48 protein-coding genes and 2 pseudogenes (2 of these 50 cut by a window edge) are annotated in these 57,671 nt (G+C 59.0%); 21 read left to right on the top strand and 29 right to left on the bottom strand.

All coding sequences use genetic code 11. The features are described 5' to 3' along the window. Positions 1-169, bottom strand: the 5' end (the start) of a protein-coding gene (gene pan2 / locus PSC72_RS11005; protein ID WP_274325919.1) for a proteasome-activating nucleotidase Pan2. The gene continues 1,052 nt to the left of window position 1, outside the view; only the first 169 of its 1,221 coding nucleotides appear in the window; it begins with the start codon at positions 167-169; its stop codon lies beyond the left edge, outside the window. A gap of 192 nt (positions 170-361) precedes the next feature. Between pan2 and secF the strand changes: the two genes are divergently transcribed. The 3 genes from secF (at position 362) to cutA (ending at position 3,300) form a co-directional block, all read left to right on the top strand. Next, on the top strand, positions 362-1,219 hold the full coding sequence (gene secF / locus PSC72_RS11000; protein WP_274325918.1) for a protein translocase subunit SecF: 858 nt from the start codon (positions 362-364) through the stop codon (positions 1,217-1,219). Next, the gene (locus tag PSC72_RS10995; protein WP_274325917.1) at positions 1,216-2,811 is read left to right on the top strand and encodes a preprotein translocase subunit SecD; all 1,596 of its coding nucleotides are present in this window, start codon (positions 1,216-1,218) and stop codon (positions 2,809-2,811) included. The genes secF and PSC72_RS10995 overlap by 4 nt, the downstream gene beginning before the upstream one ends. A 180-nt stretch (positions 2,812-2,991) precedes the next feature. Further along, positions 2,992-3,300: a divalent-cation tolerance protein CutA gene (cutA, locus tag PSC72_RS10990; RefSeq protein ID WP_274325916.1), complete on the top strand. Its 309-nt coding sequence runs from the start codon at positions 2,992-2,994 to the stop codon at positions 3,298-3,300. A gap of 24 nt (positions 3,301-3,324) precedes the next feature. Here cutA and PSC72_RS10985 read toward each other — a convergent pair whose 3' ends face one another. The 7 genes from PSC72_RS10985 to PSC72_RS10955 form a co-directional block, all read right to left on the bottom strand. Next, positions 3,325-3,648, bottom strand: coding sequence for a DUF5783 family protein (locus PSC72_RS10985; RefSeq protein ID WP_274325915.1), 324 nt, complete (start codon positions 3,646-3,648; stop codon positions 3,325-3,327). Positions 3,649-4,056: 408 nt separating this feature from the next. Continuing rightward, complete coding sequence (gene rnhB, locus PSC72_RS10980) at positions 4,057-4,815, bottom strand: ribonuclease HII (RefSeq protein WP_274325914.1); 759 nt, start codon at positions 4,813-4,815, stop codon at positions 4,057-4,059. A gap of 205 nt (positions 4,816-5,020) precedes the next feature. Further along, positions 5,021-6,034, bottom strand: a complete 1,014-nt coding sequence (locus PSC72_RS10975; RefSeq protein WP_274325913.1) for a GDSL-type esterase/lipase family protein — start codon at positions 6,032-6,034, stop codon at positions 5,021-5,023. A gap of 23 nt (positions 6,035-6,057) precedes the next feature. Continuing rightward, positions 6,058-7,440 (bottom strand): tRNA pseudouridine(54/55) synthase Pus10, encoded by a 1,383-nt coding sequence (locus PSC72_RS10970; RefSeq protein ID WP_274325912.1) that lies wholly within the window; start codon positions 7,438-7,440, stop codon positions 6,058-6,060. Between the two features lie 52 nt (positions 7,441-7,492). After that, positions 7,493-7,855, bottom strand: coding sequence for a type II toxin-antitoxin system PemK/MazF family toxin (locus tag PSC72_RS10965; protein ID WP_274325911.1), 363 nt, complete (start codon positions 7,853-7,855; stop codon positions 7,493-7,495). Further along, a complete protein-coding gene (locus PSC72_RS10960; RefSeq protein WP_274325910.1) occupies positions 7,856-8,122 on the bottom strand; it encodes an AbrB/MazE/SpoVT family DNA-binding domain-containing protein in 267 nt (88 codons plus the stop codon). Between the two features lie 65 nt (positions 8,123-8,187). Next, on the bottom strand, positions 8,188-9,297 hold the full coding sequence (locus PSC72_RS10955) for a mechanosensitive ion channel family protein (RefSeq protein ID WP_274325909.1): 1,110 nt from the start codon (positions 9,295-9,297) through the stop codon (positions 8,188-8,190). A 139-nt stretch (positions 9,298-9,436) separates the two neighbouring features. Between PSC72_RS10955 and PSC72_RS10950 the strand changes: the two genes are divergently transcribed. After that, positions 9,437-10,285, top strand: a complete 849-nt coding sequence (locus PSC72_RS10950) for an undecaprenyl-diphosphate phosphatase (protein WP_274325908.1) — start codon at positions 9,437-9,439, stop codon at positions 10,283-10,285. A gap of 124 nt (positions 10,286-10,409) precedes the next feature. On the opposite strand, the gene PSC72_RS10945 is transcribed toward PSC72_RS10950, so the two are convergent. Then, positions 10,410-10,664, bottom strand: coding sequence for a hypothetical protein (locus PSC72_RS10945; protein ID WP_274325907.1), 255 nt, complete (start codon positions 10,662-10,664; stop codon positions 10,410-10,412). A 213-nt stretch (positions 10,665-10,877) separates the two neighbouring features. On the opposite strand from PSC72_RS10945, the gene PSC72_RS10940 reads away from it, so the two are divergent. Beyond that, positions 10,878-11,747, top strand: a complete 870-nt coding sequence (locus PSC72_RS10940; RefSeq protein ID WP_274325906.1) for a CheF family chemotaxis protein — start codon at positions 10,878-10,880, stop codon at positions 11,745-11,747. A gap of 20 nt (positions 11,748-11,767) precedes the next feature. Here the strand turns inward: PSC72_RS10940 and PSC72_RS10935 are convergent, their stop codons facing one another. From PSC72_RS10935 to PSC72_RS10925, 3 genes are all read right to left on the bottom strand, one after another. Further along, complete coding sequence (locus PSC72_RS10935; RefSeq protein ID WP_274325905.1) at positions 11,768-12,172, bottom strand: type II toxin-antitoxin system VapC family toxin; 405 nt, start codon at positions 12,170-12,172, stop codon at positions 11,768-11,770. Next, positions 12,169-12,339 carry a hypothetical protein gene (locus PSC72_RS10930; RefSeq protein WP_328518189.1) on the bottom strand — a complete coding sequence of 57 codons (171 nt, stop codon included), beginning with the start codon at positions 12,337-12,339 and terminating at the stop codon, positions 12,169-12,171. Before PSC72_RS10930 ends, PSC72_RS10935 begins: the two co-directional genes overlap by 4 nt. 117 nt (positions 12,340-12,456) lie before the next feature. Further along, positions 12,457-13,542, bottom strand: coding sequence for a Gfo/Idh/MocA family protein (locus PSC72_RS10925; RefSeq protein WP_274325903.1), 1,086 nt, complete (start codon positions 13,540-13,542; stop codon positions 12,457-12,459). Between the two features lie 155 nt (positions 13,543-13,697). Here PSC72_RS10925 and PSC72_RS10920 point away from each other — a divergent pair, with 155 nt between their 5' ends. From PSC72_RS10920 to glmS, 5 genes are all read left to right on the top strand, one after another. After that, a complete protein-coding gene (locus PSC72_RS10920) occupies positions 13,698-14,558 on the top strand; it encodes a CheF family chemotaxis protein (protein ID WP_274325902.1) in 861 nt (286 codons plus the stop codon). Between the two features lie 56 nt (positions 14,559-14,614). Next, positions 14,615-14,890, top strand: a complete 276-nt coding sequence (locus PSC72_RS10915; RefSeq protein ID WP_274325901.1) for a ribbon-helix-helix domain-containing protein — start codon at positions 14,615-14,617, stop codon at positions 14,888-14,890. Continuing rightward, positions 14,871-15,164, top strand: a complete 294-nt coding sequence (locus PSC72_RS10910; protein ID WP_274325900.1) for a type II toxin-antitoxin system RelE family toxin — start codon at positions 14,871-14,873, stop codon at positions 15,162-15,164. Before PSC72_RS10915 ends, PSC72_RS10910 begins: the two co-directional genes overlap by 20 nt. A 206-nt stretch (positions 15,165-15,370) precedes the next feature. Continuing rightward, positions 15,371-16,561 carry a bifunctional sugar-1-phosphate nucleotidylyltransferase/acetyltransferase gene (gene glmU / locus PSC72_RS10905; RefSeq protein ID WP_274325899.1) on the top strand — a complete coding sequence of 397 codons (1,191 nt, stop codon included), beginning with the start codon at positions 15,371-15,373 and terminating at the stop codon, positions 16,559-16,561. A 40-nt stretch (positions 16,562-16,601) separates the two neighbouring features. Next, the gene (gene glmS, locus PSC72_RS10900) at positions 16,602-18,392 is read left to right on the top strand and encodes a glutamine--fructose-6-phosphate transaminase (isomerizing) (protein ID WP_274325898.1); all 1,791 of its coding nucleotides are present in this window, start codon (positions 16,602-16,604) and stop codon (positions 18,390-18,392) included. Positions 18,393-18,439: 47 nt separating this feature from the next. Here the strand turns inward: glmS and PSC72_RS10895 are convergent, their stop codons facing one another. Together PSC72_RS10895 and PSC72_RS10890 are read right to left on the bottom strand one after the other, a co-directional pair. After that, positions 18,440-19,051: a hypothetical protein gene (locus PSC72_RS10895; RefSeq protein WP_274325897.1), complete on the bottom strand. Its 612-nt coding sequence runs from the start codon at positions 19,049-19,051 to the stop codon at positions 18,440-18,442. Beyond that, positions 19,048-20,448 (bottom strand): DUF4330 family protein, encoded by a 1,401-nt coding sequence (locus PSC72_RS10890; protein ID WP_274325896.1) that lies wholly within the window; start codon positions 20,446-20,448, stop codon positions 19,048-19,050. Before PSC72_RS10890 ends, PSC72_RS10895 begins: the two co-directional genes overlap by 4 nt. Before the next feature lie 171 nt (positions 20,449-20,619). Here PSC72_RS10890 and PSC72_RS10885 point away from each other — a divergent pair, with 171 nt between their 5' ends. From PSC72_RS10885 to PSC72_RS10865, 5 genes are all read left to right on the top strand, one after another. Then, the gene (locus PSC72_RS10885; RefSeq protein ID WP_274325895.1) at positions 20,620-21,804 is read left to right on the top strand and encodes an NAD-dependent epimerase/dehydratase family protein; all 1,185 of its coding nucleotides are present in this window, start codon (positions 20,620-20,622) and stop codon (positions 21,802-21,804) included. Positions 21,805-21,807: 3 nt separating this feature from the next. Then, positions 21,808-22,737: an NAD-dependent epimerase/dehydratase family protein gene (locus tag PSC72_RS10880; protein ID WP_274325894.1), complete on the top strand. Its 930-nt coding sequence runs from the start codon at positions 21,808-21,810 to the stop codon at positions 22,735-22,737. Then, a complete protein-coding gene (locus PSC72_RS10875) occupies positions 22,730-23,740 on the top strand; it encodes an NAD-dependent epimerase/dehydratase family protein (protein ID WP_274325893.1) in 1,011 nt (336 codons plus the stop codon). The genes PSC72_RS10880 and PSC72_RS10875 overlap by 8 nt, the downstream gene beginning before the upstream one ends. A 282-nt stretch (positions 23,741-24,022) precedes the next feature. After that, positions 24,023-24,673 carry a polysaccharide deacetylase family protein gene (locus PSC72_RS10870; RefSeq protein ID WP_274325892.1) on the top strand — a complete coding sequence of 217 codons (651 nt, stop codon included), beginning with the start codon at positions 24,023-24,025 and terminating at the stop codon, positions 24,671-24,673. 313 nt (positions 24,674-24,986) lie between these two features. After that, complete coding sequence (locus PSC72_RS10865) at positions 24,987-26,399, top strand: sulfatase-like hydrolase/transferase (RefSeq protein ID WP_274325891.1); 1,413 nt, start codon at positions 24,987-24,989, stop codon at positions 26,397-26,399. Positions 26,400-26,446: 47 nt separating this feature from the next. On the opposite strand, the gene PSC72_RS10860 is transcribed toward PSC72_RS10865, so the two are convergent. Then, positions 26,447-27,250, bottom strand: a complete 804-nt coding sequence (locus tag PSC72_RS10860; protein ID WP_274325890.1) for a glycosyltransferase family 2 protein — start codon at positions 27,248-27,250, stop codon at positions 26,447-26,449. Between the two features lie 306 nt (positions 27,251-27,556). Between PSC72_RS10860 and PSC72_RS10855 the strand changes: the two genes are divergently transcribed. The 3 genes from PSC72_RS10855 (at position 27,557) to PSC72_RS10845 (ending at position 31,103) form a co-directional block, all read left to right on the top strand. Further along, a complete protein-coding gene (locus tag PSC72_RS10855; protein WP_274325889.1) occupies positions 27,557-28,252 on the top strand; it encodes an FkbM family methyltransferase in 696 nt (231 codons plus the stop codon). Positions 28,253-28,402: 150 nt separating this feature from the next. Next, positions 28,403-30,040 (top strand): cytidylyltransferase domain-containing protein, encoded by a 1,638-nt coding sequence (locus tag PSC72_RS10850; RefSeq protein WP_274325888.1) that lies wholly within the window; start codon positions 28,403-28,405, stop codon positions 30,038-30,040. Next, the gene (locus PSC72_RS10845; protein WP_274325887.1) at positions 30,030-31,103 is read left to right on the top strand and encodes an N-acetylneuraminate synthase family protein; all 1,074 of its coding nucleotides are present in this window, start codon (positions 30,030-30,032) and stop codon (positions 31,101-31,103) included. The genes PSC72_RS10850 and PSC72_RS10845 overlap by 11 nt, the downstream gene beginning before the upstream one ends. Positions 31,104-31,748: 645 nt before the next feature. On the opposite strand, the gene PSC72_RS10840 is transcribed toward PSC72_RS10845, so the two are convergent. The 11 genes from PSC72_RS10840 to PSC72_RS10790 form a co-directional block, all read right to left on the bottom strand. Then, the gene (locus tag PSC72_RS10840; RefSeq protein WP_274325886.1) at positions 31,749-32,642 is read right to left on the bottom strand and encodes a glycosyltransferase family 2 protein; all 894 of its coding nucleotides are present in this window, start codon (positions 32,640-32,642) and stop codon (positions 31,749-31,751) included. A 163-nt stretch (positions 32,643-32,805) separates the two neighbouring features. Then, positions 32,806-33,645 (bottom strand): FkbM family methyltransferase, encoded by an 840-nt coding sequence (locus PSC72_RS10835; RefSeq protein ID WP_274325885.1) that lies wholly within the window; start codon positions 33,643-33,645, stop codon positions 32,806-32,808. Positions 33,646-33,651: 6 nt separating this feature from the next. After that, complete coding sequence (locus tag PSC72_RS10830; RefSeq protein WP_274325884.1) at positions 33,652-35,133, bottom strand: lipopolysaccharide biosynthesis protein; 1,482 nt, start codon at positions 35,131-35,133, stop codon at positions 33,652-33,654. Positions 35,134-35,187: 54 nt separating this feature from the next. After that, positions 35,188-36,645: a capsular polysaccharide export protein, LipB/KpsS family gene (locus PSC72_RS10825; RefSeq protein WP_274325883.1), complete on the bottom strand. Its 1,458-nt coding sequence runs from the start codon at positions 36,643-36,645 to the stop codon at positions 35,188-35,190. 152 nt (positions 36,646-36,797) lie between these two features. Further along, positions 36,798-37,907 (bottom strand): glycosyltransferase family 4 protein, encoded by a 1,110-nt coding sequence (locus PSC72_RS10820; RefSeq protein ID WP_274325882.1) that lies wholly within the window; start codon positions 37,905-37,907, stop codon positions 36,798-36,800. A gap of 251 nt (positions 37,908-38,158) precedes the next feature. Then, entirely contained in the window at positions 38,159-39,244 is a 1,086-nt protein-coding gene (locus PSC72_RS10815; protein ID WP_274325881.1) for a glycosyltransferase, read from the bottom strand. A 227-nt stretch (positions 39,245-39,471) separates the two neighbouring features. Next, on the bottom strand, positions 39,472-40,620 hold the full coding sequence (locus tag PSC72_RS10810) for a hypothetical protein (RefSeq protein ID WP_274325880.1): 1,149 nt from the start codon (positions 40,618-40,620) through the stop codon (positions 39,472-39,474). A gap of 77 nt (positions 40,621-40,697) precedes the next feature. After that, positions 40,698-41,780, bottom strand: a complete 1,083-nt coding sequence (locus PSC72_RS10805) for a glycosyltransferase family 4 protein (protein WP_274326166.1) — start codon at positions 41,778-41,780, stop codon at positions 40,698-40,700. Positions 41,781-42,095: 315 nt separating this feature from the next. Continuing rightward, the gene (locus PSC72_RS10800) at positions 42,096-45,065 is read right to left on the bottom strand and encodes a LamG-like jellyroll fold domain-containing protein (protein WP_274325879.1); all 2,970 of its coding nucleotides are present in this window, start codon (positions 45,063-45,065) and stop codon (positions 42,096-42,098) included. Positions 45,066-45,151: 86 nt separating this feature from the next. Next, complete coding sequence (locus PSC72_RS10795; RefSeq protein ID WP_274325878.1) at positions 45,152-46,594, bottom strand: sugar transferase; 1,443 nt, start codon at positions 46,592-46,594, stop codon at positions 45,152-45,154. Positions 46,595-47,691: 1,097 nt separating this feature from the next. Further along, entirely contained in the window at positions 47,692-48,900 is a 1,209-nt protein-coding gene (locus PSC72_RS10790; RefSeq protein ID WP_274325877.1) for a Cdc6/Cdc18 family protein, read from the bottom strand. A gap of 1,257 nt (positions 48,901-50,157) precedes the next feature. On the opposite strand from PSC72_RS10790, the pseudogene PSC72_RS10785 reads away from it, so the two are divergent. Beyond that, positions 50,158-53,562: pseudogene (locus tag PSC72_RS10785) on the top strand (right-handed parallel beta-helix repeat-containing protein); the annotation flags it as partial. A 477-nt stretch (positions 53,563-54,039) separates the two neighbouring features. Here PSC72_RS10785 and PSC72_RS10780 read toward each other — a convergent pair. Genes PSC72_RS10780 through PSC72_RS10770 form a run of 3 tightly spaced genes read right to left on the bottom strand, consistent with a single transcriptional unit; the run spans position 54,040 to position 56,194 of the window. Beyond that, positions 54,040-55,032, bottom strand: a complete 993-nt coding sequence (locus PSC72_RS10780; RefSeq protein WP_274322795.1) for a transposase — start codon at positions 55,030-55,032, stop codon at positions 54,040-54,042. A gap of 41 nt (positions 55,033-55,073) precedes the next feature. Beyond that, positions 55,074-55,661 carry a tyrosine-type recombinase/integrase gene (locus PSC72_RS10775; protein WP_274325876.1) on the bottom strand — a complete coding sequence of 196 codons (588 nt, stop codon included), beginning with the start codon at positions 55,659-55,661 and terminating at the stop codon, positions 55,074-55,076. 2 nt (positions 55,662-55,663) lie between these two features. Continuing rightward, on the bottom strand, positions 55,664-56,194 hold the full coding sequence (locus PSC72_RS10770; protein ID WP_274325875.1) for a hypothetical protein: 531 nt from the start codon (positions 56,192-56,194) through the stop codon (positions 55,664-55,666). A gap of 128 nt (positions 56,195-56,322) precedes the next feature. On the opposite strand from PSC72_RS10770, the pseudogene PSC72_RS10765 reads away from it, so the two are divergent. Both PSC72_RS10765 and PSC72_RS10760 read left to right on the top strand, forming a co-directional pair. Next, positions 56,323-57,255 (top strand): annotated as a pseudogene (locus tag PSC72_RS10765) (ABC transporter ATP-binding protein); the annotation flags it as partial. Between the two features lie 125 nt (positions 57,256-57,380). Beyond that, positions 57,381-57,671: the 5' portion of a universal stress protein gene (locus PSC72_RS10760; protein ID WP_274325874.1), read on the top strand. Its footprint extends 75 nt past the window's final position; 291 of the gene's 366 nt are visible here — the first part of the coding sequence; its start codon is at positions 57,381-57,383; its stop codon lies beyond the right edge, outside the window.

Below are 57,671 nucleotides of genomic sequence, written 5' to 3'. Positions count from 1 at the left end.
TGAGGGCTTCGCGGCGCTCGCGAGCGTTGGCCAACTGGTCCTCGAGCTCGCTGTTCACTCGCACCAACTGTTCGAAGTGTTCCTTCAGGGCCCCCAGCCGCTCCGACGGAGACATGTCGGGGTCGAGTTCCAGCCGGGGTCGCTCGGGGAGAGAGGGGCTGCGTGACATCGGGTTAGTGGGTGGTAACAAGCGAAAGAAAAAGTGCCTTTGGGTGTCGACGGCCGGCCGACTCCGGAGACGTCCGGCGGTCGAGCGGACGCGAGGCCGGCCGTCGCCGGGATGTCCGGCTCCGTCTGGTGGTGGCGTGGCGCCGAAGCGGAATGGAGAAGGCTTATCGGCGGGCGTCGCACACCCACCGGCATGGTCGAGTTCGTGGTACCGGAACCGGAGTACGACCGGTACTCAAACCGCCAGCTCGCGGCCGTTCCGCTCGCGCTGCTGGCACTGGCGTTGTTGGTCCTCGTCGGCTGGTATCTGACGACCGGGGCGCCGGTCACGCCGGGTATCGAGTTCACCGGGGGGACCGAGATTCAGATAGCGACGGACGCGTCGCAGACGGAGGTCAGACAGGCGCTGGCGTTCGAGACCGACAGCGTCCAGCCGGTGGCGGGGTCGAACGAGTACATCGTCACCACGCAGTCGACCGACGCGGAGTCCATCCGTTCGCAGGTGGAGTCGGCCGGCTACGAGATCGTCTCGATACAGACGCGGTCGGCGAGCTTCGGCGCCGACGCCCAGCGCCTCGCGCTCATGGGCATCGCCGTCGCGTTCGTGGGGATGAGCATCCTCATCTTCGTGCTGTTCCGCTCGTTCGTGCCCTCCATCGCGGTCGTCCTCTCGGCGTTCTCCGACATCGTCATCCCGCTCGCGCTGATGAACCTCTTCGGGATCAAACTCTCGCTTGGGTCGGTCGCGGCGCTTCTGATGCTCATCGGGTACTCCGTCGACTCCGACATCCTGCTGAACAACCACATCCTCCGGCGGCGGGGGAGCTTCTACGAGAGCACCTACCGCGCGATGGAGACCGGTGTGACGATGACGGTCACCTCCATCTCGGCGATGACGGTGATGTACATCGTCTCGTCGCTGTTCAAGATCCCGCTGTTGCCTGACCTGGCGATCGTGCTCGTCTTCGGGCTTGTCGTCGACCTGATGAACACCTACATGATGAACCTCAGCCTGCTTCGCTGGTACAAGTTCGAGGGGGTGAACCGATGAACCTGCGCGAGAACTGGCGGATCGTCATGCTCGTCGTGTTCGTCCTCGCGTCGACGGCGGCGCTGTTCGCGCCCGCCGCCGACCCGGCCGCGGGGGCGAACAACAGTTCCTCGATCGGCGCGTCGACCGACCCGACGAACCTCCAGTACGGTCTGCAACTCGCCGGCGGGACGCGCATCCGCGCTCCGCTGGTCGGCACGACGGCCGAGAATCTCGATATCAACCCGGACAACCGGGCGAGCGTCCGCCAGACGGTCGCGAGACAGATGAACGCGAGCGCCGGCGACGTGAACGTCCAACTGAACACGGGCAACGGCGACGCCGTCGAGGTGCTCCAGCGAAACGTCAGCACCGAGCGGTTCCGCGCCGCCCTGGACGCCGCGGGGCTCAACGCGGACGAGGCGACGATACGACGGGGCGTCACCGCGGAGACGCGCCAGCAGACAGTCGAGACGATCCAGGCGAAGATCAACCGCGGCGGGCTCAGCGGCGGGCAGGTAGCCCAACAGCGGTCCGCGACCGGCGAACACTACGTCGTCGTCGACGTACCCAACGCCAACACGACGCAGGTGCTGAACCTCATCGGCAGCGAGGGCGAGGTCAGCATCGTTGCCAGTCGTCCCGTCCAGACCGACAACGGCACCGTCTACCGCAACCAGACGGTCCTGACGAATCGCCAGCTCGAGAGCTCGCAGATCGGCGTCGCCGAGGTCTCCGAGAACGGTCAGCCGTTCGTTCCCATCACCCTGACCGACCAGGTGGCCGAGAACTACTCCGAGCAACTCGTCAATCTGGGTTTCACCTCCAGCGAGGCGACCCAGAGTCAGCGCTGCAGGTACAAGCAGAACCCCGAAGATCCGGGGTACTGTCTGTACACGGTCGTCGACGGAGACGTCGTCTACGGGGCGTCGCTCGATCCGAGTCTCGCGGAGTCCATCGAGTCGGGCGAGTTCCAGAAGGCGCCGAGCTTCCGGATGATGACCTCCTCGACCGACGAGGCCCAGCGCCTGCAGGTCAACCTGCGCGCCGGCGCGCTCCCGACGGCGCTCGCCGTCGACGAGGGGACCGTCCTCTTCCTCCAGCAGAGCCTCGGCGACCGCTTCAAGTCGCGGGCGCTGCTGACCGGTCTCATCGCGTGGCTCGCGGTCAGCGGGATGGTGTTCCTGCGCTACAAGAACCCGCGGGTCGCCGCGCCGATGCTCCTGACCGCCGCCGCGGAGGTGTACCTGCTGCTCGGGTTCGCCGCGGCCATCGGCCTGCCGCTGAACCTCTCGTACATCGCCGGGTTCATCGCCGTCATCGGGACCGGGGTGGACGACCTGCTGATCATCGCCGACGAGATCCTCAACGAGGGTGACATCGCGACCGGCAGGGTGTTCCAGAACCGCTTCCGCAAGGCGTTCTGGGTCATCGGCGCCGCCGCGGTGACGACGATCATCGCGATGAGCCCGCTCGCGTTCCTCTCGCTGGGGGACCTGCAGGGCTTCGCCATCGTCACCATCGTCGGCGTCCTCATCGGGGTGCTCGTCACCCGCCCGGCCTACGGTGACGTGCTGCGGAACCTGATGCTCAGCGAACAGCAGCGCGACTGACGACCCGGCTCCCGTTTTCACCGTCGATTCCCGCTCTCGCTTCTCCGATAGGTTCTCGAACGCGGAGGAAGTCGCTGTTCGAGCCGGTCGAGGAACCGCACTCGCCACCACGGCCGATGCGGTCGGGCCGACGAGACACGTGCCGCCAGGTATTTTCCCCGCGGAGACGACTGAGAGCCCATGTCTTATCTCGCCGTTCGGATCGGCGTCCCGGACGAGACAGCCGCACACCAACTATCTCGGGCGCTCGTCGAAGAGCGGATCGCCGCGGGGACGCGGATGTCCGCGGGCACGAGCCATTACTGGTGGGACGGCGAGGTGAACGAGCGACGGTACTGGACGATCACGGCCTTCACGACCTCGGAGCAGCTGGAACTGTTGTACGACCTCGTCGACGAGGGCCACCCCGACGAGTTGCCCGGCGTCACGTACACCGAGATCGATGCGAGAGACGAGTTTTTGGCGTGGATCGACGACCAGACCAGGTGACGAACGACCCCGATCTCGACCTGTTTACTCGGAGTCGAACTCGAAGACGCGCCGCAGTTCGAGTTCGATCCGGTCGGCGAACTCCTGGAGAACCGCGTCGAACGTCTCGTCGTCGACCGGGACGTCCCCTGCACGCTCACGCGGGTTCTCGGGGAGTTCGACCCGGAACTCGCCGTCCCCCTCGTAGAACGGTTCGCTCCCGTCGAGCACCTGGCGGTCGATCGCCTTGAGCAGCGTCGAATCGTACCGGCCGTGGAAGTGCTGGTAGGCGTTCTTGTACGCCGTCTGGAGTTCGTCCATGTAGTGGACGTACTTGTCCTCGAACTTCTCCGGGTCGAAAGCCGTCATAGGCCGAAGAAAGATTGCGCGCCGGTAAACGACTTCGCTGTAGCGAGCATCCGCCGAGCGCCCGAAGAGCGCGCTCTTCCGAGTTGCTCAAAAATCGGATATTTTTGGCATGACGAGACGTCTTCGCCGTCTCGAACCACCTCGCTCACGAGGACGATGCGAGGCGAGGTTCGTCAGAGCGTGACCCTGGCGAGCCTGCGGCCGTTCGCGGTACTCATTCCGGTCGGTACCGGACGCAAGGGAGCGAAGCGACCGCCGCGTCCGGCTTTTTCACCCATGTTTTTGGTCGGGGGGTTCCCGCAGGGAGTGCGAGGCTCGAACGGAGTGAGAGCCTCGATGCGAACGGGAAGCGGAGCGACCCGTGAGCGAGCGGAGCGAGCGAGGAAACCCCCGGCGAAAAAGATGGGCTTAGAAGTCGTCGAGGGTCGTCCGTTCGTGGCTGCCGCCGTCGGAGCGGACTTCCGTCTCGCCGCTGGCGTCGTCGCCGACTCGGCCGCCGTCGGGCTGGAACTCGCCGAGGGAGGCCTGGGAGGCGGCCGCGAGTACGTCCTGGCTGGTCTTCCAGGACTCGCGGGCACACGGCGGGAGGTCGTCGTGCTCGGCGACGTAGGATTCGAGGAACTCGCGGGTCGTCCCGTCGCCGGGGTAGCCGCTGCCGACGGCGCCGAACTCGTCGGCGATGGCGTCGACGTGGGCGTCGCGGGCCACCTTGGCGACGATGCTCGCGGCGCCGACGACCGGATACGTCTCGTCGGCGCCGTGTTCGGCCCGCAGGTCGACCGCCGGGTCGGCGCCGTCCTCGACCCGGCGCTCGAAGCGGACGGCGTTGGTGTCGCCGGCGTCGACGTAACCCGAGTGGGGGTCGTCGGGATCCGGAGACTCGCCGGCCGCGTCGACGAGCGCCTCGATGGCCTCGGCGTGGGCGGCGACGGTCAGCGAGTTCATGTCCGTCGCTTCGTCGTCGATGCGCTCGACGGGGATCTCGGCGACGCCGACGACGCCGACCTCGCGGATGGTCGCGGCGAGTTCCTCGCGGCGCTGGGGGGCGATCCCCTTCGAGTCGCCGACGTCGTCGGGGAGGTCGGCGGGGTCGACGGCGACCGCCGCCGCGAACATCGAACCCAACACCGGCCCCTTGCCGGCCTCGTCGACGCCGAACTCGTGCATGGCGGCGCCTTGTGCCTGCTGGTATTTAAGCTGTCGCGGTCGAGACGCCGTTCGTCTGACGCGCGTCTGTCGTCTCCGGGCCGCTGGTGGCCGTTTTCGGGCGTCGGATCGGCCGTGCGGCAGTGACGGCTGCGACACAGCGACGGAAACGCGGGCGGCCGCCCGTCGCGCGCGGTCCGATTGCCGTCGCAGTCGGCCGGTGCCGTCACTCGATCCGCTCGTCGAGGCGTCGGGCGAGGTTGCGCCCGATGTCTTCCATGCCGGCGTCGCCCGGGTGGAGGACGTCCGCGGAGTAGCCCGAAACGTCGGTCAGGTCCGTGCCCTCGATCACGAAGAGATCCGGGTGGTCGGTCTCGGCGACGATCTCCCGGACCGCCGCGCGGAACGCCTCGGCGCGTTCGGCGTCGCCGCCCTCGATCACGTCCGGGTAGAACGGGAACAGCGTGATGCAGGCGATCGGTTTGTCCGGGTGGGCGTCGGCGACGGTCCGGACGAACGCCTCCGCTCGCTCCTCGAACGTCGCGACGGAGAAGTCCTGGTTGGCCATGTTGATCGACAGCGCGAGCGTGGCCACGTCCCAGTCGTCGCGCTCGGCGATGTACTCCGCCATCGGCAGGTCTGCGTAGGCCGACCCGGAACAGCCGAAGTTCAGCGCGTCCCACTCCAGCGCGCGGGCCGTCCGCGAGACGTAGTTCAGGTGGGTCGCCGACGAGGCGGCGCCCTCGGTGATCGACGTGCCGTACGCGAGATATCGTGTGTCGGGCAGTTCCGCGGGATCGGGCGGGCGGCAGTCGCCGGTCACGTCGTGGACGGCGACCGCCGGCGTGCGCTCGAACAGGAAGCGGCAGACGCGCGGGTCGAATCGGTTGTCGACCCCCGTTTCGAGCTTCCGGAGACGCTCGGGCACCGAGAGCGTGAGCGTCGTCGGCTCCGGCCCGATGTCCGTCGGTTTCCACGGCTGGAACCCGCCCCAGAACACGCGGACCTGGCCCGGTCCCTCGGCCGAGAGCGTGACTTCGATCTCGGCGTCGTCGGTCTCGGGGACGAACCGGAGTTCGCTTCCCGTGGCGTGGCGAACGCGGTCGTCGGCCATCTCGTTCAACTGCGAGGCCACGTCGGCGGGGAGCCGATGCAGTCGGTCGCCGTCAGCCGCCCACTCGGCGGGCACCGTCTCCGCGACGTTGTGGAGCGAGACCGAGGTGTACTCCGAGAGCTTCATTCGCGTTCACACTCGGATCCGGCTCACTTGGCGTCGTCGGTGTCGGCATCCTCGTCCGCTTCGGCGCGCTCGCTCGCTTCGGCTTCGTTCTCGTCCGCATCGGCGCCCTCGTCCCGGAAGAACTCCGGCTTGGCGAACGGTTCGTCCTCTCCCTGGACGTCGAGCACGTCCAGCGCCGTCACTTCCGCGTCGACGCCGAGCAGGCCGGCCAGGCTCGGCTCCGTCCGCCCGTCGTCGCTGGAGACGAGTTCCTTCACGTAGAGGCCGCCCTCGCCGTGGAGTTCGACCGTCGCGTGGCGCTCGTCGGCCAGTTCGCCGTCGATCTCGTAGACGTCGCGGGTCCGTTCGATGTCGGCGCGCCGGTGGTCGACGCGCTGGGGCGTCCGCTGTTCGACGGTCGCGCCCTCCAGTTCGTCCAGCGCCGCGTCGAACGCTTCGGCGTCCACGTCGCCTTCGAACTCGACGTCCATCCGGTAGGTCTTGCTCGCGTCGAGTTCCTTGACGCGCTCGACCATCTCGTAGGTCGCCTGCCGGAGGTCGAGCACCTCGACCTTGCCGTCGGCGAAGTCGTTGACCTCCGGCTGGAGCGCCGCGGCGTCGACCGTCCGCTCGCGGGGCTCCTCGATCTCGATGACGAACGGGCGCCCGCCCTCCAGCATCAGCGCGTCGACGTCCTCGCGGCCGGCGCCGTGGAAGGTCGCCGACTCGCCGTCCATCGCCTCCTCGACGACCGGTGCGGTGAGTTGCTCGACGCTCTCGTCGTAGCGGTAGCCGGAGCCGTCGCAGCCCTCGCAGATCTCACCCCGATTTAGGCCGGTGCCGTTGCAGTCCGAACAGGGCCACTTCGTCTGCGGGATGTCCCGTTCGAGTTTGCGGTAGCGGCCGTAGACGAACGCGGAGTTGACCTGCGCGTCGACGGTGTCGTCGCCGAGGTTCAGCGTGACCTGCACGTCCGGGCGCTGGAACTCCACCTCGGTGTCGGTCTCGCGGCCGAAGCGCTTGCCCACTTCCCGGTTGAGTTCGGTCTTGAGCGCCTCGCCGGCGTCGTCGTCGAGCCCGAGGTCCTCGCGCAGGAGCGCGTCGTTCTCCTCGAACAGCGGCGGGACGCGCGTCCCGACCTGGAAGGTCTCGAAGTCGTAGTCGCGGACGGCGTAGGCGGCCCGTTCGGCCCACTCCTGGACGCGCTCCTCGGTCGACTCGCCCTCGCAGACCCAGCACGGCTCGTCCGGGGCCAGATCGGCGACGGGGCGGTCGTCGGCGAGGGCGACGGCGACCCGGAGGCTCCGGCCGCGCTCGCGGTTGGTGAGGCCGAAGCTCCGCTCGGCGACGAGTCGGCCGAGACAGGGGTCACAGAGCGGCCCGGTCTCGACGGCCCGCCGGGCCAGATCGAGGACGTCGTCAGTCATTGGCAATCAGTGGGCGACGGGGCCGTAATTCCCTTTCGAAGCGTCGCCGCGGTCAGACTTCCCGAAGTCCGAGGCTGTATTCGAGCGCGGTGCCGACCTCGGCGAGGCGCTCGTCCGGTATCGAACCGATCACCTCGGTGATCCGCTCATCGATGGAGACAGTTCGAAGTTGGCTGCAAAGAACGACCGAGTCTTCGCGGAGCGCGCACTCGTCTGCGGACACGAGTACTTCGAACGGATAGCGCTGGTTGCCGTACGACGTGGTGAACGGAGCGACGATCGTCGTCGGCGCATTTTCGTTCCCCACGTCGTTTTGCACCACGAGGCACGGACGCGTCCCCCGCTGTTCGGATCCTCGCGTTGGATCGAGTTCGACAATTGCGATGTCTCCACGACGAACGTGTAGCCCCGACATCTACCAGTCGGGTGCGTCACCGAGGTAGTCGTCGGCCTCCCGGGAGACGTGTGCCATCTCATCGGCGACGTCACGGGCGCGTTCGGCACTCGCCCGATACCCCTCCGCGAGTTCTGCACGGGTGACCGGCTTCTCGATGACGACGCGGCCGTCGTCTTCTTCGACGATCACTTTGTCGCCGCCCTCGATACCCAACCGTTCCCTGATGTCCTTCGGGAGGGTGACCTGACCGCGCTCACCGACTGTCCGGTGTTCGCCACTCGACATGCGTATTCATATCGTATTCATACTCATAGGGGTTCCGGTCGGTTGTCATTCGGAACAGCCGGGAGTCAATCGACAGTGCCCGGCCTGTCTTCGGCCGGCGCAGGTCCTGTTCGGAGTCCGCTGGCCGCATCGGCACTGTTCATCGTCACGACGCGCTGGGGGAACGGGATCTCGATGTCCTCGCCGCGGAACGCCTGATAGACGGCCTTGTTCAGCCGGTGGGTCGCGCGACCGCGCAGGACGGGCGCGGGGATCCAGCAGAGCAGTTCCACGTCGAGGGCCGACTCGCCGAACCCGCGGAACCGGACGCGCGGTTCGGGCTCGTCCAGCACCACGTCCTCGGCGGCCGCGACCGAGCGGAGCGTCTCCTCGACGTGGTCGGCGTCGCTGCCGTAGGCGACCCCGACGGAGATCCGGACGCGGCGCTCGCGCTCGGGGGAAGACTCGTTGGTGATCGTCGCGGTGTTGAGTACGGAGTTCGGGACGGTCACGAGCAGGTCGTCGCGCGTCCGCAGGACGGTCGAGCGGATGGAGATGTCCTCGACGCGGCCGCGCTCGCCGGATTCGAGGACGACGAAGTCGCCCACCTTGTAGGTCTCGTCGGCGTACAGCGCGATCGAACCGAAGAGGTTGGCGATGGTGTCCCGCGCGGCGAGGCCGACGACGATACCGAGCACGCCCGCCGACGCCAGCAGCGGCGTGACGTCGACCCGCCAGTACCAGAGGACGAGGAACGCCGAAGCGCCCAGCAGGAAGGCGGTCCAGACGTTCTGGAAGATGGGGGCCATCTGGTTGCCGACCGCGTCGTCGCTGGTCAGCTCGGCCGAGACGCCCCGGCCCATCCGCGCGAGCTGGATCGCCCAGACGACGGTGACCAGCGTCTGCATCCCCGCTTTCGAGGGGTCGATCCACGCGGGAACGTCGACGAGGAGCCGTATCCCGAGGTAGCTCCCGACGAGGACCACCGTGACGTACACTGCGGGGTGGACGCTGCGGAATATCACGGCGTCCACGTCACCGGGGATCCGCCGGGTGAGCCGCTTGATCGCGACGTCGCCGCCGACCCGGATGAGCCACGCAGAGAGCACCGACGTGCCGACCACGACGAGGAGGCCCTGCCAGCGCGGGAGGGCGAGCACCGCCGCCCAGAGCTCGGCAGAGAGGTCCGTTTGCATTACGTATAGTAGCCGAGTAGCGACGATAAACGTGCCGTCTACTCGCGTCCACCGGTCGACGAGCGGTCGGCGATTCTGGTCGCACGCGCGCTCGGCGAGATCCGAATACCCTTTACCGCGGACCGTCCCCCTCCCACCTATGGATACGCAGGCGACGCTGCTGGCGCTGCTGGTCGGCCTCGTGCAGGGCGTGCTGGAGTGGCTACCGGTGTCCAGCGAGGGCGGCGTCGCGCTCGTCGTCGCGCTCGCGACGGGGGAGACGGCGTTCGACGCCACGCAGTTCGCGCTCTTTCTCCACGTCGGAACGTCCGTCGCCGCGCTCGCGTTCTACCGCGACGACGTGTTCGACCTCGCCGCGGACGTCCCCGCCTGGCGCCCCCGCGACGCGTTCGCCGCAGACCGCGCCGACCTGACGTTCTACGGCATCGCGACGCTCGTCTCGGGCGTCGTCGGTATCTCGATCTACGCCGCGCTCTCGGAGGTCGGGTCGGAACTCGCCGGCGGCGCGTTCGTCGCCGCTATCGGCGTGCTGCTGGTCGGAACCGGACTCGTCCAGCGCGCGGCCGACCGCTGGGGTCTCGGCGAGCGCGACACGCCCGACGCCGTCGACGCGGTCGTGGTCGGCCTCTGTCAGGGCCTCGCGCTCCTCCCGGGCGTCTCCCGGTCCGGGACGACCGTCAGCGCGCTCCTGCTCCGCGGCCACGAGGGCGAGCGCGCGCTGCAACTGTCCTTCCTCCTCTCTATCCCCGCCTCGCTGGGCGCGGGCCTGCTCGTCGTCCTCGACGACGGCGTGCCGACCATCCCCGTCCCGCAGGCGGTGCTCGCGCTGGGGGTCAGTGCGGTCGTCGGCTACGTCACCGTGGGCGCGCTCGTCGCGCTCGTCCGCCGCGTCGCCTTCTGGGGCGTCTGCGTCGGGTTCGGCGCGCTCGCGATCCTCGGTGGCGGACTGCTCGTCGCCGCCGAAAACGGATTGATAGCGTTCGCGTAGAGCGGGCGACGCCGTTCGCGTCGGGCGCCGCCCCGGGGCGTGTGGAGGGCCGAAACGGAAGTCAGGGGTCGTTAGTTTGTCCGCGTCAGTTCGTCCGCGTCAGTGGTCGCTCGATTCGCTCGCGTCACTTCGCCGACGGTCGGTGTTCGACGGCCAGCCGCTCGTCGACCCGCCGCGAGAGCGGGACCGTGACGAGCCGTCGCGCTCGGACGGCGAGCGCGACCACCGCGAGGCCGACGACGAGCGCGGGCTGTGCGACGAGCGCGACCAGCCCGACCGTCGCCAGCACCGCGGCCAGGCCTACCGCCAGGACCCGGCCGAGACCGTGGGACGCGAGGGGAGCCGATACCGCAGCCGAACCGCGTGATAGCTGTCTCATCTCTATCTAGTCGTAGGGCCCACCGCCCCATAAGCATAATCTGAAATACATTTCTGTAGGGCGAGATACTGAAACGCAGTCCGGTTAGCGAGATGACGGGATTCGTGTGGTGTGTCGTCGACAGTCGGCCGCGAACCGCTCGCCGCGCGCCGTTCCCGGGCTCGCCCAGACGAATTTATATACGTCCGGCCGTCAACGTCCCATAGTCACGGCATGGGCGGGGACGAAACCAAACTCGTGGACACCTCCGGCGACTACACGTTCGTCGTCCGGGACGGCCAGCCGGTCGAAGAGCTGCGCTGGCGCTCCTCGCGGCTGGTCCTCACCAGCGAGCGCCTCGTCCTCGCGGACACCGACGGGAACAAGTCGTTCCCGCACAGCGCGCTCGAACTCGTCGACGACGCCGACAGCGTCGTCCCCGAGGGGTTCCCCGCCGAAGGGGCGACCGCACTCCGCGCCGGCGACCACGTCCTCCTCGTCGACGCGCCCGACGTGGGGGCGTTCGATCGCGAGTACTGCCGCGCCGCGCTCGACACCGAGGTCATCCTGGTCAAACACCCCGCCGTCGTGGGCGGGGTCGTCCAGGACACCGAGTGGTCGAAGGCCCGCTTCCGATTCGCCGACGACGAGGTCAAACTCGCGCTCCCCGGCGGCCAGACGACCTCGTTCGCGGTCGACGACGTGGGCACCGTCGAGACGGCCAGCCAGGCAGTCATGGGGACTCAGCGCCGGGTCGTCCAGCTCGAACACACCGACGACGAGGGCCGCAGCGTCGAGACGCACTTCTCCGGGACCGAGGCCCACTGCCGCGCGCTCGCCCACCTCTTCGAGGCGGTCGTCTCGGACCGCCAGAGCGAGGAGTACGAACTCACCGACGTCGAGAACCAGGTCCTGATGGCGCTGTACTCCGGCGTCTCTCCCTTCGAGATGGCCGATTTCGTCGGTATCAGCGTCGACGAGGTCGAGGAGATCTACCAGAAGCTCCTGGAGATGGACGCCGTCGACGAAGTCCGCGTGCGTACCGAGGTGTCGCTCAACGCTCACGGGCGCAACCTCGCGAGCGAAGCGATGAGCGAACAATAACAGACAGCCGATAGTCCACGTTACACTTCGACGATATCGACGTTCAGCAGTTCACGAATCGGCTGTTTGTCGAAATCGTTTTTATTCGCTGTTACCAGCGTCGCGCCGTATTCTCTCGCTGTCGCAGCGATGAGCAAGTCGGCGAGATCCAAACTGGTGTCTGCCGTTGCGAGCCTCGCTTGGAGGTTCGCCGCTTCCATCGCAACGTCAGTGTTCAGATCTGCAATTCCGTCCACTGATTGTTCTGCGTTGAGCCGATGTGTTTGGATCGTACTGTGGGAGTCGTATCGTTTGAGATATTCGAACAGAACCATCGCCGGGAGAATCCACGCATCGCCAGCGTGGTCTGCGAGGTATTGGTCGACGGAGGGGTACGACCTTTCGGATGCATAGCGGCTAAAAATATCGTTATCTAGGCAGATCATTGCTGCCGGTCCGAACGGTCCTTCAGCGATTCGTTCAGATCTTTACGAGCGCGGGCCATGTCCTCGACGACGCCGTCGTCAGCGAATCCACCCCGTTCCTCGATGTCCTTCTCTGTCGTTGCCAGTCGGGCGAGCAGCTCGTCGTACGTCTCGTCTTCCCGTTTCACCAGTTCCAGCTTCCGTTTCGTCTCGTTCGAGATTCGAATTGACGAGCTCATGGTGTATTCGGTGTATTCGAGATGGGGAATAGTAGGTGTTTCGCCGCGTTCAGCGGTACAGCACACTCACTCGTCGTCGACGCTGACGCAGCTGCCGGCCTCGGCCGACCGGTAGATCGCGTCCATGACGCGCTGGACGGTCAGCGCGCGCTCGACCGTGTTCCCCTCGGGCGGCTCGCCGCTGGCGACCGCTTCGAGGAAGCGCTCGTCGCTGCCCGTCCAGCCGGTGTTGTCGAGCGAGCCGTCGGTCAGTTCGGACTCCATGACGTGGTCGGTGCCCTGGCGGCCCGATTCGATCAGCGACAGTTCCTCGCCGCCGAGGTCGAGGCGCGCGCCGGCGTCGGTCCCGCGGACGACGAACTCCTGGGTCTCGGTCTGGTTGGCGGCCCAGGCGACTTCCAGGGAGATCGTCCGGTCGTCCGCACACCGGATCATCGCCGTCGCGGAGTCCTCGACGTCGAAGACGGCCTCCTCGGTGGCGTCGTACCAGTCGCCGGGGTCGGCGTAGTCATCGCGAGCCCCGAACTCGGTGCGGGTGACCGCGAACACCTCCTCGACGGGCGGGAAGTCCATCAGGTACAGCGCGAAGTCGATGGCGTGGACGCCGATGTCGACGACCGCGCCGCCGCCCGACAACTCCTCGTTGGTGAACCACGACCCGACCCCGGGGATGCCCCGCGAACGGACGTAGTTGGCCTGGACGTGGGTGATATCACCGAAACGCCCGTCATCCCGGTAGCCGCGGAACACCTCGGCGGCGGTCGAGATCCGGTTGTGGAAGTTCACCGCGCAGAAGCCGTCGGCCTCGCGGGCGGCCGCGGCGATGCGTTCGGCGGCCGCAAGGCCGTCGGCGAGGGGTTTCTCGCAGAGCACGTCGTAGCCGCGTTCGAGCGCGCCGACGACGGCCTCCTCGTGGAAGGCGTTCGGCGTCGACACGACGACCGCGTCGAGCGGTTCCGAATCGTACATCGCCGCGGCGTCCTCGTAGGTGCTCGCGTCGTACGACCGGGCGAACTCGTCGCGGCTGTCTGCGACGACGTCCGTCCCGGCGATCACCTCGTGACCGAGGTCGACCGCGTTCGTCGCGTGCGTCTGTCCCATGAAGCCGAGTCCGACGACGCCGAGGCGTACCGGGTCGAGTCCGTCGCTCATACGGATCCACTCGCCTCGACGGAGGATGAGTCCTTTGGAGCCGGAAGCCGCCGTCGGCTCCCGGCGGAGTCGCCCGATTTCGGCGACCGATAATCGGCCCGCAACTCCTATTGGTGCCGACGGGGTAGCCCCGACAGCGCGACCGATCCCCGAGAATGAGCAACTCAGAGAAGAAAGTGACCGACGTGCAGGGCCGGTACATGCAGGCCGTCGCAGACGGGTACGAGCGCGACGACGCGACCTGGGAGTCGTGTCGGATCGTCCTGACGACGGAGCGTCTGGTCCTCATCTCCGAGGGGAAGCTGACGATCCCCCTCGGCGACGTCGACGAGATCGGCGTCCGCGCCGACGTCAACCAGCACGCCGCCGGCGTGGCGAGCTACCTCGGGCTCTCCGTCGGCGAGGACGTCGTCCTCGTCTCCGCGGCCGAACACGACGAGTTCGAGACGGACTTCTACCACGCCTGTCTCAACGGCGAGATCCTCTACGTCGACCACCCGGCCGTCGAGGGCGGCGTCGTCCAGGGCACCGACTGGACGAAAGCCCGCATCCGCATCACCGACGAGGACGTCCGGCTGGCGCTCGCCAACGGCGAGCGGGTCGTCATCGAGCGCGACGATATCGGCGAGGTCGAAACGGACGAACGCCAGGCGGCTGGCGAGGAGCGGCGCATCATCGAGGTCGAACACAGCGAGGGCGAGATCAGCGTCGAGACCCACGTCACCGGCGACGCGTACGACCTCTCGGTCCTCCGGCAGGTGCTCGAAGAGGGCGTCGAGCGCAACCGCGCGGACATCGACCTGGGACCGGTCGAGAAGCAGGTCGTCATGGCCCTGCACTCCGGCGTCTCGCCGTTCGAGATCCCCGAGTTCGTCGGGAGCGAGGTCGCGGAGATCGAGGAGATATTCGACCGGCTCATCGAACTCGACGTCATCGAAGTCGTCCGCGAGCGCACCGAGGTCGAGATGACCGCCCGCGGGCGCTCCGTCGCCGGCGACACGATGGGCGAGCAGTGACCGAGGGATCGACCGGGCAGTAGCGTTTTGTGTGAGCGCTCCCGACGTACGTGTGTATGTCGAAAACAGATTCGGACGATAGCGACCCCGAAATCGACCGGATCAACCTCCGGATCGCTCGGTCGTTTCTCGACGTAGTCGACGAGACGTGGCGCGAACGCGGATTCAATAGCCGGAGCGAGTTCATCCGCTACGCGCTTCGCGATTCCGTGAACCATCCCGAAGGCGCGGGCGTCTGGAAAGATCTGGCGATCAGCGAGGCGCAATTCGACGAGGGGGAGGGGGTTTCGAGCGACGAGATGCGGGAGAAGTATGGGACAGACGCCGAGTGACGACGCGTGGGACTGGAAGTTCTCCCCGCGCGGAGAGTCGCAGTTCGCACAGCTAGACGCGGCCACCCAGGAGCGGATCATGGACAAGCTCGACGAGGTGGTCGCGTCCGAGTGGCGCGAACCGAGCGAGTTTCTCGAACCGCTGACGGGCTCACCCTATCAGAAACTTCGCGTCGGTGGCTACCGAGTGGGCTGTCGACTGCACCGCGAGACGAAGACGCTCCGCGTCGAGAGCGTCCGAAAACGAGAGGGCGCGTACAAGGGCGACGACTGACCGGGTCTCGCTGAGCGGTCTCTTCTGTTGTCGTCGGTCCGGTTGTTCGTCATCTCCGATCTCTCATTCGTACTGTATGGCCATCGAACCGGCTGCGCTGCGTGAGCGATGGGGACGTGTCTTTGTCGCTATTTAGCGCTCCATAGTCCACACGTGTCAGATCTCGGCGCCAGAAAGTTGAAAGTGGCTCGCCGAGAGTATCTGGTATGAGCATCGACACCGCGGTGGTCCTCGCGGCCGGTGAGGGGACGCGCTTGCGTCCGCTGACCCGCAACCGGCCCAAACCGATGTTGCCGGCGGCCAACCGGCCGATCCTGGAGTACGTCTTCGACGCGCTGGTCGCGGCCGACGTGCGCCAGATCGTCGTCGTGGTGGGGTACAAGCGCGACCGCGTGCGCGACCACTTCGGCCCGACGTACAAGGGGGTCGACCTGACGTACGTCACCCAGCACAAGCAACTCGGCAGCGGGCACGCCCTCCTGCAGGCCCGCGAGGCCGTCGACGGGCCGACGCTCGCGGTCAACGGCGACCGCGTCATCGACGCGAACATCGTCCGCGACGTGGCCCGCGAGTTCGAGCGGAGCGGCGAACCGACGATGGCCGTTCTCGAACGGCCGGAGACGAGCCAGTACGGCGCGGTCGTCCTCCACGAGGGCGACGTGTCCCAGCTCGTCGAGAAGCCCGACACTGACGAGTACCGGCTCATCAACGCCGGCGTCTACGCCTTCGAACAGTCGGTGTTCGAGGCCATCGACGAGACCGACCGCTCGGACGGTGAACTCGCCCTGACTGACACCATCGGACGGCTGATGGACGACGGCCGCGTCCGCGGGGTCCGCACCGAGGGGATGTGGGTCGACGCGACCTACCCCTGGGACCTCCTCACTGTGGCCGACGAGGTGCTCGCGCGCGGCCACGTCGACGAACCCGCGCGCGGCGACGGCGTCTGGGTCGACCCGGCCGCGAACGTCCACGACGCGGCGATCGTCGAGGGGCCGGTCGTCGTCGGCCCCGACTGCGAGGTCGGGCCCGGCACCGTCGTCGGGCCGAACGCGGCGCTCGGGCAGAACGTGACCGTCGGCTCGAACGCGACGGTCCGCAACTCGGTGCTCGACACCGACACCCGCGTCGAGTCGGGATCGACGCTCATCGACGCCGTGACCGGGCAGGACGTGACGCTCGGCGCCGGGACGGTCGTCCCGGGCGGTCCGGCCGACGTGCGCGTCGACCGGACGGTGTTCGAGGACCAGCGCCTCGGCGCCGTCATCGCCGACCGCGTGACCGCCGAGGGCGACGCGAGCTTCGCCCCGGGCACGCTCGTCGGCCCGCGCGCCCAAATCGGGACGAGCGTCCGCGCGAGCGGGACTATCCGAGAGGGCGCGGAGGTGGTGCGATGAGCCGACCCCGAATCGACCGTCTCAGGGAGGTGCTACGATAATGTGTGGAATCATCGGCTGTGTCGGCCGTGACGACGAGACGCTCGACGTGCTCGTCCACGGCCTCTCGAAACTGGAGTATCGCGGCTACGACTCGGCGGGCGTCGCCCTCTCGGGCGAGCGCGTCGACGTCTGCAAGAAATCCGGGAAGATCGAGGACCTGCGCGAGGCCCTCGAATCGCGGACCCTGGGCGGCGCCGCCGGGGTCGGTCACACCCGCTGGAGCACCCACGGGCCGCCGACTGACGAGAACGCCCATCCCCATCTCGACTGCAACGGCGACGTCGCGGTCGTCCACAACGGCATCATCGAGAACTATCAGGAACTGCGGGACGAACTCGTCACCGCGGGCCACACGTTCAAGAGCGACACCGACACCGAGGTCGTCCCCCACCTCGTCGAGGACGCGCTCGCCGACGGGCTGGACAACGAGGCCGCCGTCCGCCGGGCCATCGCGCGACTGGAGGGGAGCTACGCCGTCGCCGTCGTCGTCTCCGGTGACGACACCATCTACGCGGCGCGCAACGACTCGCCGCTCGTGCTCGGGCTGGACGACGACGCCTACTACCTCGCGAGCGACGTGCCCGCGTTCCGGGATTTCACCGACCGCGTGATCTACCTCGCCGACGGCGAGTTCGCGACGCTCAGCGCGGAGGGGTGGCGGGTCTCCGACGTCGACGGCGACGAGGTCGACAAGGACGTCGACACGGTCGACTGGGACCCCGAGGAGACCGGCAAGAGCGGCTACGACCACTTCATGCTCAAGGAGATCCACGAGCAGCCGCGCGCCATCCGGCAGTGTCTCCGCGGTCGCGTCGACGAGCTCTCCGGCGAGGTCGACATCGGCGACCTGGGCGACCTCTCGCCGACGGGCGTCCAGTTCGTCGCCTGCGGGACGAGCTACCACGCCGCGCTCTACGGCGCGCAGCTGCTGCGCGACGCCGGGATCCCCGCCCAGACGTTCCTCGCCAGCGAGTACGCGACCGCGCCGCCGCCCATCGGCGACGCGCTCGTCGTCGGCGTCACCCAGAGCGGCGAGACCGCGGACACCCTCTCGGCGCTCCGCGAGGCGCGCAAGCGCGGCGCCCGAACGATGGCCGTGACCAACACGGTCGGCTCGACGGCCGCCCGCGAGTGCGACCACGCGCTGTACATCCGCGCCGGCCCGGAGATCGGCGTCGCCGCCTCGAAGACGTTCGCCTCGCAACTCGCCGCGTTGAACCTCTTCTCGCTCGGCACGACCCGAATCGACGGCGCTCGGGAGATCATCGGCGCACTCCGGGACCTGCCCAGCAACATCCAGGCGATCCTCGACGACTCGAACGCCGAGTCGGTCGCCGACACCTACGTCGACAGCGACGCGTACTTCTTCATCGGCCGCGGCCACCAGTACCCGGTCGCGCTCGAAGGCGCGTTGAAGATGAAGGAGATCACCTACAAGCACGCCGAGGGCTTCGCCGCCGGCGAACTCAAGCACGGGCCGCTCGCGCTCGTGACCGAGGACACGCCCGTCTTTGCCGTCGTCACCGGCGACGGCGAGATGGCGCGCAAGACCATCGGGAACGTGAAAGAGGTGGAGGCCCGCGACGCGCCCGTCGTCGCCGTCACCGACGGCCAGTCGGACGTCGAGCGCTACGCCGACGAGGTGCTGGAGGTGCCGGAAACGCATCCGCAGGCCGCGGCCGTGCTCGCGAACGTGCAGTTGCAGCTGGTGTCGTACTACGTCGCGGACAAGCTCGGCCGGTCGATCGACAAGCCGCGCAACCTGGCCAAGAGCGTCACGGTGGAGTGAGGCCGTCGCGGCCAGATCTAGTCTCTGCTTTCGGTAATCTGGCTGGACTACTGTTTCTCGGGTGGTTCAGGCGGCTCCGGCGGTTCTAATAGCGCCACGAGCAGTTCATACGTACGTGAGTCGGTCACCTCGTCCCACGACACCTGAATTCGCGTCCCCGCCAGTGCGGCGCTCGCCGCGAGGAGTCCAAATCCGACGGTCCGACCGCCAGGCGAACCGAGTGCAACAGTCACCGCGAGACCGACGATGATCGCCGCAAGAGCGGCGACGCTGACGGCCTGGATCGGTCGGGCGAGGAGTGCCCCGTGGATGTCCTCGAATAGCTCGCCGGACTTAGCCTGTCCCCAACCGCGCGAGAGGACGGCGAACATGCGGTCGAGAATCCCGAGTATCGGGCCGACGACGTACGTCTCCCGCAGGTCTATCACGACCATATCCGGGTCGGGTTCGGCCGTGAGCCAGTTGTAGAGCCAGGAGGAACGGGCCGCGCGTGCGCTCCACGCGACTCCGTCAGCGAGGTGGCTACCCGCAGCGACCGCTCTGAGGCGTTCGACCGCGCCGCGAGCCTGTCGAGTGGTCGTCGCGGCAGTGAACGCAGCACGAAGCCGTCGCCGGCCTACTGAAAGAATCTGCGCGATGTGGGAGTTTTGGACGCTCATTCGGCGTCGAGGTCGACGACCTCGGCCTTGATGGTCGTCGTCCCGAGGTCGAGGACGAGCGTGTTCCCTTCTTGCATGGTCTGGCCCTTGAAGCGGACTCCGGTGTCTACCTCTCGAACTCGCAGCTGGACGGTCAACGTGACGTCTTTATTGACCGGATGCTCTCGCTCGTAGATGTTGCCACTCTCACTTTCGAGGGTGACACTCGCTGGCTCCACCGAGACGTTCGTCACCCGAGCGACGGTCCGCCCAGCTGCTGTCTCCGTCATGCCGACCTCGACGCTGTTGGCCTTCGTCGGGGTGACGTTTTGCATCTCGAGTTTGACGGTCCGTTCGGCCGCCTCCCCGGGCTGTGTCGCCGTTCCGGTACGGACGATCTGACCGCGGAACTCGTAGCTGTCCGTTCGGAACGGGAGCCAGGTTCCCTCCCGGATCGTCCGGTTTGAGCCGAATTGCGGGCGGTCACCGAGCGTGAGCGCTTGGACCGAGAGCCCGACATACACCCGATTGCGGTCGGGGTCGTCCGTCCCGTATGCAGCGACGCTCTCGACGGCGGCAATCGACCCGCCGGCCACGCGGTACTCGTCGCCCTTCTCGATCTGACGTGCCACGCTCTCGTCGACGACGTTGGTGACGAGCACGTCCTCGCTCGTTCGGGTCAGGTTCCCACCGGTCCGCTCTATCTCGCCGGTGAACTGGTACCCGGCGACGGGGAGGACGAGTTCTTGCCCCGATTCGATGCGGGTATTGGCGAACTCGGCAGAGCCGCCGTTACCGTAGGCCCGGAGGTCGACGGAGAGGAAGAGGGACCGTTGCCCGGAACGGTTGGCGTCGTACACTGCGACGTCGGTGATCGAAGCGACGGTCTGGTTCGCGATCCGCGTTCGAGTACCGGCTTCAGCGTCGTGGGCAACGTCGTTCGGGACCGTACCGCGGAGGATGACGGTCCGGTCCTGCGTCGGGAGGTCGGTCCTGTTTCCGACACCCTGGATCGTTCCGTTGACGACGTACTCGTCGGTTTCGAACCTGAGGGTGCGGCCGAGCCGCAACGGCTGACCGCCGTACGTGAACGCGTTCTCGGTCTCGGTCCCTTCGACCTCGACGCGGGCGAGCGCTTGCGGGTCGGACTCCCCGGGGGTGAAGTACGTGTCGGTGATCGTCATGTTCCCCGGTTCGTTCTCGAGGCTCGCCGTGTCGCCGGCGTCCAACTGTTCGAGTACGTACTCCGGCTGTGAGCCGAGATCCAGCGTGACGTGGCGGGTTCCCTCCTCGCCAGGATCGCTTCCGGTGACCAGCGCGATTCCAGCGGCGGCGACCGCGAGGACCAGGAGGACGGCCAGCGCATCGACGACGTTGATCGTTCCGAATATCCGGCCGTCCTCGTCGATGATCGCCATTGCTGATTCAGGACAGCGTCAGTGCGAATAAAGTGGTTTCGTTTGGTCTTCCGGTCGACCGGCCCTCGTACCGCGGCCCGGGTCGTGACCTCCAGACGGGGAACCGCGCTCTCGGACGAGGAGACGACAAGATATTTATACGAGCGTAGTTACTCACTATCTGAGTAACTCATGACGATCCTCGTCACCGGCGCCGATGGGTACATCGGCTGGCCGACCGCCCTGCGTATCGCGAACCGAACGGACGACCGCGTGCTGCTCGTCGACAACTTCGCCCGCCGCGAGTGGGTCGAAGAGGTCGGCTCGAAGAGCGCGACGCCCGTCGCGGGCATCGACCAGCGCATCGAGGCCGCCGAGGACGTGTTCGGGCTGGGCAACCTCTCGTTCGTCGAGGGCGACCTCGTCGAGAAGTCGTTCGTCGACGAGCTGCTGGCCGTCCACGAGCCCGACGTGGTGGTCCACGCGGCCGCCCAGCCCTCCGCGCCGTACTCCCAGATCAACGGCGAGCGGGCCAACTACACCCAGCACAACAACATGCAGGCGACGCGGAACCTGCTGTGGGGACTGGACGAACACGACCTAAACGACACCCACTTCATCGAGACGACGACGACGGGTGTCTACGGCGCGCCCGAGTTCCCGATCCCCGAGGGCGGCGCGGTCATGGAGAACGACGGCGAACGGGACGAGGTCCCGTTCCCGGCGATGGCGGGCAGCTGGTACCACCTCACCAAGAGTCACGACGCCGCGAACATGCGGTTGGCCCACCAGCAGTTCGACATCCCCATCTCGGACGTGCGGACGGCGATCACGTACGGCACCGAGACCGCGGAGACCCGCGAGGACGACCGCCTGAAGACCCGATTCGACTTCGACTACTACTTCGGGACGGTCGCGCACCGCTTCGCCGCACAGGCCGTCGCGGGCTACCCCGTCACCGTCTACGGCAAGGGCGAGCAGCGCAAACCGTTCATCTCGCTGGAGGACGCCGTCGAGGGCCTCGCCAACCTCGCTCTGCAGGACCACGAGGAGCGCCCCGACGACCTAACCGTCTACAACCAGGTCACCCGGGCCATCTCCATCGTCGAGATCGCCGAGACCATCGCCGACGTGGGCGACGACTTCGACCTCGACGTGGCCGTCGAGCACTTCGAGAACCCGCGCGACGAGGACGAGACCCACAAGATGGAGATCGAGAACGACAACTACGCCGCGCTCATCGGCGAGCAGGCCCAGGACTTCGAGGGCGGCGTCGCGGACATCTTCGAGACGCTGACCCGCTACGCAGACACCATCCAGGCCCACGAGGACCGCTTCCTTCCGGGCGTCCTCGACGACTGGGACGACGAGGAGTAAGCCGTGGACGTCCTCGTCACCGGCGGCTGCGGCTACATCGGTAGCCACCTCGTCCCGCAGCTACAGGCCGACGACGACGTCGACCGCGTGGTCGTCCTCGACAGCCTCGTCTCCGGCTCGCCCCGGGCGCTGTTCGGCTGTTTCGACGAGGCGCTGGACTTCCGCCGCGGCGATGTCCGCGAGTACGGCGACGTCGAGAGCGCCATGCGCGGCGTCGACCGCGTGGTCCACCTCGCCGCGATCACGGGCGCCGCGAGCACCCACGACCGCCGCGACGAGACGTTTGCGGTCAACTACGACGGCACCGAGAACGTCCTGACGGCGGCCGGGAAGTTAGGCGTCGACCACGTCGTCTTCGCCTCCTCGTGTAACATCTACGGCCGTGCGACGAGCACGGACATCGACGAGACCGTCGAGCCCGACCCGATCAACCCCTACGCAGAGACGAAGTACCAGTCCGAGGGGATGCTGGCCGACTACTGCGAGGAGTACGACATGACAGGCACCGCCCTGCGGATGGCCACGAACTTCGGCTACTCGCCCGCCGTGCGGTTCAACCTCGTTGTCAACCACTTCGTCTTCCGCGCGGTGACCGGCCGCCCACTGACGGTGTACGGCGACGGGTCGAACTGGCGCCCGTTCGTCCACGTCAACGACGCCGCCCGGGCGTACAAGCGGGCTGTCTGCGAGCCCGACGCGTGGGACGAACTCGTCTACAACGTCGGCTCGAACGACGGCAACTACCGCATCGAGGAAATCGCCGAAGTCGTCCGCGACGAGGTCGGCCCCGTCGACATCACCTACCTCGAAGACGAACACCCGGGCCCCTCCTACCACGTCAACTTCGACCGCCTCTCGGAGACCGGCTTCGAGACCGAACACACGCTCCGCGAGGGCGTTCGCGACCTCGCACGGAAATTTACAGATGAGTGAGACTACCACCGACTTCGACCCCGACTCGCCCACCATCGCCGTCACCGGCGCGGCGGGATTCATCGGCAGTCGCGTCGTCTACGAACTACAGCAGGCGTATCCCGAGTGGGAGATCACCGCGCTTGACAACTTCTACCTCGGCGACGTCCGCGAGATCGGCGACGTGTCTGTTGAACATGTCGACATCCGGAATCGGGACCGGCTAGAAGACGCGCTCTCCGGTGCCGATATCGTCATGCACCTCGCGGCCATCTCGGGTGTCGACGACTGCGAGGAGAACCAGGACCTCGCCTACGAGGTGAACGTCCAGGGGACGAACAACGTCGCCTGGTTCTGTCGGAAGACCGGCGCTGCGCTCGTCTTCCCGTTCTCCATGGCGACCATCGGCGATCCGGTCGAATTCCCGATCACCGTGGATCACCCGCGGGACCCGCTGAACTGGTACGGGCGGACGAAACTGCTGAACGAGCGGGCGATCGAGACCTTCGCCGACGGATCGTTCCCGGCGCACCTGTTCCTCAAGTCGAATCTGTACGGAGAGCACGAGATCAACGGCCAGACGGTGTCGAAAGGCACGGTCATCAACTTCTTCGTCGGCCGCGCGAAGGCGGGCGAGAACCTGACGGTGTACGAGCCGGGTGATCAGGCCCGGAATTACATCCACGTCAAAGACGTGGCCCGCGCGTACGTCCGGAGCGCCGAGCGGCTGGTCGAGCAGCTGGCAGCAGGCGAAACTGGAGCTGAGAAATACGAAATCGCCGGTGAAGAGGATCCGAGCGTTATGACAGTCGCCGAGCTAGTCCGTGATATCGCCCAGGCAGAGCGCGGCATAAATGTTGACGTGGAACTGATCGAAAACCCACGCGGGAACGAGACCTTGGTCCAAACGTTTTCCGTCAACAATGACTTCGCGAAGGAAACATTGGGCTGGTCACCAGAATGGTCGGTCAAGAAGAGTGTCAGGCGGTTGCTTCGAGAAGAGTTATCGAATCAAAATCCTTGAATATGCGGAATATCGCCACTATCGATGTTCACTGATTTTATCTGCAAGAGCTGCAAACTCTCCTCCACTACTCGGTAGGTTCTCAAAAGATTATCGCTGAGCAAGTTAGTGAAGACATTAAAATCACACCCGATAGACGCTAATAAAAACGAATGATATAATACTGGGGGAAAAGAATCCAAGAGAACCGTGCGAGTTGGACAGATCCTTGACGCTGTATGGAACCGGTGGGTACACGTTCGATTCTCCAAGTTAATCCCGTCCTCATGCGATGCAATACTCATGTATCATTCAATTGGGGATAACCGTGAGTTCGGTAATATCTCACCGGCCCGCTTTGAGCGCGATCTTCGCGTTCTTTCTAGTAAATATACAGTTATCAATCTCTCTCGGCCAATCCAAGAGTGGCAAGATGCTTCCCGCCCCCGGGTGGCTATCACCTTTGATGACGGCTTCTCAAACTTCTACAAATACGCCGTCCCACTCCTCCGTAAATACGAGATCCCGGCGACTGTTTTTATCGTTTCAGGAACTCTCGATAATACAAAGACTAATCTGGAAACTGATCGAACAATGAACAGAGCGCAACTCAAGGAGTTGGTCGATGACGATCTCATCACTATTGGGAACCACACTCGGACCCATCCTGAACTTCCGACACTTTCATCAGAGCGGCAAGTTCGAGAAGAGATTGTCGGCGCGAAGGAAAATCTCGAATCGATTCTCGGAACCGACATTGATCTGTTCGCGTATCCGTACGGAGAGTTCGACGAGCGGGCTGTCGCTGCCGTCAGAGATACCCACCGAGCGGCTGTCGCTACCATTCCCGAGCCTTGGAAACCAAGCGACAACATTCATCAACTTCCGCGTATTAGCGCTCACAACGCTCGAATCCAACTACACTGGGCGTTAAAGGACTTAGAACTTCGGTAGAATTACATTAGACATTCTATGGCATTTCTCGGGGATCGCCTTGGACGGACATGGGTGAGTGCCACTACTGAACGATCCAGCCAAGATCGCGGCCTGTGGGAGTCCTGTCGAGAAACGAAGCAGAAACACTAATCATAGAAAGTAAGCTTACTCTGTCCAAACACTGAATCCAGCTCTCCCGGAGAGTTCCAAATGAGGCATTTATCGACAGTAAGCCGTTGAACCCGCTTAGTCGCCGCAATCTACGATATCACTCGACATCCGCTAAGTTCCATTAAATAGATTTAATTGGGAGAGTTTCGAATACCCCAGCATGGATGTTGTCTGGATCGTCCTTGATTCTCTCTCGTTCTCTGCGACGCCGTTTGCTGAAGACGGCCCGGACACGATGCCACGGTTGGCCACTCTCGCAGACGAACAAGGCGTCATATTCGAGAACGCGTATACTCCTGGGCCAAGCAGTCCATCTGCTCACGGATCGTTCTTCACTGGTCAATACCCCTCCGAGACAGGAATGCATGAGGCGTATCCGTATCTCGGTAACGATGTTCCGACTATCGCGGAGGTACTATCTGAAACCCACCGTTCATTGCTAATCTCTGCGAACCCATATATCTCGAACGGACTCCAACGAGGCTTTGACGAACTTAATGACTTGCTTCGAGAGCAGTACATGTTGTTCGAATCCGGAAACGACCCCCGAGAGTTCGAGTTCAAGGGGAGTGGTATCGAGAAGATCGAAGACTATCTCGAATTCGTTTTTACCGGCAACACTCCGCTTCGATCGCTGATTAACGGGCTTGTATTTAAACGTCAGGACCCAGGATCGACATCGAATCTCCCGGAACGGGTGCCAGATGACAGTATTCGCTTCCAGTATGCGGAAACGATGAACAATCGTATCCAGTCGTTCCGCGCGAGCGACGACAGCCCAGCGTTTGTAGTCGCCAACTATATGGACATCCATCCGCCGCTCGATATCAGTGATGAAGCCATAGAGCAGTTTTTCCCGAATCGCTCGCATACTGACCTCCCAGTCGGCAAGACAGGTCAGGAGGTGTACGAGTTGATCCAGACGGAAGAAAACTACGACGGGACGGATATGTACGATCTGTTAAAAGCGGCGATTTGGGATACAGACAGACGAGTCGGACCACTAGTCAGCGAACTAATCTCCGATGGTGCATTCGTGGTCGTAACCGCAGACCACGGGATCTGGTTTCGACGTGACCGAGAACTGGACGAAGAGCGACTGCATGTGCCCCTGTTGCTATTTCCCCCCAATCGCCCTTCAACTACAGTCGAGTGGACCGTGAACCTGCGATCACTCCCCACGACGACCGTCAGTGTGCTTGAGCAAGCCAGTTTTGAGTTCGACGCGGCTGTCACTGAGTCGTTCGGCGGCAACTCGTTGCTTGATATAGATAGCCATCAACTCTCGTTTACGGACTTCATCCACAACGCAAACAAACCGGGTCAGCCGGTGAATCCAGAGGGTGCCGGATATGATGACATTCGATTCGATATTGCCGCTGTTCAGGGGGAGGCACGTGGTGACTGGATAGACCACAGCTTTAGGGGAATCCGTGGATCTGCTGAGGACCTAGAGGTGTTGCGATCAGCGATAGACGAGCATCGACAACAAGCAAACCTCGAAATTAGGCAGGAGCAGATCGAATACGATGACTCCGTCCAAGAACGGTTGGAAGCGTTTGGATACCTCTAAATGAGCTATTCAAAGAATCCTGCAGTGTTATTATCTTCAGATATCGGTCACTCCACGCCCTTACTGAACAGTTCTGTCGGGACACAAAGACGCAACAGACTGAGAAAGAGTGCGGCAATCGGCTTGAACCTTGGATGGAAAGTTAGAGAACGGCGGAAGCAGCTAACTGCTTTGCGATATTGACCTCGAAAATGGTGGTGTCTACCACAGTCGTACGAAAGCTTTGCTTTGAATTTCGGTTCGTACTGGCGAAGCGAGGGGACTCGTTCGAGTGCAAGTTCACCGTATCGTTCTCTCTCTTCAAAGAGTTGTTCTGGCGATGTCCTGTGAGAAAGTCCTTGGTCCTGCTTTCTGATTTCAGTAATGTCCTTACAGAGACAGACACTGCTTTCGGCAGCTGCTTCGAGCATGAATAAGTGGTCTTCAAATCGATTCAGTGATTCTTCGAAGCGAGTGTCAACGCGGTTCAAGTCAATCAAAATGGACGAAGTCAGAGATTCCATTTTACCGAGGAAGATCCGACGCAAGAACACTTCAGTCGGCATGTCATTTCCTTCTACACAGAGTCCAGCGCCGGTTGTCGCCATGTGCTCTATCTGACGATTTAGTTTATTTGCTGTCCATAAGTCGTCGGCGTCGAGAAATGCAACATATCGGGTTTCAGAACGTTCAATTCCTCGATTTCGTGCCCATGCCGGACCGTGCTGTTCTGGATCCCGGACTACGATACACTCCGTTGATATCTCTTGCTGGTCAACTGACTGAAGTGCTTCTTGGAGCATCGATTCGGGAGTATGAGATGCACTATATGGAACGACGACTGAAACGAGAGCACTCTTCTCAGCATCCATCACTGACCCCAGTTGATTATGCTGTCCAATATATATTCTGGCTTCACGTCATAGGATCCATGTAGCCTCATCAAACGAGTATTCAATAAACATGGTTACCCGATTGAGAACAATGTGGAAATACCCCATATTATTTGCCGGTAGAAAACCAGCGGCTATTAATAAACCATATCTATTATTGATAATCTGGCCCCATTCTTCATATGCTTGCAAATCGTCTATTTAAATATGAGTCTTATCACTCGAGGTTTAACAAAAATAAGTGAAGAAGGTTTTAGGAAATTCCTAGAATGCACTTATGTGTTTATGAATGACCGAACCGAATATTTGCCCTTAGTCATCAAAAATGAAAATAAGATAAGAACATCCGTTGGTGATATCGATATAGAAGTTAATTCCGTTCATGAAGCAAGGCTTGCAGAATTTGATGAGCATGATATCCTCGAGGAATGGATGGAAAACATATCATCAGAAGATATTGTTTGGGATATCGGCGCTGGGATTGGTGTGTACACTACTGCAGCAGGTTACATCTCCAATTCGGTGTATGCTTTTGAACCCAACCCCAAGAATTATAGAAAAACGAAAGAAACCATAGATAACAATGGAGTTGATGCAAATATTAATAATTTTGCGTTAGGAAAGGAAAATACTAAAGCAGATCTTTCCACAGAAAAAATAGATACTGGGACAAGAACGCAGTTTTCGGATCAGGGTGAAGTTGAGGTATATAGAGGGGATGGATTAGAAAACATTCCTAAGCCAGATGTCGTAAAAATCGATGTTGAGGGTTCAGAAGTAGAAGTGATTAATGGATTGAAAGGTATCCTGCCAAACATTAATTTTCTACTTCTTGAAGTGCACGGGGGAAGACATGATATTAGAAAACGCGGACATGATAGGGATGAATTGCATTCTCGAATCAATTCTGCAGGATTCCAGATCGATGTATTACAAAATGTAAAAGGTGGAAATGAACATTGGGCCTGTAAAAGGATGTAATTAAGGTAGAAGAGGCAATTTAGAGGACTCGTTTAATAGGTATTATTTTCGAGTTTGGAACAACACTGCTCCGCCGCATTCTCAATCTCCAACAGAGTAGATATCTGGGAAAAGAAAACTTAATCAGACGGTGCCGCTGACGACAAACTAATGCCGCCGAACGTACTCTCTATCGTTCCTGCTCGGGGCGGATCCAAGGGGATACCGAGAAAAAATCTCCGAGAGCTTGGCGACAGGCCGCTTGTTGCTCACGCAATTACAACGAGTAAGGAGTCACACATAGTTGATAAGACCATACTCACGACTGACAACAAGGAGATTGCACAGATCGGACGACAGTACGGTGTCGATCAGGTGGTTAAGCGTCCAGAAGAACTAGCGAGTGACGAGACTCCACTTGCCCCAGTCATCAAACACGCGTTCGGATGCGTGGATGGTGATTTTGAATATGTTCTATGCTTTCAGCCCACCACCCCGTTAGTGGCTTCGTCGTCCATTGACGAAGCCCTTAGATCAACGGTTGACACGGACCCCGACAGCCTCATTTTTGTTCGGGATAGCACCCATCACTATTGGAGAGAAACAGGCGAGTCCTATGAGTCTCTCTCAAGGAAACGGAAGAATCGCCAGTGGATGGACCCTATCTACGAGGAGATAGGCGTGTTTATCTCCCACAAGGATCTCGTAATAGAGGGCCAGAGAGTTGGCACCAATCCCTCGTTTTACGAGGTCAGTCAGCAGGAAGGAATCGACATCGATACATATCAAGACTGGATTCTTGCGGAAAGTCAGCTCAACCGAAAACTCGTAGTATACCGAGTAATCGGGGACAGCGACACTGGAACTGGCCACGTTTACAGGGGTATCACGATAGCGGACCACCTGTTCGAACATGATATAGTCTTTGCAACCTACGAATCGAACGATCTCGCGATCGACAAACTCGAAGAGAGTAACTACGAGTATCAGCAGTTCAAGGATCAGGCATCTTTTCTTGAGTATGTAACAGAGACTGAACCAGACGTGGTTGTCAATGATATTCTCGACACTGATACTGATTATATAAAACATCTCAAGGAAATTGGGGCACGAGTCGTAAATTTCGAGGACCTTGGTGAAGGAGCGGAGCATGCTGACGCTGTGATCAATGCTCTCTTCGAATACTCGAATCCGCCTGAGAACAACTTCTTTGGGTACGAGTACTTCTGTCTACGAAATGAGTTCCGCTACGCGACACCCCATGATGAGATCCCATCGGTTGACCGGATCATGATCTCTTTCGGCGGTACGGACGAAAATAATTTGACAGCGAAGACGCTCCGTGCACTCTCTCATATCGAGGACAATTTGGAGCTCGATATCGTTCTAGGGCTTGGCTATACGAAGTGGAAATCGCTCGACCCGATCGTGGAAGGGTTTTCGTCAAATATCAAAGTCGATATCAATCAGGACGTCCGTTCCATGGCTGAGCACATGGAACAAGCTGATCTTCTGATTACCTCAAACGGTCGGACGCTCTATGAGGCTGGGTCGTTAAACCTGCCAGTCATTTCGATCGCCCAGAACCAACGCGAACAGAGGCACCCCTACGCGCACGTGTCACGAGGCGTACTATCGCTCGGTCAAGCCCATTATGTCACCGAAGAGAACATCAGGACCGCGGTCTCTGATTATATTGCGGATCAAGATAGACGTGAGAAAATGCGAAGAGCATTAGCGGGTCACGACATTACTAATGGGATCGAACGAATCAAATCAGTTATCTTTGGAGACATTAATGAAGATTAATGATACAACGGTTACCGAACTGGAGAAACCGTACCTGATCGCGGAAATTGGTGTCAATTACTTCGACATCGCTGAACAGCGTAAGATCCCTCCCTTAGAGGCGGCCAAACAGATGGTAGCCAAAGCCGCTGAGGCCGGGGCTGATGCCGTCAAATTCCAGTCTTATTCAGCGGACCGATTGGCTTCGGAGAATTCCCCAGCATACTGGAACACCGAGGAAGAGGAAACCGAGAACCAGTACGATCTATTTGCACAATTCGACAACTTCGGTGCGGCTGAGTTTGAGGAAATTGCCGAATGGACTGCTCGGAATTACGAGGTAGAGTTTATGTCTACCCCCTTCGACTCCCACGCTGTCGATTATCTCGAGGATCTGGTTCCGGTATACAAAGTCGCGAGTGCCGACATCACAAATCATCCACTGCTCCGGGAGATTGCTGCAAAGGGGAAACCAGTCTTGTTGTCGACGGGCGCGAGTACCGTCGGTGAGATTGATGAAGCGATCCAAGTCATAGAGGACGAACAACCTGATGCTGAAATCTGTCTCCTTCATTGTATTCTCCAATATCCCACCGATGAGGAAAACGCCAATCTCGAAATGATTGAGCATCTAAACGATGCATTCCCCGAGCACCTAGTGGGTTATTCAGACCATGTGCCCCCCGATGACTCGATGATCACGCTCCTGAATGCCACTGTTAAGGGTGCCCAGATAATCGAGAAGCACTTCACATTGGACAAAACTCTAAGGGGGAATGATCATTATCATGCAATGGACCCTGGCGATATTCGCGCCTTCATCGAGAACCACGACAGATTTGTAGAGACCTCTGGGGACCGGACTAAAGAGCCGATACCAGCAGAACAAGACAGTCGAACTCATGCTCGGCGAAGCCTTGTTGCAGCTGTTGCGATAGAAGAGGGAGACTGCATTCGGCGCGACGATATTGCGATCAAACGGCCCGGGACTGGAATCGAACCCAAACGATTTGATGAAGTCATCGGTCGAACTGCACGGAGGGACATCGAAAGAGATCAAATCCTCACTTGGGAGGATATATAATATCGCCACGTGCCGTTATACGGTGAAATTGGAGTGAGTTGCCTCATTTTGGAACTGGGTAAAGGTAATAGAGCGCTCATGAGAATAACGAGCTCGATCACATGATCTTGTCTATTATCGAGTTTGTCCGCCACGCCGTGGTCGAGGTTTGGATCTGCTAACCTCACATCTACGATAACACCTTTCATCGCAGCCGGCTTATGGGCGTCTGGACCAGCCGAGGTTCGAGTCCGATATCACTCTGTTTTTCGGATACTGGAAGTTCAGTGCAAACAAGTATAGTTCTTCTATCCATTGCGCGTGGGAAGGAGGGACCTCATATCGAATTGGACCGAGAGCGCCGACCTGCAGTAACTTCCAACTATTTTCCTGAGGAAATTATATTCAACACCATCCAGACTTCGATCGAGATTGGCACCGAGTGGCACTCGTCCGTGTAGTCTAACGATCTGGCCAGAAGACATGTATTTTGTGTAGGAAATTCCAGGAGGGGCCTGAATAATTGTATATTATGTTCAAAAAAGAGTCTAGATAATTGATTTTATAATTGCAGAGAATTGAGTTCCATGTGTACTAGAGGAGAATAGATATTTAGACTATGAGCACTAGATGATAATCACTCATTGTTAATAAGAAATTATGTATTCAACGTATAATTTTCAAGAATTCTTTGATACTTCTCACGAGTTCCTTCTTGACTGCTGAAGATGTTGGTTTTGTTGCGGTCCCTCTAACTAAATAAGAAAGCGACTTTGACCAGTCTCCAGTCTGTGCGTATAGCCTTCCAATCACCGTTAGTAGCTCTGCCTTAGGGGCTGGATTGTCTTTAAAATAGGAATCGAATCGTTCGAGTGTCACAAGGTGGCTTTCAATGCTATCATACATCCGATCGGAATCCACATCCGTAATCTGATCGCCCTTGTGCTTCCAGTGTTGTTTTACTAAATAATCGGGGATATAGTCAACTTTGTATTCACGTGTGACTCGTCGCACCAAATCACTATCTTGTCCGCGGAGCAAGTGCTCGTCGAATCCATCAACGGCGTCCAAAACGCATGCAGGGAGCATGAAAGTAGATGTATTTCCTATCGGATTCCACACAAGAGTTTCGTCAAAGATATCTCCAAATAACTCCGGAGAAGCCTTGTTAACTAACTCACCGTTCTTATATACCTCGCGCCAGCAATAAACGAGCCCGATTTCGTTGGAAACGGTCTCGAAGCGTTCGACTTGGCGTTCGAGTTTCGTCGGATACCACTCGTCGTCATCATCCAGAAATGCGATATACTTCCCGCTTGCATACTTGATACCCGTATTCCGTGCTGCGCCGCCGTGCCGGTTCAGATCGTGGCGAATGTACTCTAATCGAGCGTCGTTGATCGAGTCAATGACTTCTGGTGTCTCATCATCTGAAGCGTCATCGACAATAATTAGTTCGAAGTCCTTGAATGTCTGATTCAAAACGCTCTGAATTGCCCGCTTGACCAACGTCGCACGATTGTACGTTGGTATTATCACGCTCACCTGCGGAGAACTCATTAATCACATACCGTCCATAGATGACTAAAAGTCCACCGGATAGGAATCGATATTTGATATTAAGATTATGATTTTTGGCTTTGCGAGCAGACGTAGATGAGGTGAATATCCATATGCCGTGGATGTAAGTGCAATACCGAGTAAATTTGATAGCCTTTAGGCCTTATGTATCCCCTTTGCGCTGAGCGTGAACGAACTTCTCAGTTCCTCGCTCTGCGATCACATCGGTATCGTAACTGTGGCTCTCCAGCAACTCAGTCACTTCTCTTATGTGTTCACTATCTTCATTTTGCGAGCTGTGAATCTCGCAAATTATAGAACGGCAACTTGATTGACGGAGAGTCCCTGTCATCCCACGGAGGGCATCCAGTTCTGCCCCTTCAACATCGATCTTAATGACATCCGGTTGAGGAATATCTCCACTCTTTACTAAATCGTCCAAGCGAATAGTCGCAACTTCGATCGTATTCCCGCCGCTGGTCTCGCTCAACATGTGCTTGCCTTGTCCGATTCCTCCTTCGTCGACCCGGAGCGGTTGTTGTCCGTTCTTGTTCGAAATGGCATATTCGAAGACCGTTGCTCGGACGTCGTTGAGGGATAGATTCTCTTTAAGCCGCTGTGCATTGTTTGGGTGTGGCTCAAAGGCGACTACGCTACCGTCCACCAATTGCTGCCCGACAAGACAGCTATGTGTTCCGATATTCGCACCGACATCGAAGAACACGTCGTCTGGACGAACATCGGCGAATAACCGCGTCAAAACCTCCCGTTCATTATTGAGGGCCCTGAGCCGCCACAGTTCCGGACGAGTCGTGACGTGGAACTCGGCTGAGATGCCCTCTATCGTTACTGTTTGAGTTTTTGTCACTGCGACTTCAAGACATTCATTTAGACCACGCAAGTGCTCTTCAAGGCCAAGGCCCTGGCTGATACGCCGAAATGGTCCAGTATAGATGTCGCGTAAAAGGTCTAGACCCTTACGTAGATGGTTCCGATACTCCATGTTTGCTCATGCTTCACGAGCGAATCGTAAAGTCTGCTCGATGAAATCCCGTCCTTGGAGCCGCAGGAGAAAGTACCCCGAAACAGTGTATGATACCACTCCTACTAGTATTGCTATCCCAACTCCAGACAGAGTGGGCTTTTTGACGTATAACACGGGAGGAGTCATAATCAACACTGCAAGAATCGGAGTGAGAATACTTCGGAGATATCCCGAAACTGGGATCTCGGTAATATCACGAGTCTTATAGAACCAAATTGGAAGTGTCATTGCTAGCCCAAGAGTGATACTGATTGCTGTTCCCGTGATCCCGAACCGTTCTGTCAGCGGCCATATCGTCGCAACGATAGTAAGCGTCCGTGGAACGTTCATCCAAAAGTCCCATCTGGGGACGCCGAAGCCCTTGAATAGCGATCCGCCGGTTGCTGCTAGTGTCCTAATGACGCCGCTTACTGCCAATACCTGTAGGGCTGGGATCATTTCCATCCATTCCTTCCCAAGGAAGACATGCACAAATTCGGGGGCTATCAGGATGATACCAACGGCGACTGGAATCGAAACCAGGAGTGTTGCCTCGATTGTCAGTGTAAAGGCTCTTTTTAGTGTTTGTTTGTCGGCCTTCAGTTTCGAGTACGTCGGGAATGCAACCCTAGTAATGACATGGGTCAACTCACGAGTAGGAGCATTTGCGTATCTAAACGCAATTTGGTACAACCCTAGAGCCCCCGACGCCAACAACCAACCGACAAACAGATCATCCCCTCGTGTGGCAATGAAAACGACTATCGTTGACCCCTGAATCCACTTTCCGAACGAGAACAACTCACGGGCCATGGTAGAATTGAACTCTACCCTTGGACGGAAGTCGTCGATAGCGTAAGAGGCCAGCACTTGGAACAGCTCGCCGGCAAGAGCTCCAAGAACAATTGCCCAGAGGTTCCCTAGAATGTACGCGCCCGTGAGGGCGACGACGAAGTTTGCAGCGGTCCCACTGATCTGATAGACAAACTGTTTCCGAAACCTGAGATCCTTTTTGAAATACACCACTGCTGGGTTTACCACACCATTAAGAAGGGGAATGATACTGAGTGCACGGAGGGTCGGCGTTACAAGGGGTTCGTCGAAGAACTCGGCCGCAAACGGAGCGAGAGTAAACATTAGTACCATGAGAACTGCACCCCTGATGCTTTTCGCCACCCAAGCTGTATTCAGATAACTGTCGACGTTATCCTCCTCGTGCTGGATTAACGCTTCATTGAACCCAATCGTCGTAAAGGTCGTGAGAACAGCAATTGCAATCATCGCCATCGCTACAACGCCGAACGCTGACGGAGAGAGAAGATTGGCGAGGATGAGTGTCATTAGAAGCCGCAGTACCTGGTCGGAAACATTCAGGAGCGTCGCCCAAATACCGCTGTGGATGACTCGCTCTCGGAGCGTCGAGTCATTTTTCTCGGCTACAATCCACTGGAGTAGTTTTCGTATCATGTATTTTCTCGCGCTGTAAACTCCTCTATGACATAGGGGTGAAGCGTCATCGGGTCACGACGATTCCCACTGTGCCTCTGCTGTCTCTACAATGCCTTCTACTAGATTGTGAATGCTCTCCGGCGAGTCATCTCGCCAAACCCCAGCTCGACTTCCGCTGATGAGGCCGTGTACGAACTCGATAATCTTCTCCTCACTTGGTCCGCCAGAATTCACAGCGTATTTGATCGTTCTGTCGATATCGTTTATATCGTCAACTTTGTATGTATAATCGTCATAAAAGGCTTTTCCGAGGGTGATGACCGGTTTACCATATAGCAACGCTTCGTATCCGACAGTGTTGTTTAACGTAACTACTGCTGACGCGTTTTCGATGACCTCGTGAGTATGATACGAGGGGGCGAGCGGGATTGAATATCGCGCGATGGTGTCCACAGCTCGGCGAGGTTGGGCCCCGAGTTGCTGAGGGTGATCCTTAGTGACTAATTTGTGATTAGTTGGGACGCTTCGAGAGAGATACTCTACGAGCCAAGACTGTTCGTAAAAAGCCGGCGCTCGCATCGTCACCCGGGACTCGATATAGTACTGGAGAGGATAAAACACGTAATCCATCTCTTGATGAGAAATTATATTCTGTGACTCGTTAACAGAGCAGTAGGATCTCTCAGCATATTGTGAAAGCAATGCCCGTCGGAATCGCTGTTTCGCTCGATGCTTCATTCGGGGAAGTGCGTCGCGGCCGGTTTCACGAAGATATCGTATCCTATTGGCCATGCGCTGGAAGAATGAGGGTTTCTGGTCCGAGCGATCCGCTCGCACGATCGGTTTTTCGGTTCTGAAGTCCTCAAGATACGACCGTGCTTGAGCTATCTCCTTGTCGGTCAAGCTGTCGTAACTAGTATTGCCAAGAGTGAGCCAGTCCGATCCCTCATTTATGTAAAATCCGGAATGTCCCTCTAGTGGGGAGAATCCGATCCAAACAGCTGGAATATCGTGATGCTGTGCAACCCTTTGTAGGACGCGGCGAATCACTTCGCCTCCTTGATATTGCAATGGCATCCCGCCGTTCCCAGACTCGAATACCTGATCGAAAAAATCTAGACACCTGTGGAGCCAGTCGATATACGGTTGGAAGTTGCCAGGTTTTCTACCTGTCTGCGGTGGTAGATACCGCGCCTCGTGGTCCCAAGCATCCAAAGACGGCGGATCACTATGTGGATAGTCATAGTTCATCTGTGGAAAGACAAGTGCTCTCGCGCTGGGGATATCGTACTTTTCCACCAAGAAATCGAGGTCGCGTTCCGGAGAATGATTTACGATTCCGGAATTGTAGTTGATACTGAACTCAGATTGGTACTCGCCAGCAGCTGCGGCAGCGCGACTCTGTGGAACGAATACTGTCTCGTATCCGCGATCGGCAAGTTCTCGGCAGAGAGAATCAAGGAAGGGAACCACCGTCTCTGACATTACAGGGACGATGAAGCGCCTTCGAATCTCCGTTTGGTCTGCCATCTTTCCGCTCTTAGCAAGTATGAAGTGATAATAGTATTGTTTTACTCTCTCCCTCGGGCGTAAGAAGTAGAAAGCGCGGCAATCCGATGAAGAAGTGAATGGCAGGCTCGATAGAGTGCGTCAGCGACCAGTTTGGTAATCTCCATGAATGTTCAAGTTCTCGCTGCCTTCCTAATTGTCTCTTCGTATTTTGATGCGATGGTATCTATGGTATACCGTGATTCGAATATTCGTCTTGACTTCTCCCCTACTTTGCGCCGCTGGCAGACATCAGTGAGGAATAATTCGGTGTCAGTCTTGAGACGAGCAATGTCGCCGTTGGCGTAGCCGGCGATGTTGGTGTCGAGATACCGGCCGGGGTTGACATCGAGACTGGCTATAGGGACGCCTTGCCGCCATGCTTCGAGGAACGTATTGGGGAATCCCTCGTACGCAGACGTATTGACGAGGACACTCGCACGGCGATAATAGCGGTCTACTTCATTGGGGTCAACTCGTCCAGTATAGGCCACGTTATCTATCGAATTAGCGCGTTCGATTATGGAATTACAATACGACTCGTCAAACCCCCTCGGACCAATGAGGATGAACTCGTGATTAGGAAGTCGTTCCACTAGATCGAGGAAAAGGTGCGGTCGTTTCTGATCTTGGTCGAGTCGCCCAACCCAAAGGGCCACCTCCCGTTCATCATACCCTGATATCTCGTCCGCTCGCGGGTAGCCGTTCGGGATAACTATACTATCGGTTCCAAAGCGTTCATTCACAAGTGCTTCCTGTTTCGGTGTCTGTGCGATAATCTCCGCGGCATTCTCAAGGGACCAACCGAACAGGTGACGAAAATGGGGTGGGAGTGACTGATATTCCGCCGTTATGTTCGAATCGTTCGCGAGGTTGTAGACGAATTTTTTCCCCAAGAGTGCGGCAATAGCCGCCACGATCGACGCCTTTTGTGGGTCGCCACGGTAAACGTATACGTCAGCGTCGGCTCTCTGCATGGCTCTCATCAGTTTTATAGAAGAATAAGGCATCAGAAGCGGCGACTTCTCCGGATCGGGCGAGTACGAGCGGTGAAAGGTAATGCCATCGCGGAACTCGACCGATGGCTGACCATACTTAGCGACCACTGCGTGTACGTCCGTTGAGTCCGAAAACTTCTGGCTCAGGAGATAGAGCTGACGCTCAGCACCCCCTGCTGTGTCGGTCGCGTCCGGATTCGCGTAGCTGTAGAGTCCAAGCGAAACAAAACAAACCCGAACGGGCATATTTTATGTATACAGTCGACGCTACTTCAACATAGTGAAATAGAGCAGTAGAATGGCTAATTCGTTTTTGTGTCTGTCTGGCGGTATCATCCCGATGCACCACGGCACTCCGATTGGTCGACATGTAGTATGTCGCTCTTTGAGAGGTCGAAATCGACTCGACATACTCTCTTAGCGCTGACTTTCGTTGCTCTTCTGCTATGAAATGTATCCAAGATGTACGAACGGTTCTATATGTCCGAGAGTAATGGCTAACTCAACTCTCGATAGATTTTCCTGTAGCCCTCGACCGTGTTAATAATATCAAAATGGTCTTTCACATGTTGGAACCCCCTCGATCCCATGGCTTCCGGGTCATTCTCGACTATCTTAATCATAGCGTCTGCTAACTCAGTCGAGCGACTCGAAGAGAAGAGATAGCCCGTGGTACCGTCTTTGACAACTTCCGAGATGCCAGGTATATCAGTCGCTATGACTGGAAGTTCGGCAGCCATCGCTTCTAGCAATGTGATTGGCAGCCCCTCTACGAGTGAGGGAAGAACGAACACGTCGGCGGAAGCGTAGAACGGTTCTACCGGCGTCACCTTACCCGGAAGTGTGACACGGTCCTGGATACCGAGAGTAGCCGCTTCATTCCGCAGCTCATCGTGCAGGGGACCACTTCCAGCAATTACAAGATGCGCGTCATCTATTGATTCAAGTATACGATTCATCGCTGTGAGAATCGAACGTTGGTTTTTCGCTGGCACACAACGGCCGACGTTAAGAAAGACTGTCTTTTCATCAATATCTTCAATTTTGGGATTAGAATCTGCAACTGACGAATTAAAACCCGAAACGTCAATCCCGTTGTGGACGATGCTCCAGTTCCTATCATGTGTACTGCCACGATTTCGTACAAAGGATTGCTTTACCCCCTCAGAAACCGCCACCGTAGCAGTATCGAACCCCGAAGTTTGCTGTTCCAGCCACCTCGTCACCGGATGATAGTGGGACTGTATTGAGTGCTGAGTGCTCACGACTACGTCGATTCCTGCTATGCTCGCTACGAACCGACCAACGACCTGTGCATAAGGGAGATGAGTGTGAAGAACATCAACTTCCTTGTCAGAGAGATACCGACAGAGATCCAGTATGGCGATCGGGTCGAACCGGAACCGTTCGCCACAGACGAATACATCTGCGTCGGTATCAGAAAGAGGTGAGATGAGCTCGCCACCCGCTTCGAGACAACATACGGTGAAACATGTGTTTTCGTCATTTTGAACAAGATTGTAGACAGTTTGTTCCGCTCCACCAAGGCCGAGAGCAGTTATGAGGTGGCATACATGAGTCATACGGCCTATCACTCCCCTCTTTACAAAAGTGTGTACAAAAGCTTTCCAAAGTATCGGTTTCCGCTGACATCAGATGATGTAATTTCCTGATGAGAGTGGATACATATAGCGGCTGAGTGTCGGCTTCTGTACTTAGTGTGCTTATCGTGACGACTCATCTGAACAGTGCCGTAATGGCTAGCCCGTAATCATACGAATATCTGCTTTCATGTCCGCTTGACTTCCTTTCATGATCGGTATTCCATCTTGAGACGAGGAAAATACATCCAGAGGAAGTGATATTCAAGCCATGCAAATACAAATACCGTCTGAAACCGTTGCCGGGACCCAGAGAGATACGGGACGACCGAATAAAATAATAGCACCAGAAGAAGATATATCAATAGTAGACGACCGCGGTCTGAGGTGAAAAACAGGCGTATACCGACGAGAACCGTTGGGAGATAAAAAATCCAATTGAGGGTTGCCGAAAGGATTAGGAACCCGTGAGTTGCTGAAGTAAGCTGAAACGGAATCACAGGCGTAGAGAACGTAAGTATCCCGGGCCAGATGAATCCAATGTTAACGTAGTTCGACGCAGATGCTAACCCAACTTGAAGGATGGGAAGACTAATAACGAGAAGTCCTCCGGCGAAGAAACTGTGAGTTTTGTCTCGGCTTATAAACCAGAGGATAGCAGCACCGAAGATAAACGCTGGTGCATAAAACCGTAGATACCAGAACATCGCTGTAATGATAACCAAGATCATTGAATGTAGTTTGGTTGTTGATGTATCATTTTCCCTCGCTATTTTTAGAACAGACAGCAGACATATCATGGTAAAAAATATAACAAGTATGTCCTTGATATTCAAAAAACTGCTCCAAGAGAGGACATCCCAATGTAACAAATAGAATATCGTCCCATATTTTGCGTACGCTCTGTTCTGTTTGATCTCAAAGAGGATGTGGTAGAATAGTATCCCTGATAGAGTAGTCACGAATACGTTCCCCAAGACGGGGACGGCGTACGAACTACCGAAAACGTCCATAATAATAATGTTATACCAATAATAGAGGCTGTGCGTGCTACCGATGATATTTGAAATCAATTCTGGAGCGGTGATGGAGTAGATCTCTAAGGCCGACAAATTCTGGAGAAGTTTTTCTGACGTGAGATAGTAATTCACATCATCTCCAATAGTCCAGATTAATGTGTCTGTCTTGGTGAAATATACGAAAGGGATAGTAAATTTGATAACGGAAATCGTTCCAGCATATTTCCTCCCAATGTATGGGCTAAGCAGACCAATGCTGACAAAAATCAGTAATATGGTAGGAAGGAGGGGAGGACCGAGCTGCAAGTCGGAGATGTGGCCCCTTCCGGCCGCTAGCATCATCATAAAATTTCTAACTAAACTACCCATGGAATAAAGACAATCGTACATAGTATCGGGGCAATTCAATTGCCCATTCATACGAGCTGCTGGAGGACTTTCGATGTCTCTTCCACAGTTTCGTCCCACGTGTGGTTTTCAATGATGGTTTCTCTGCCTTTCTGTCCGACTTTGCGAGGGGAGGTGAGGATTTTCTGCAAGGCTTCAGCGTACCCATTGATATCCCCCATTTTGACGGTTGTCCCCGCTTTCCGAACGACTGGGGCGATATGGTCTAAGTCGCTTGAAACCACTGGTAACCCAGACGCCATCGCTTCCAATACGGTTCGTGGCATGCCCTCGGCTCGACTTGGCAGTAGTAGTACGTCACTCGCTCGGTACACGGCTGGCATTTCGTGATAAGAAACCCGTCCGAGAAGTTCTACATTTTCGTCGTCATCCAATAACTCGGAACGAAGTGGCCCGTCTCCTGCGATGTATAGCTTTGCGTTTAAATCGTCAGGCAATAGTGATACAGCCTTCATTGCATCTTTCGGCCGTTTCCCGTCGACGAGCCGGCCTACGAATAGGACCACGGTTCCTTCATGATCGATTAGTTCGCTGCCTTCCCCGTTAGGTGTAAACCGATCGGTGTCGATGCCATTGGGTACGACAGCGATCCGAGAATCGACCCCCAAGCTCTGGACACGTTTTCTGTCTTCGTCAGTGTAACAGAAGATGACATCGGCTTGATTGAACGTCCATCGACCTGCAGTTCGAAGGTAGAGATTAAAGAGCCACTCGGGGGCATTTTGACTGTAGAGACCGTGATTCGTAATTGCCAGCGGAGGCTCACCCAGACGGCGCCGAATTGCAGTGAGATTCGTTGAGAAATACAAGTGTGAGTGTGCGTGAATCGCGTCGAAACCTTTCGCGCGCCGAAGAACCTTTGCTGCTCCAACGGAAATCTCATTTCCTAACACTTCCGTCGTCGGCCGCCGCCGCACAATCGTATACCCGCTTCTACGTTCCCTCCGCGGTAAACTCTCATTATTCGAAATTGTTAGGACAGTCACTTCGTGGCCCATCTCCGCTTGATTCCTGCTCATTGCGTGGACATGATAGCTGCCACCGCCGGGAACTTCCGGATAGAGATTCTGTGCGACTCGAAGGATACGCATCATTACTTTACCGAAATAGAGGGCCTATACATAAGACCATTTATTCCTGAGCTTTCGATTAATGCTGAAGCAATGTTAATTACGGTCAGGTGCTGTTGTAGTTTCGGCGCACGTCGTCCGGGTGAAGGCGATTTCACCAGCAATTGAATAAATTCATCGCTTTTGTCCGGATACCAGTGGAACCACTGCCGACAATGAGATCCATCATCGCCTCCATCAAATCGAGTTACGGGGATATGTCTGCTGCTTTCTGAGTCTGTAAATTTAAATCATGACTGGAGCGGGTCCATTTCTACTACAGAATTGAACTGATAGTTAGCGATTAGGATCGATTGAGCTATTTCTATACATAACCTGGGTTATCGAGCCGGAGAACTGGCGGTTGAGGTCCCCGCTAGCACCAAATACGAGCGGGCTGTCGTTTTCGGGGGAACCGGTAAACGAACCGGAATCAACAAGTTTCCCATTAACATAAAAACGAACGAGAGAACCATCCCACGTTAGAGTCACGTTATACCAGTGGGAGTCTGAGACTTCGCCGCCTCTGACTATCTCTGCAGAAGTCCCATTACCGACGACGCCTATCAAATGACCGCGGCTTAATGCTATTTGATACCCGTCGGTATTCCTGTATGCCCCGCTCGATGCTTTCGATACGATCCGAGGAAACCGAAGGTCGTTCTTGTAGTCGACGTTCGGATCTGTTCTGAATCGAGTGGTGAGCGTGAAACCCTCACTTCCGTCGATGCTTTTGCCGTTTGGAATTCGAGCGTAGCCGCTGCCGTTGAATGATAATCCGGCCCACTCACTGCTGTTCACCCATTTCCCGTTGATAAGATATCCGTGATTATCCCCTGTCTGATCAAAAATGAATTCTCCTCGACCCGCGGAGAGTGGCCACGTCCCATTAGAATGTCGAACATTTGCAATGCTACCGTTACGGATTTCTGGATTTGACACAGTAACAGAGGCGTTTCCGGGGAGATTGTACGTTGTCGAGTAGGGAACTCGGAGCATGTACCACCCGTTTTCCGCGCCGGTGATGCGTCGCTCGTAGACAAACGAAGATTGGGGAATGTCGACACGGGCATCCACTACGTTCGAGCGGTTTACCGATGTCTGACCGGCAATTAATGCTCCTGTCACTGGTGTATACACTTTGTAAGAGCCATCTGCCGTCTGATACACCGCTCGAAACTGACCGGTGCTCTCGAGGGATGTCCCTGTTCCACCGTAATGCTCGTAAAGATGGTTAGAGATCGTTCCTCGGTTTGTCGGGACGCTGGGTGTCATGACGATGAATCCGGCCTGGCCGTTTAATCGCCCGTACCATTGCGTTACATTCGAACTGGTCAGAAATGAATCATAGTGCGTTTGGGCGTAAGAATAGGAATTCGACTCTCCGCTCACAAAGTAATTGTACATTCGATTGTCTCCCCATCGGCTGAAAACGTAATTTTCGGGGTATTCCCACCCCTGTTCCGATGCGTATTCTTCCATCCACGCTGCCGTCTGGTACTTTTGTCCATCGGTAACGACCTGATTCGTTTTGATGGGCACCTGAACAATGCTCAGTCCAGAGATCAGCAAGAACAGTACGGCTAACTGTCCGAGCACTCTTGTGGACGGGAGCGAAAAACTCCTGAGCTCTTCCGGATGATCCGCGAACGGCACTGGTTTCTCAATCAGCTCGATAGTCGCTGCCAAATATACAAACCCCAATCCAGAGAATACACTGGCGAACATCGCCAGTTGTCCTGCAAAGCGCACCTGGTACATCGCAATCAAGAGGAAGTACCAGGTGTACACTACAGGCACTAGCCGCGACCGCTTGCCACGATATATCTCGATAGACTCCCAGACTAGAAACGGGAAGGCCAGTGCGAGCAAGAACCCAAACAGGAGTAGCCATCCGAACGAGTCACCACTTAGGAGCGACTGGGTCTCTGCGATGGTCTGACTCGCTGTGATCCGGTTGACACCACTAATCAGGTTGGCCCAGTAGTCCGGCCCCAGTGCCCGCAATGCAAGCACTCCAGTGACTCCACCGATCACCTCTAGACTAGCAAGCACACGTGCGGACATGGAATATCGGTATGTGAGCTCACCTAATCCGAGGGCACTGAACGTTCCTGCTGCTAATAGCACGGGCGTAAACGCAACTGTTCCGGAATGCCACCCGATCTGGATATGGACGAGAGGAACGAGTATCGCAGCGAATACCACGCCGCCAAGAAGCGGGCAATTCGTCGAGAGAGGCGCTCGATCCTCCTGTATGTCACCGAGTACACGAACGGCGATGTAGACCGCTAGCGGTACGACCAGGAGTGGTCCAGCATCCCATGATAAGATCTGTCCGGAGATTCCGAGTCCGAGAACCACGGCCCATATCCATTGTCTGCGGTCACGCCAGTTAGCAGTCGTGTTCCCTTCAAGCCGCACGAGTGCATAGGCAGTGATCATAAGCCAAACATAGTCTAAGGCATGATGATCGGCGAATCCGAGGCTTGTCCGGAATGTATGGGCCGGCGTAATTGCCAATAATAGAAGTGCTGCTAACCCAACTCGATGGTCATCAGTTACGGCGATTGTCAGTCGGTAAACTATATAGGCTGTCACGGTGGCTGCGGCAACAGGATACCAAGCAAGCACCGATCCGGCAGCTGCCACGTCACCACCGAAAAGCGACGAAAACATCCATAGCGTCGCTACGAATAACGGTTCGCCTGTCTTAACCGCGTCTGATATGACCGCGAGACTCTGGAGGTCGAAAGCCCCACCGGAAGCGGACAAAGCCTCTTCGACCCAGTAGCGGTAGTAGTAGGGGTCGTTCCCCGAGAGTACTACCGTATCGTCTCTGAAGATATTCCCATAAACATGCGCTCGGGTGAGCACTACGAGAAGTAGTCCGCTGAGCAGGGTTCCGATCACGGTGCGGTTGATACCACTTACTCGATTGAAAACCGACGAGACATTGAAATTGCTCAGGCCCTCACTTAACGTGCTCGTTGCAGTCTCTGAATCTAAAGAATTTCTGCCTATGTCTTCACTACTTTCCAGCGCTGCCCGAACTGCTCTGGAGTTTGAAACACGATACCCGGCGCCATCGTCGGTTTTTTCGACAAACCCACGTGAGACAAGTTCGCCGAACTCACCCGAGTTGACGGAAACATCTTCGAAGGTCCACACCTCATTCGCTTCATCCACGTCCAGAACGTTGCGGAGAGGGGGCTCTAGTTCAGGACACTCGTTTAGGGCCTCAGCGACAGCGGCCGCGTCGTCCATATCTTATTGCATTCCCGACGGATGATTAAACCCATCGAGATGTTCCATGAAGAACGGTCCTGTCCAGAGTACCATAGTAATCTTGGTCACTCATGGGATGATTCGTTCAGAAAACCAACCGCGTCCGTTCCGATCTGCCACAGCTGACGGATCACGATCTTCAGATCGAACCAGAACGACTGTTTCCGGATGTATTCGATATCATAGCGGAGCTTTTGCTCGGGCTTATACCCTGTAGCATCGTTTATCTGTGCCAATCCAGTCAACCCTGGGCGGACAAACCATCGTCGGCGCCACTCGCCAACGTTATCTTCGATGTCATCGTCCAACTCTGGGCGTTCAGGCCGCGGGCCGACGACACTCATGTCTCCGGCGAGTATCGACCACAATTGTGGGATCTCGTCAAGGTGGGTCTTTCGGAGGACGCGTCCTACCCGTGTCACGCGCGGGTCGATACCCCCACGGTCTTCTTCGCTTAATTTCGCGCCGGTCATAGACTCGGCATTAGGTACCATACTTCGAAACTTATACACAGTAAATGTATCTCCAAGCTCAGCAGTGCGCTCCTGGGAATAGAATACCGGTCCAGGACTGTCAAGTTTGATTGCAATAGCGATTGAAATTATCGCTGGGAATAATATGGAGAGCGCTGATAGTGCAAAAACGACATCGAACGCTCGTTTCGCGACGTGGTCCTGCCAGTCCCATGGTTCGAGATCCACTTCAACGACGTCCCCGCCAGCGCCACCTTCCGTCAAGACACTGTCGGCGTAATCGCGATGGACCTGTGCTATAACACCGTGTTCATAACACTCCGCCAGAGTCCCAAAGAATTCCTCTCTATCTGTGTCAGTAAATGCTAATAACGCAGTATCAATATCATATTTTACAAACACTTCGTCAAGTCGCGAAAGTCCGCCAAGGTTAGAGAGTTCTCCTAACCCCTGTGTTGCCATTCCGCCATCAGCTATCTCCGGAGCGCCCACTTGACGTCGCTCGTTAGCGACGTATGATGAGGGGGGCGAGACAAAGCCCAATACTGGCAAGTCCGTTGACGCAAGTAGGTCCTCCATCGCCTGCGGGTCGTCCCCGATGATAATCGCTCGCGACTGCGAACTCGGCCGGCGACGGATAGTGATCATCCACGCCGGTAACGCGGCGAGCAGGAAACTCGTCAAGAGCATGAGCGTCGACCGCGGGAGACGATAGGTGTAGTTGTAATACCCAAGTGCCGCGAGGCCGACCATCGCGAGGAAAACCCGCTTCTGGGTCAACAGCAAGGTGTCGAGAATGCGGCGAGGGCGCGGTTTGAACACTGGCCACATCGCCGCCAGCGTCACGACCAGCACTGTCGAGATCGCGCCGGTTAGGTCGCCGCCAACTAAGACGGCCGGCGCCGGTCGGCCGAAGTACGGGACCCGACTGAACAGGTCCTGAATGATAGAGTGGTTGGCGATTAACACCGCGAACGCTGTCAGGAACACGGTCCCGACGACGCTCGCGAGGCGGTACCGCCACCGGATGGCCATTATTATCTGTAACTAATGGCTTGTGGCATAAGAGCTACGACAGCCACACACCGAGATACGACGACCCATACCCCTCGCACCGAGTGAAAAACCGCAGGACCGCAGCCAATTCGGTCTCGATACGTCTGGCGCTTCGGTCGCTGATTTCCGACTCGACAAGCGGCGACGTCCTCTTTCGGATCCGCTGGTTATCGAATCACGCAGCCGAAGTAGTCTCCGATATTCTCAACTATTTCTCCGAACCACCCTGTGAGATACACCCCCGGAATTTCCACTTCGGACGGTATACCGCTGTGTACCGCCTTGGATTTACAGATACACCCTACTTCCGTCTCCGCTATAGTTCCGTTTTCACATCCCAAGCTGCGCCTAGACACGCCGGAAATCCCTCGCTTGTGACGCTCTAGAAGTGGACCAGTATCGGCCACTTACCATCCAGAGACCCATTCTCCCGTTGAATTTACTGATGGCGGCACTCACGCAAACATGTCAACAACCTCGTTGCGCCGCACCACCGAAATCGGAAACCTTGGCGTGTGAGACGTTCTTACGCTAAGGTTGCAACAACTACGGGTTGTGATAAATATTCGATGCCGGCTAGTCGCCGACCGCGCTCCCCGGGGATTTCAGTCGGCTGAGCATCTCAGGGGTGAGCCAGTCCTCCACTCCAGTGGCCAATCGACTATCTAGACACGATTCCGTTGGAATTGCTACTATACTAGCGGAGGTTCTCTAACCTTGAATTTCGATATTCTTCGGAACTCAGACCGAACTGTGTGAAATCTGTCGATCGCAGGGGGTTGTAGATCCGAGAAATTACTGTTCACGTGGTCGTCTACTGACAGTCCGTGTTCCTAGTGACCACTACAATCCTTACGTACTGTCAGTGGTTTTGCGCGAAATTGAAGATCAGTAGCGGGCCTTCTGGATTGAGTAGGGGTGATCAGCTATGCCCTACTAGATGACCACGCGCAAAGTGGTGTGGTGTTGGATTAGACAATACCAGTCCCTTGAATTGGTCTGTCCCTCCTTCTAACCAGTTTCACCACCCCATGACACCCACCCCTCACACCGAGTGAAAATCCGCGGGACTGCAGTCAGTTCGACTCCGACATGTCGAGTGCTTCGACGACAATTTCAGGGTCTCGCAAGAGGCGGTGTTCGAGGTAACTTCCCTCGCCCTGTCCACCACCCGTATGATTTGATTCTGTAATTCCCAGGAACGACTGTTCTTTTAGCAGTCGATAGACGCGATCCTCGGAGAGCGGGTCCGAGCCTTGCTGTTTTACGAGCGTCTCGTAGAGGGTGTAGATTCGATGGGTCCGGAACGCCGCCTGGTCTGGATTGTCGGCTGTCAGCAGTGCGAGCGCGTGGAGGATATGCTTCACGTGGGGCGTCGTCCCGCTCACGAGTTTCTCGAAACGGTTCACCTCTGCTTGTGTGACGGCGTCGTCGACGTGCTCGACCGTGACTGTTCCTGTCCCTTGCTTCTCCGCGAGCCGGCCCGCTTCGTAGAGCGTATCAATCGCTTTCCGTGCGTCGCCGTGCTCCTTGGCTGCGAGTGCGGCGACTTTCGGGATCACGTCAGGTTCGAGCACCCCGTCCTCGAACGCGTCGGTGCGGTTGTCGAGGATCGCACGCAACTGGTCCGCATCGTACGGGTCGAACACCAGTTCGTTGTCCTGCAGGCTGGAGTCGATGCGCTCGTTCAGTCGCTCGCGGTATTCGATCTTGTTGCTGATACAGATCGCACCGACGTGAGTTTCCGACTTCCCGCTCTCGCGGGCCCGTGAGATGCTCCGCAGTAGTTCGTCGTCGTCCAGTTTATCGATTTCGTCGAGAACGACGACAAGCGAATCGACGGCGAACTCATCGAGGAGGTCCCACGTGATGTCACGGTAGTCAGCAGCGGCGATTCCGACCCGTGGGATGTCCCTGTCAGCGTCGACATGTGTCGCTAACTGGCGCGCCATCTCCCGACTTGCTTTCGTCTCGGTCTGGTAGTCTGAACAATCGACGTAGGCGTACTGGAATGTGACGTCGTTCGTCCTGGCTTCCTTGTGAGCCTCTCGTGCCACACACCGGGTAACGAGTGACTTTCCGGTGCCCGTTTTCCCGTAGACGATCGTGTTTTCGGGGGGAGCCCCCACTGTTGCCGGTCCGAGTGCTTGTCCGATAGAAGCCACTTCCTCGTCCCGACCGACGATTCGATCGAGTTCCGGAACGTGCCCCACGCGCAGGAGTTCCCGATTCGCGAAAACTCCCCCCGTCTCGAAGATGCTTCCCCTCTGATCTGCATCCGTCATGGGATATTTTTACCCACTTACGTACCACTTATCAATCCATCGACCTCGTGACGAGTGAAGGCGCCGATAATGACTGTGTGTGGACAAAACATCTGGTTTGAACTATTTTATATAGTATCTCTCCTACACCCACACACCGTACAACGAGTGAACCGTCCATCAATAGCTTTTACTTCCGCGCATAGCGACAGATCGTGTCTTCACTCTTTCACTCGGTATCTGGTGTCTCTGTACCCGGCTAACTCAACGATGTCCTAACGCAGTACACGGGCTCTCTAGAATACTACGGATCTCGTTTACACTCGGTGGCCGGTGTCTGTCTTCGACGGATTCGAGCGTAGATTTACAAGCAGCATGCGGTCTTTCCCGTTCACACTTCGCTCTCGATCCCATTCCTGAGACCATCCCCTATTGGTTGTACGGCCGTGTTCACCCCCTGCACCGAGTGAAGACTAACAGCCAGTGGTTGACGACAGTGTATCGAAGGGAACCACTCCGAAGCGGATAGCGCATTCAACTGCGGACCCAATCCAGTCTGTCCTCTTTTGCGAGGTCTAATTGACACGAACGTCCCGTCCGTGAACCTCGCTTCCAGACTGACGTACGCTCCGTCGGACCGACTTCGTCTGTCCCGTGATCCGGAACGGGTCGCTCTTCACGTCTGGAAGCTCTGCGTCGAATCTGTCTTCGAATGCGGGGCTGTCATATATCCCATGAGCTGTTCTTCAGTGCGGTCAGGTCCCACTGGGGCTACCAGTACCTCAGCATTGTTGTTCTCTCACGGATCTCGTCTAGAGCGCCGTCTGTGCAGGATCGGTATCCACGTCTGATCCCCGATCGGCTTCTTTTCTCAATCCGCACTCAATAACAGATCTCTGGAGTGCGTGCTACCGATAGGCGGTAACTCCCGGTTGTCCCAGTTTCGAATCGAGCGATGTAAGACTCCGTAGCTATAGCTCCCGTTGGTTCGGATTATCGCTGACACCGCAGCAGTAAGGCGCCCCTGTCACGACCACGTGTCTCAGCGAATGCGTAACTAGAACTTACGGAACTGTCCCCGAAAACGACGGTCTCAGGGATTTATCTGTCGACTGAGTGTACCGTCCGCCCGTCAGACACAGCGAGTTCTCTCGCTGGCTCCCCTTCACATATGATTCGACAGTCCACTTCATCCCGAGTTACGAGCGAACGCAGACGACGCGATTACGGCCGGAGGCAGCGGTGAACGACGCGGTCCCGATCGGACTCGTCGTCCTCATGGTCTGTAGCGTCTTCGCGCCGTCAGTCGCCGCGGCGGACGCCACACAGGCCGATTCAGTACAAGACCGGGCGGCCGTCGACGGCCCGACAGAACACGCATCAACGCAACCGACGTCCGAGCAGCAGTCGACAGCAGCAACCTCGCTACAGGAAGTCGACGAGGTCCCGTACGACGACCTCAGCGACCAACTGGAAGCGCTGGCGAGCGTGACGCCGGAGACGAACGTCTCCGTGAACGAGTCGCTCAACGAGAGTCAGCGTGCGGCCGCGAGAGCGGGCGCACGCGAAGGCGCGCAGATCGTGCAGGAACAAGGCGTCGACATCACCCAGGCCCAGATCAACGCGACCATCAACAGTTCGCTCCGCGCGGCCGCGCAGTTCCAGAACGCGTCGGCCGAGCAGATCCAGGCCGCCACGACGGGCGCAGCTCACGGAGCGCTACTGCAGTCCCAGCAGGTGAACGTCACGCAGGTTCAGGCCGGCGTGTATGCGAGCGCCGCAGGCGCGATGTCGCAGTCGGCGACTGTCACGCAGGTACAGGCGGCCGCGTACGGCGCGGCCCACGGGTCGGTGGCCCAGCACCAGCGGGCGAACGTCACGCAGATCCAGTTCGCCGCGGTCGGCGCCGCGGCCGGCGCGGCACACGCGAATACGACCGACGAAGCCGACGCGCAGGCGACGACCCAGACGCAACAGGTGAACGTCACGCAGATCCAGGAAGCGGCACAGGGCGCCGCCTACGGATCACTCGAACAGCGACAGACCGCGAACGTCACGCAGGTGCAGGCGGCGGCGTTCGGGGCCGCGGGCGGTGCGGTCGAGAGCAAGCGCGGCGCGAACCCTAAGAAGGTCCAGGAGTCCGCGATGGGCGCAGCGCAAGGTGCGCTCGTCCAGGTCCAGCAGGTGACGATCACGCAGATTCAGGCGGCGGCACGCGGCGCCTGCAAGGGGGCGCTCGTCCAGAGCCAGAACGCGACGGTGGCCCAGATCCAGCAGTCGTCGATGGGCGCCGCCGAGGGTGCGCTCTCGCAGTCCCAGGGCGCGACGGTCGTCCAGATCCAGGCGGCGGCGCTCGGGGCCGCCAGCGGCACCATCACGCAGGTCCAGTCAATTACGGTCGTGCAGGTCCAGCAGGCGGCGTACGGCGCGGCCGCCGGCGCGGTCGGCTCCGCGGTCCAGTACCAGGTGACGAACGTCCGCCAGATCCAGGCCGCGGCCACCGGCGCGGCGTCGGGCACCGTCATCCAGATCCAGCAGATCAACATCGTCCAGATACAGGTCATCGCCGACAGCGCGGCCAGCGGCGCGCTCTCGCAGGCCCAGAACGCGTCTGTCGTGCAGATACAGTCCGCGGCCCGGGGCGCGAGTGAGGGCTCGCTCGCACTCACGCAGAGCCAGACGGTCAGTATCGAACAGATCCAGACGTCGACCGAGCGCGCGGCCGCAACCACCGTCCAGACGGCCATCGAGATCAACGTCACCCAGGAGGTGACTATCTACAACTACGCGAAGGGGACCGCCGTAGATCCCGAGGCCGACGAGGCCGACGGCGAAGACGATGACGGGGACGGGGAAGACCAGGACCGCCTCCAGAGCCTGTTCGCCTCGGCCGACGACGAGACGGTCTTCCTCGCGAACCCCAACGACGTCGCGGTCACCGTGACTGTGACCAGCGGCGCCGGCGACCTGCAGACGGTCACGCTCGCGTCCGGCGAGTCGACTACGCTCGAACTCGATCCGGGGACGTACACGCTCACCGCCGAGACCGAGGACGGCCGCGACGTTGAACTCGCCGGCCGGTCCGAACTCACGATTTCGGTCGGCGACGAACTCCAGAGCCTCGCGGCGACCGTCGACAACCGGACACTCACCGTCGAGAATCCGAACGACCAGCGGGTGGTCGTGACGGCCACCGCAGACGACGGCCGACAGGTGACCTTCGAGGTGCCTGGCGACTGGACAGTCGAACAGCGGCTCGACCCCGGAACGTACACGCTCACCGCCGAGACGATCGAAGGTCGGTCGGTGCAGATCAACGGCCAGTCCGAGGTCGAGGTGACGCTCGAATCGCCCGAACCGGACGAACCCGAAGCGATCGATCTGAACGTGAGCGTCGACAACCAGACCCTCACACTGGAGAACCCGAGTAACGCCACCGTCACGGTCACGGTGACTCCCGACGACGGCGAGGAGCAGACGGTCGAAGTCGGTGCGAACGCGACCGAAACGGTGTCGCTCGATCCGGGGAACTACACCGTGACCGGCGAAGCCGGCGACCGCGAGGTGCTCGTCGAAGGCGAATCCGCGTACAACCTCACGATCGACGAGAGCGACGAGGTCGAAGCCATCGACCTCGACGTCTCCGTCGACGGCCAGAACGTCACGGTCCAGAACCCGAGCAGCATTGCGGCCACGGTCACGGTATCTGCCGAAGGCGTCGAGAACAGGACGTTTGATGTCCCCGCCAACGAGAGCGTCACCGAGCAGTTCGAACCGGGTAACTACACGCTGACCGGCGAGAGCGCCGAGCGGGAGGTCCTGCTGAACGGTGCGGCGAGTTTGAACGTCACTGTCGAGGAACTCGCTCTCGACCGACAGATCGACTCCTGCGGGAACGTCACCGAGCCCGGTAGATACGAACTGACCGCGGACCTCCAGGCGACGGGCGACAGGTCTTGCCTCTGGATCCAGTCCGCGGACGTCACGATCGACGGGAACGGCTTCACCATCGAGGGGGACGGTTCGCCCGCGAATGTGACGCTCGAACCAGGCTCCGCTGACGCCGGGATTCTCGTCTACAACGAAGCGGCTGGCGCGGACCAGGTGCAGATCGACAACGTCACGATCCGCGACGTGGAGGCGACCGGTTGGAACGCGGGCGTCCAGTCGGATCTCGACCTCGACTCGATCGGTGACGTCTCGAACGTCACGATCACGGATTCGACGTTCCGAGGGAACGACGTCGGCGTCTCACTCTTCGACTGGAACGCGACGCTCCGAGACGTTACGCTGGCTGACAACGAGTACGGCCTCCGTGGATACGAGGCCGGCTCCGTTTCGGTCGAAAACGCCACTATCGAGGCGAACACCTGGGGCGTGAGTGCGACCGAAGGAACGAACGTCACGCTCGACCGCTCTGTCGTTCAGGATAACTCCGAGGCCGGCGTTGTCGCCAGCTTTGGCGGCGTCGCCACAGTAGTGAACAGTGTTGTCGCCGGAAACGACCGCACCGGCGTCGAGTCCGACACGAGTGGCGCGATTTACGTCTCCAATACGACCGTATTGATCAACGGCGGCGCAGGTGTGCAGGTCGACGGCGGACTCGGCGCGACACTCGAAAACGTCACCGTCTCCGGGAACGGCGACGAGGGCCTGCTGCTCAACGAGAGCGCGACGCTCCGAAACGTCACGGTCACCGAAAACTCCGGCCTCGCGATCGATGCGACCGAAGGTAGTGCGACCGCGACCGCGCTCCGGCTCGGTCCGACCCTGAATACCACGTTCACCGATGAATCGGTCGCGCTGGACGACGTCGCTCAGGAGTCACTCCCGGGACTTCCCGAGGACGCCACCGCGCTCAGCCCGGGGCTGAACGCGAGTAGCCTGGACGGGGACATCCAGGTACAATTCGCAGTCGACACCGGTGAGACCGATGGAACCGAGACGGCAAACCAGACCGACGCCGGCCAGACCGACACTGTCGTCCAGCTCTGGCGCTACGACGGTACCGAATGGACGACGGTCGCGAACGAGACGGAGTCGGTCGACGGGGTCGTCACGGAGACGATCACCGAGGACGGGATTTACGCCCTCGTCAGCGTCCCGGCCGAAGCCGACCGCTCGGTGAACGCGACCGTCGAGGGTGTCATAGAACTCTTCTCACACCGTGATGATCGTGCTTCCCGGATTGTCTCCACGTTCGTAGTTGGTGATCGCGATGACAAGGCGAAGGCACAGCGCGAGGAACACCTGCGCTCGTGCGTGGACGCGGCCTCGGGCGTGGGTGCGCCCGAGGCCGCAGTCCTTCACTGATTCGTTGGTTCGTTCAACTCCCGTGCGGCGGTTGTACGTCTCATCTAGCGTCGGTTGCTTCAGCTGAACGTCTTCACTGTGTTCCTCGATGCGGTCTTCGACCCTGTACTCGATATCGAGCGGGTCGTCGGTGTTTCGCGCGTTGTACGGAGCGACTGGCACGACCCCTGCGGCCAGCAGGTGGTCGTGCCAGTCGAGCGTGTCGTAGGCGCTGTCACCGACCATCCAGATCGGTTGCTCGACGGCGAGCGCGTCACGGGTGACGCGCATCGCCGTCTCTTCTGGTGCTTGTTTGCTCTCGGTGAACTCCGCTGCGATCGGTATCTTTTGCCCGGTCGAGACGATTGTACAGCCGTAGCCGTAGTAGTACTCGTCCTTGGTTGGATCGTAGCACTTTGACGCATCTGGGTCGGCTGGCATCGCCCTCACGTCGGTCGAATCGATACAGTAGGTCAAGTCGAGCAGGCCGCGGCGGGCGGCCTGCTCGACGAGGTGATCGAACACCTCGTTAGCGACGTGTTCGAGGTCGGTGAGGAAGCGATCGACCGCGTCTCTCGACGGCGGTCGATCGAAGCCACAGCTCAACCAGACGACCGTGTTCCGAAGCTCTCGTTCGACGGGGCGGATGCCGTAGATATCTTTGTAGTAGCAGTGGAGAAAGCCACGCATCAGCTCTGGTGGTTCGTGGTCTCGTGTTCGCCCCGTCTGCGCCGGGGCGAACACGTCAAACTCTTCGAGAAATTCGAAGGAGAGGTGCTCGAACAGCGCTAGCGTCTCTGTCTCCACGACATTGAAGAACGACTCTACCGAAGGATCATCTTGCAGGGTCGCTGAACTCATCCACCTCAGCGTTCACCCTGCTCTTTGGTGTGCTAATCGTTCTATGACACCCTCTGTTCGTCGCGGTTGATGTCCTTTACCCGCAGGTTACAGAGTTCGCCCCGTCGCAGGCCCGTAGCGTAGAGTAGGCGAACGATTAGGGCGTTCCGCGGGACGGGACTGGGGACGTGTTCGACCAACGCCTCTATGTCCTCTGGCGGGAGGTATTTCACCTTCTCGCGTTCGCTCTTTTCGATTTGCGTGGTGGCGGACCACGAACGACCGTTAAAGGCTTCAAGGTCCGAATCTGCGGGGTTCTGGCGGAACTCGCGGAGGGTTTGGTAGAACGTGGAGATAGCCGCCCACGCGCCGTTAGCCGTGTTTTCCGCGTATCCCGAAAGGCTCATCGCTTCGAGGTGGTCCACCACGTCGTAGGCGGTCACTCCGTCCGCCTCACGGGCGTTCACGTCCTCCGCCACGTCCTCTATGTCTTTCCCCCGCTGTTCTAACCAGTCGCGCCACCGTCGCAGGTGGGTAGCGTACCGCTCCGCCGTGGATTCGCTCTTTCCGTCGTTGGCGGCGTATTTCTGACTGAACCGCTCAATCGGGTCCTCCGCTACCTCCGTGGTGTCCATATTGTTCAGTGACATTGTTACTCACGCCTCCACCAAAGAGGGTTACGGCGACGGATTCCACGCCCCGCGTCCTCGATTTCGAGGGTCCGACCTTGGTGGTCGGTAATGGTGGTCATACCGTCGCCCTCCTCTATTTGCTGAATCTCGCGCTTCTCCACGGCGCTCCCCGTATCGTTGTGGAGGGATTCGAGGGCGACGCGGACGGTTTCAGCCCCCACGTCCAAGCCCTCCGCGATTCCCTCCGCCGTCGTCGCCCGTTCGGGGGCGGTCGGAAGGGCGGACCACACGGCGGTGGTCGTTTCCTCAGTGACCGACCCGCCCGCCCGCATAGACCGCGTGGCGTCCTCAAGGCGGTCCTCAAGCGATTCCATACGGTTGGCCATACGTTCGACCGTCTCCGCTACTCTGTCCATCTGTTCCGCGTTAGCGCCCGACTGAGCGGACTGCGGGGCGGTGTCGCCACCCACGCCCTTGTCCCGCTGTATCTGTTGGTCCACCGCGTGTTGGATGAACTGACTGCGATTGTCGTAGATGTCCGATTCGTCCACGTGAGCGTCCCAGTCCTCCTTTTTGGCGGACGGGACGCGGAGATTCACACGTTCACTCATTGCTACACTCACCATTTCTCACCCCAACCACTTGTGTGTGTGTCGGTTCGTGTGTACGTCCCTTGGAGATGGCGCAGTTCGGCCAGATCATCAACATGTACCAGCGCGCTCACGCCTCCAGCGAGCGGATCTTCGGGCTGATGGACACGCCGAGCCGAATCCGCGAGGAACCCGACGCGGACCCGCTCGTCGTGGAGGAGGGCGAGGTCGAGTTCGACGACGTGAGCTTCGGGTACGACGACAGCGAGAACATCGTCGAGGACATCAGCTTCGACGTGGACGGCGGCGACACCGTCGCGCTCGTAGGGCCGACCGGCGCCGGCAAGTCGACGGTGATGAAGCTCCTGCTCCGGATGTACGACGTCGACGAGGGCGCCATCCGCATCGACGGCACGGACCTGCGCGAGGCGACGATCCCGAGCCTGCGCCAGGCGCTCGGGTACGTCAGCCAGGAGACGTTCCTCTTCTACGGGACGGTCCGGGAGAACATCGAGTACGGGACATTCGGGGCCGAAAAGGAGGAGGTCGTCGAGGCGGCGAAGATGGCCGAGGCTCACGCGTTCATCCAGAACCTCCCCGAGGGCTACGACACGAAGGTCGGCGAGCGTGGCGTGAAACTCTCGGGGGGTCAGCGCCAGCGCATCGCGCTTGCGCGGGCTATCCTCAAGGACCCAGACATCCTCGTCCTCGACGAGGCGACCTCCGACGTCGACACGGAGACGGAGATGCTCATCCAGCGCTCGCTGGACAAGCTCACCGCCGACCGGACGACCTTCGCTATCGCCCACCGCCTCTCGACCATCAGGGACGCGGACAAGATCGTCGTCCTCGAAGACGGGAAGATCGTCGAGCGCGGCTCCCACGACGAACTGCTCGAAGCGGACGGCCTCTACGCGAAGCTGTGGGCCGTGCAGGCGGGCGAGATCGACGAACTCCCGGAGGAGTTCATCGAGCGGGCGGCGCGGCGGCGCGCCCAGACCGAGGCGACCGACGACGACTGACGGGTTCCGTTCGGCCCGAGACGGTCGCGAGCGGACGAGACGCGCCGACGATGGGGTCGGATACCACGGCGCGCCCGGCGGTGCAGGCGGGAAGCTTTTTGCGTCCGGACGCGAGACCCTGGGACATGAAAGTCCTCCTGGGCATGGGCGGGAGCCCCGACGGGTTCGACGCGCTGGAGGAGACGCTGACTCGCGCCCGCCAGGCCGGAGACGACCTCACGGTCGCCGTGCTCGACACGTCCGAAGACTACGACGTCGACGACGTCGAATCGCGCATCCGCGACCGCATCGCCGACGCCGGCGTCGACGCCGACGTCCGCCAGATCCCCGGCCATCCCGGAAGCCAGCTCTCGGAGTTCGCCGAGCGGGAAGGCTTCGACCGCATCGTCATCGGGGGCGGCCAGCGCAGCCCCATG

Origin of the sequence: Halosimplex aquaticum, assembly GCF_028747785.1 — an archaeon.
In the GTDB taxonomy this organism is placed as follows: domain Archaea; phylum Halobacteriota; class Halobacteria; order Halobacteriales; family Haloarculaceae; genus Halosimplex; species Halosimplex aquaticum.
Note: the sequence above shows the minus strand (reverse complement) of the source record. Positions and strands in the feature narration are given on the sequence as shown.

Bases quoted from the DNA above. Each gene is read 5' to 3' on its own strand.
- secF (WP_274325918.1), top strand. From the start codon at position 362: ATGGTCGAGTTCGTGGTACCGGAACCGGAGTACGACCGGTACTCAAAC.
- PSC72_RS10995 (WP_274325917.1), top strand. From the start codon at position 1,216: ATGAACCTGCGCGAGAACTGGCGGATCGTCATGCTCGTCGTGTTCGTC.
- cutA (WP_274325916.1), top strand. From the start codon at position 2,992: ATGTCTTATCTCGCCGTTCGGATCGGCGTCCCGGACGAGACAGCCGCA.
- PSC72_RS10985 (WP_274325915.1), bottom strand. From the start codon at position 3,648: ATGACGGCTTTCGACCCGGAGAAGTTCGAGGACAAGTACGTCCACTAC.
- rnhB (WP_274325914.1), bottom strand. From the start codon at position 4,815: ATGCACGAGTTCGGCGTCGACGAGGCCGGCAAGGGGCCGGTGTTGGGT.
- PSC72_RS10975 (WP_274325913.1), bottom strand. From the start codon at position 6,034: ATGAAGCTCTCGGAGTACACCTCGGTCTCGCTCCACAACGTCGCGGAG.
- PSC72_RS10970 (WP_274325912.1), bottom strand. From the start codon at position 7,440: ATGACTGACGACGTCCTCGATCTGGCCCGGCGGGCCGTCGAGACCGGG.
- PSC72_RS10965 (WP_274325911.1), bottom strand. From the start codon at position 7,855: ATGTCGGGGCTACACGTTCGTCGTGGAGACATCGCAATTGTCGAACTC.
- PSC72_RS10960 (WP_274325910.1), bottom strand. From the start codon at position 8,122: ATGTCGAGTGGCGAACACCGGACAGTCGGTGAGCGCGGTCAGGTCACC.
- PSC72_RS10955 (WP_274325909.1), bottom strand. From the start codon at position 9,297: ATGCAAACGGACCTCTCTGCCGAGCTCTGGGCGGCGGTGCTCGCCCTC.
- PSC72_RS10950 (WP_274325908.1), top strand. From the start codon at position 9,437: ATGGATACGCAGGCGACGCTGCTGGCGCTGCTGGTCGGCCTCGTGCAG.
- PSC72_RS10945 (WP_274325907.1), bottom strand. From the start codon at position 10,664: ATGAGACAGCTATCACGCGGTTCGGCTGCGGTATCGGCTCCCCTCGCG.
- PSC72_RS10940 (WP_274325906.1), top strand. From the start codon at position 10,878: ATGGGCGGGGACGAAACCAAACTCGTGGACACCTCCGGCGACTACACG.
- PSC72_RS10935 (WP_274325905.1), bottom strand. From the start codon at position 12,172: ATGATCTGCCTAGATAACGATATTTTTAGCCGCTATGCATCCGAAAGG.
- PSC72_RS10925 (WP_274325903.1), bottom strand. From the start codon at position 13,542: ATGAGCGACGGACTCGACCCGGTACGCCTCGGCGTCGTCGGACTCGGC.
- PSC72_RS10920 (WP_274325902.1), top strand. From the start codon at position 13,698: ATGAGCAACTCAGAGAAGAAAGTGACCGACGTGCAGGGCCGGTACATG.
- PSC72_RS10915 (WP_274325901.1), top strand. From the start codon at position 14,615: ATGTCGAAAACAGATTCGGACGATAGCGACCCCGAAATCGACCGGATC.
- PSC72_RS10910 (WP_274325900.1), top strand. From the start codon at position 14,871: ATGGGACAGACGCCGAGTGACGACGCGTGGGACTGGAAGTTCTCCCCG.
- glmU (WP_274325899.1), top strand. From the start codon at position 15,371: ATGAGCATCGACACCGCGGTGGTCCTCGCGGCCGGTGAGGGGACGCGC.
- glmS (WP_274325898.1), top strand. From the start codon at position 16,602: ATGTGTGGAATCATCGGCTGTGTCGGCCGTGACGACGAGACGCTCGAC.
- PSC72_RS10895 (WP_274325897.1), bottom strand. From the start codon at position 19,051: ATGAGCGTCCAAAACTCCCACATCGCGCAGATTCTTTCAGTAGGCCGG.
- PSC72_RS10890 (WP_274325896.1), bottom strand. From the start codon at position 20,448: ATGGCGATCATCGACGAGGACGGCCGGATATTCGGAACGATCAACGTC.
- PSC72_RS10885 (WP_274325895.1), top strand. From the start codon at position 20,620: ATGACGATCCTCGTCACCGGCGCCGATGGGTACATCGGCTGGCCGACC.
- PSC72_RS10875 (WP_274325893.1), top strand. From the start codon at position 22,730: ATGAGTGAGACTACCACCGACTTCGACCCCGACTCGCCCACCATCGCC.
- PSC72_RS10870 (WP_274325892.1), top strand. From the start codon at position 24,023: ATGTATCATTCAATTGGGGATAACCGTGAGTTCGGTAATATCTCACCG.
- PSC72_RS10865 (WP_274325891.1), top strand. From the start codon at position 24,987: ATGGATGTTGTCTGGATCGTCCTTGATTCTCTCTCGTTCTCTGCGACG.
- PSC72_RS10860 (WP_274325890.1), bottom strand. From the start codon at position 27,250: ATGGATGCTGAGAAGAGTGCTCTCGTTTCAGTCGTCGTTCCATATAGT.
- PSC72_RS10855 (WP_274325889.1), top strand. From the start codon at position 27,557: ATGAATGACCGAACCGAATATTTGCCCTTAGTCATCAAAAATGAAAAT.
- PSC72_RS10850 (WP_274325888.1), top strand. From the start codon at position 28,403: ATGCCGCCGAACGTACTCTCTATCGTTCCTGCTCGGGGCGGATCCAAG.
- PSC72_RS10845 (WP_274325887.1), top strand. From the start codon at position 30,030: ATGAAGATTAATGATACAACGGTTACCGAACTGGAGAAACCGTACCTG.
- PSC72_RS10840 (WP_274325886.1), bottom strand. From the start codon at position 32,642: ATGAGTTCTCCGCAGGTGAGCGTGATAATACCAACGTACAATCGTGCG.
- PSC72_RS10835 (WP_274325885.1), bottom strand. From the start codon at position 33,645: ATGGAGTATCGGAACCATCTACGTAAGGGTCTAGACCTTTTACGCGAC.
- PSC72_RS10830 (WP_274325884.1), bottom strand. From the start codon at position 35,133: ATGATACGAAAACTACTCCAGTGGATTGTAGCCGAGAAAAATGACTCG.
- PSC72_RS10825 (WP_274325883.1), bottom strand. From the start codon at position 36,645: ATGGCAGACCAAACGGAGATTCGAAGGCGCTTCATCGTCCCTGTAATG.
- PSC72_RS10820 (WP_274325882.1), bottom strand. From the start codon at position 37,907: ATGCCCGTTCGGGTTTGTTTTGTTTCGCTTGGACTCTACAGCTACGCG.
- PSC72_RS10815 (WP_274325881.1), bottom strand. From the start codon at position 39,244: ATGACTCATGTATGCCACCTCATAACTGCTCTCGGCCTTGGTGGAGCG.
- PSC72_RS10810 (WP_274325880.1), bottom strand. From the start codon at position 40,620: ATGCTAGCGGCCGGAAGGGGCCACATCTCCGACTTGCAGCTCGGTCCT.
- PSC72_RS10805 (WP_274326166.1), bottom strand. From the start codon at position 41,780: ATGCGTATCCTTCGAGTCGCACAGAATCTCTATCCGGAAGTTCCCGGC.
- PSC72_RS10800 (WP_274325879.1), bottom strand. From the start codon at position 45,065: ATGGACGACGCGGCCGCTGTCGCTGAGGCCCTAAACGAGTGTCCTGAA.
- PSC72_RS10795 (WP_274325878.1), bottom strand. From the start codon at position 46,594: ATGGCCATCCGGTGGCGGTACCGCCTCGCGAGCGTCGTCGGGACCGTG.
- PSC72_RS10790 (WP_274325877.1), bottom strand. From the start codon at position 48,900: ATGACGGATGCAGATCAGAGGGGAAGCATCTTCGAGACGGGGGGAGTT.
- PSC72_RS10780 (WP_274322795.1), bottom strand. From the start codon at position 55,032: ATGAGTTCAGCGACCCTGCAAGATGATCCTTCGGTAGAGTCGTTCTTC.
- PSC72_RS10775 (WP_274325876.1), bottom strand. From the start codon at position 55,661: ATGTCACTGAACAATATGGACACCACGGAGGTAGCGGAGGACCCGATT.